The organism is Verrucosispora sp. FIM060022, from assembly GCF_003977705.1.
Classification (GTDB): Bacteria; Actinomycetota; Actinomycetes; order Mycobacteriales; family Micromonosporaceae; genus Micromonospora; species Micromonospora gifhornensis.
Map to the genome: position 1 here is coordinate 1,148,598 of NZ_RQIV01000001.1, position 57,671 is coordinate 1,206,268.

A 57,671-nucleotide genomic window follows, 5' to 3' on the forward strand; every position below is an offset into this window, starting at 1 on the left:
GCTGCGCGGCGGCCCGGGCCCGCTGCTCCGCCTCGGCCCGGCGCACCTTGCGCACCCGCAGCCCGAAGGTGAGGTTGCCCAGCACGGTCAGGTGCGGAAAGAGCGCGTAGTCCTGGAAGACCATCGCCACCGCGCGCCGGGGTGGCGGGACCGTCGCGACGTCGACGTCGTCGACCAGGATCCGGCCGCTGTCGGGCCGGTCCAGCCCGGCGATCAGCCGCAGGATCGTCGACTTGCCGGACCCGGACGGGCCGACCAGCGTGATCAACTCACCGGCCGCCACCTCCAGGTCCACGCCGTCGACGGCGGGCCTGCCGCCGTACGAGCGGGTCAGTGCCTCCAGCCGGATGACGCCTCTCACTTGCCCACCGAGAACAGCGGACGGACCCGGTCCTCCAACTGGCGCAGCCCGTCCTCCCGGTCGATGCGGCCGTAGAAGACCTCGGCCAGCAGGCTGTTGCCCTCCTTCTCCACCCGCGACCAGCTGCCGGTGCGCGGGGTGGCCCGCAGGTACGGTTCCGCGTCGAGGAACACCTGCGAGGACCGGGGCGCCTTGGACGGGTCGAGGAAGGCGGGGGAGTTCGCCACCTCCAGCCGCGACGGCACCGTACGACCCGACTCGGCGAGGGTGCGCTGCCCGGCGTCGCCCATCGCGTACTCGATGAAGCGCCACGCCGGGCCGTGGTCGGCCAGGCCGGCGCTCATGCAGTACGCGTCGCTGTGCAGGATCGACGCCGGCCTCCCGCCCGGTGCCACCGGCAGCGGCGCGACGTCCCAGGTGAAGTCGGTGATGGTGCGCAGGGTGGGCACGGCGACCCGGCTGTTGAGGTACATGCCGAGGGTGCCGCGCAGGAACCGGGCCTCACTGGACTCGCTCTGCTCCTCGGCGTCCGGCGGCACCACCCCGTGGCGCGACTGGAGGTCGAGGAACCAGTCGACGGCCGCCCGGGAGGACGGGTTGTCGGTGAGGGTCAACCGGTTCGGCTTGTCCGGATCGTCGACCAGCTCACCACCGTTGGACCAGACGAACGGGGCGAGCCGGGGCAGCGACGGGTCGACACCGACGCCGTACCGGCCGTCGCGGGTCAACGCCTTCGCCGCGGCGAGGAAGTCGTCCCAGGTCCAACCCGCGGTCGGGGCGGGAATGCCGGCGGCGGTGAACAGGTCGACGTTGTAGTAGACGACGAGCGAGGACAGGTTCTGCGGCAGGCAGGTCAACTCCCGACCGTCGAACCGGAAGGCGTCCAGGGCCCGCGGGCTGAAGTCGCTCTCCCGGATCTCCTCGCTGGAGTCCAGGTACGACTGCACCGGCTCGATCACCCCCTGCGCGGCGAACTGGCCGTAGCGGCGGTAGTTGAGCAGGAACACGTCCGGCGGCTGGCCCCCGGCGAACGAGGTGGTCAACCGCGCCATCAGTTCGTCCTGGGTGGCCACGGGGGAGAGGGTGACCGGGATGTCGGGGTGGGCGGTGGTGAAGCCGGCGACCAGGTCCCGATAGCCGGCGATCTCCTCGGCGTCACCGAACAGCACCACGGTGATGCCGTCGTCGTCCGTCGCCTTGTCACCGGACGAGCATCCGGTGCCGACCAGCAGCACCGTCAGCAGGGTGGCGCAGGCGCGCCGCCAGAGGGAGGTCATCGGCTTCCTTTCGAGCGAAGCGCCGCCAGTGGATCGTCGGCCAGCAGGACCCGCTGGGCGAGCAGAAACACCAGTACGCACGGCGCGGTGGCGATCACGCTGCCGGCCATCAGCAGCGGCCAGTCCGTCGGGTTGAGCAGCAGCAGGAACCGCAGCCCCAACGGCCAGGTGTAGCGGTCGCCGCTGGTCAGATAGAGCAGCGGGTCGATGAAGTTGGACCAGTGGAAGGTGAAGGCGAGCACCGCCACGGCCAGCGTCGCCGGTTTGACCTGCGGCATCGCCAGCCGTCGCCAGATGGTCAGCCACCCGGCGCCCTCCAGCCGGGCGGCCTGCAACTGGCTGTCCGGGATGCCGCCGAAGCTCCAGGCGTACAGCAGGATCAGGAACGGGCTGACGGCCAGCGCCGCCGGCGCCAGCAGCGGGAGGTACGTGTCGACCGCGCCGAAGAGCCGGAACACCTCGAACCGGGTGGCCCACACGGCGGTGACCGGCACCAGCAGCACGACCAGCAGCGCGAGCAGTGCCCGGCGGCGCGCGGTCCCGGACAGCAGCCGCAGCCCGAATCCGGTCAGCGCGGCCACCAGCACGGTCAGCGGTACGGCCAGCGCCACCACCAGCGCCGAGTTGGCCAGGTACCGGGCCAGCGGCACCAGTTCCGGCAACCGGGTGTACGCGGCGGTGGTGGGATCGGCCGGCCACAGTTCCAGGGTGCGTGGCGGTGGGGAACCGGCCGGTCGCAGCGAGCCGACCAGCATGAACCACAGTGGTGCGACGAAGATCGCCGCGAAGATGGCGGGCACGACGAACCGCCCGAGCCATCGCCCGATCACCGCGCCACCCCCTGCTTTCCGGACCCCTCGGCCGAACCTAGGGATCGGCCCGCCATCGGTCATCGGGCACCTGTCGAAGATCTCGGAGCGGGGTTGCTACGTGTGTCGCAGATGGTCTACTCCTCGGGCCGATGCTGCCCGGTCAGGCGGGCCAGCTTGAGCCCCAGATGCAGGCAGAGCCGCTCGTCGCCGTCCTTGAGGTCGGTGTCGGCGAGTTCCTCGATCCGTTGCAGTCGGTAGTAGAGGGTGGTGCGGTGCAGCCGCAGCCGGGCGGCCGTGGCGTGCGCGTTGCCGGCTTGGTCCAGGTACCGCTCGAGTGTGGTCAGCAGGACCTGACTGCCCGGGGTGGCCAGCAGCCGGGCCAGGCCGGGATGCACGTCGGCCACCGTGAGCTGCTGGTCGCCGAGTCGGGCCAGCGCCCGGTAGCTGCCCAGGCCGGACCAGAAGACGACCCGGCCCAGCGCCGGCAGTTGCGCACCGACCCGTGCCGCGTGCAGAGCCTCGACGTACGACTCGGCGGCGTCAGCCAGCCGCGCCCGCGTCTGACCGACACCGACCACGGTACGTTCCACCGAGCCGAGTGCGCGGGTGACGTGTTGCAGGTCCTCGTCGAGTTGGCGGGCGGCGATCTCGGGCGCGGGCCGTCCGGCGACCGGCTCGGCCGGTAGCAGCAGTATGCCGTGGTCGTGGCGGATCAGATGCAGGGCCTCCCTGATGCCGGCCCGTCGGCGGGCGGCCACCAGCGCCTGTTCCAGCGCGATCCGGGCCAACTCGTCCGGCTGCCGCTGCGCGGGTGCGACAAGCCGTGCCACAAGCGCCGTCCGGGGCCCGTCGGCGGCGATCATCCCCGCCTCCAGCAGGGCACGGGCCGCCTGGTCACGGGTCTCCGGGCTGTCGGCGAGCAGCGTACGGGCCGCCTCGGTCTCCCGTTGCGCGGCCAGTTCGCCGAGCAGGTTCTCCCGGTACAGCGCCAGGGAGAGTTCCTTGAGCAGCCCCGTGGCGGTCAGGTCGACGTCGGTCATGGTGCCGTCGGGATCGATGAACCAGACGTAGCCGAGCAGCAGTTCGTGGTGCCGTACCGGCACGCACAACCGGGGCAGCATGCCGAGGTCCGGCCGGGCAGGAGTGCGTACCGGCCCGCGTGCGTCGGCCAGGCCGAGGTCACGTACCCAGGCGACGACCTCCGGGCTGCTCTGCCGGCGCAGGATCGATGCCCGGCGGACCTCGTCGGTCAGCCCGTTCTGCTCGCTGTACACGACGACCCGTTGCCGACGGTCCTCGATCAGTGCGGGACGTCCGGCGTGGGCGGCGACGGCGTCGACGATGCGTTGCAGTTCGCCCCGCACCAGCCCCCCTCTCATGTTGTGGATCCCTGGCGGGCGGCAGAACCGCCCCGCGCGCCGCCGCCATGATCGGAATCCTGTCTACACCCGGGATAGGCGTACGACCAGGCTGGTTCGTTACAGTCATGCGGATCATTCTCGCGTTGCCTGTCACATAAGCTGGCCCGTGATGAGCCGACCACCGAGCCGTGCTCCCGGCGACCTGCGGGTTCACCTGCGACGGGCACGCGATCACATGGACCGCCACTACACCGAGGCGTTGGACCTCGCCGCCGTCGCGGCCGTCGCCGGCATCAGCAAATATCACTTCCATCGACTGTTCACCATCACGTACGGGCTCTCGCCGGCCGCGTACCTGTCGCAACGGCGCATCGAGCGGGCCCAGGACCTGTTGCGGGCCACCAACCTCACCGTGACCGAGGTCTGTTACGCGGTCGGCTTCGCCAGCCTCGGCTCGTTCAGCAGCCGGTTCCGCGAACTCGTCGGCGAGTCACCAAGCGAGTTTCAGCGCCGTTGGGCGCAGGCCGGCACCCCGCACATCCCGGGCTGTTTCGTGTTCATGTGGGGGCTCGCCGAGCGACGCGACGACGCCGCAAGCTAGGAGAAGCCGCCCCCGCGTCGACCGGGCCTAGCCTGGCTCCCATGATTACGAACGTCTCGCTGACCAGCGTTTTCGTCAAGGACATCGACGCCGCCAAGGCGTTCTACATCGACGTGCTCGGCTTCGTCGAGCGCACCGACATCACCATCGGCGACGGCTCCTACCGCTGGTGCACCGTCGGCCACCCCGGCCAACCGGAGTTGGAGGTGCACCTGCAACTTCCCGGGCCACCGCTGTCGCCGGAGGTGGCCGAGTTGTTCGCCCGGGCGCGTGACGAGGGGAGTCTGTTCGCCCTCGGGCTGGCCGTCGACGACTGCCGCAAGACCTACGACGACCTGCGGGCCAAGGGCGTGGAGTTCCTCCAGGAGCCGGCGGACCGCCCGTACGGGGTGGAGGCCGTGGCCCGCGACAACTCCGGCAACTGGCTGGTCCTGGTCGAGCACAAGGAGTTCAGCCCGGCCGACTTCGACTGACCGGCGCCCGTCGCCTGCCGCCTTGCTGCCTCGCCCGGCGATCCGTGCCGTCGGGCGGGGTGGGTCGCCACCGGTCAGGACGGCACGCGCGCGGATGCCGAGCGCGGTCGACCTCAATACGCTGTCCGACATGCGGGTGTTCGACATGATCGTCGACGAGCGGCACCGGGCCGCCGACCTCCTGGACGGGCTGACGGCCGAACAACTGCGCCAGCCGAGTCTCTGTGCTGGCTGGACGGTCCACGACGTCGCCGCCCACCTCACCACCTACCTGCGCTTCGGCCAACTGAAGATCTACGCCGCGATCGTCACCACCGGCGCCGATTTCGACAGGTTCAACCTCCGGTTGACCCGTCGTGCCGCCCGCCTACCGGTCGAGGAGATCGTGGCGACGCTGCGGCGGCACGCCGCCTCCCGTACCACCATCCCGCGCTCCGGCTATGACCCGGTCCTGACCGACGTGCTGCTGCACGACCTGGACATGCGGGTTCCCCTGAACATTGCCCGCGACATCCCGGAGGAACGGCTCCGGGTGGCGTTCCGTCACCTGACCGACCGGCCGTCACCCGGGTACACGATGGGCGACCGGCTGCACGGTCTGCGACTGGAGGCGACCGACACCGGATGGACGCACGGCAGCGGACCGGTGGTACGCGGTCGCGCCGAAGCCCTGTTGCTCGGCATCGGTGGCCGGCCGTGGGCCTTCGACCACCTGGAGGGCGACGGGCTGGCGTTGCTGCGCACGCGGGTGCGGGACCGGACCCGGCCGGGGACGATCCGCCGCCTGATGGCACCACTGCGGGTGCTCGCCAGCCCGCCACCACGAGACCGACGATCCCGCGACGCCGGGGCGCCCGGAGCGCGGTGAGCAGCGCCGTCGGCTGACCTCAGCGGACGGTGAAAGTCAGACGGTGTTGCGGTAGCCGACGCTGATGACCCGGCGGGCCGTCTCGTCGTAGAACTTCGGATCACTCGGGGCGAAGGTGCCGAGACCGTCGACGTACCGGTTGACCATGCAGAAGGCCGCCGCGATCAGGACGGTGTCGTGGATCTCTTCGTCGGTGGCACCCTCGGTGCGGGCCGCATCGACCAGTTCGGTGGTCACGTCGCGTCCGCTGCGCTGCACCGCCCCGGCGATGTGCAGCAGGGCGCGCAGCTTGGCGGAGATCGGTGCCGTGGCCGGGTCGGCGCGTACCTGGTCGACCAGGGACATGCCCTCGTCGAGCAGCGCGGCGGCGAACGCCGAATGGGCCGAGCAGCAGTAGGTGCACTCGTTGAGGCCCGAGACGTACGCGGCGATCAACTCGCGGTCGGCCGTCGGCAGGCTGAGTGGCCCACGCAGCAGGGTCTCCGCCAGTTCCAGCATCGGCTTGCCGGTGACCGGGCGGTACTTCAACGGCCCCCGTACCCCGGGAAATTCGGTCTCGTCCACGCCCAGGTCGATGTGTGCCATGACGTCACGCCCTCATTCGGTCGGCGAGTTGACAGCGATGACCGGTACGGCTCAGCGGTCCAGCACCGGTAGGTAGCCGTGGGTGGCGATCCGTTCGGACGCCTGCGCGTACCACCCTGGGTCGGCTGCCGGTAGGGTGCCGAGGCCGTCGACGTACCTGTTGAACATGCAGAAGGCCGCCGCGATCAGGACCGTGTCGTGGATCTCGAGGTCGGTGGCACCTTCCGTGCGCGCGGCCTGGACCAGGTCGGCGGTGACGTCGCGTCCGCTGACCTGAACGGCGGCGGCGATACGCAGCAGGGCACGCAGCTTCGCGGAGATCGGAGCGCGGTCCGGGTCGGCGTGAACCTGGTCGACAAGGGGCATGCCCTCGTCGAGTTGTGCCGCCGCGTAAGCCGAGTGCGCCGAGCAGCAGTAGGTGCACTCGTTGCGGCCGGAGACGTACGCGGCGATCAGTTCCCGTTCCCCTGCGGTGAGGGAGTGTGGTCCGCGCAGCAGCACCTCGACCAGGTCGAGCAACGGTCGGCCGGTCTCCGGTCGGAAGCGCAGCGGCCCACGGATGCCGGGGAACTCGGACTCCTGCACCCCCAGATCGATGTGTGCGATCTTGTCACTCTCCTCGATGTCGAAGGTGATCCATAGAATCTAGTGAATTGCCTTCGGCCCCTCAAGGGGCTGACTGTCCGCTGTCGGAAGTTCTCCACCGTGGACTTCGCGGTGCTGGCGGCGGTCCACCAGTCGCAGCGACCAGCCCGTCATGGCGGTGGTGACGAGGGCCATCACGACAAGCGCGAGGTACAGTTGCCCGGTCACGATGCCGGCGGCGTGTCCGGCTTGCAGCAGCGCGATCTCGGTGAGGCCGCGGGCGTTGAGCAGCACCCCGATCCGCTGCGCGGTGTGTGGCGTCTCGCCGGCCAGGCGGGCGCCGACGTAGCTGCCGACGGTCTTGCCGATCACGGCGAGGGCGGTCGCCACGGTGATCGCCAACCACGGGACGGCCGTGGCCCCGGTGGACCAGACGGTGAGGCCGGTGGCGACGAAGAACGCCGGCAGCAGCGCGGTGCCGAGACGGTTGATCCGGGTGACAGCGGCCGCCGTCCAGGGTTGCTTTGCCGGCAGGCACAGCCCGACGAGGAAGGCGCCGGAGATCGCGGTCAGTCCGCCGGACTCGGTGGCGTGTGCGGCGACCAGGGCGACCATGGCGATCACCGCGGCGACGGGGTATGGGTGTCGGGCGAGCGCCGGCGGCACGGTACGGGTGGCGAGCAGACGGCGGAGCAGGAGCGAGGCACCGAGCCCGCCGACGAGCACCAGGATGGCGGTCAGCGCCGCATGGGTGCCGGTGCCGGCGAGACCGACTGCGGTGCCGAGCAGTAGCCAGGCGATCGCGTCGACGACCACCGCGGAGGACAGGGACAGTCTGGCGGCGCGGGTGCCGGTCAGGCGGTGGTCGGCGATGATGCGGGCGAGGACGGGCACCGCCGAGACGGTGAGCGCGATGGTGATGAAGATGAGGAACGCCGGTCGGGGAGCGCTGCCGCGCAGGTCCGGGTCGTTCTGCCAGAGCAGCCACCCGGCCAGTGCGGCGCCGGCCGCCAGCGACGGGAACAGCGTCCCGGCCGTCACCCAGGCGATCACCCGACCACGTAGGGACACTGTGGAGGCGGTGAGTTCGGTGGCGGTGGCGACGAGGAAGAGGACGAGGCCGACGTGACCGCAGAGGTGCAGGACGGTCAGGACGTCGGCGGGAAGTAGGGCCTGGCGGGCGTCCTCGCCGCCGAGCGTCAGGATGAGCGGGCCTGCGAGCAGTCCCAGCGTGATCTCCCCGACCACCCCCGGTTGGCCGACGAACCGGGCGAGCCGGCGGAAGAGGTGGGCGGCGGTGAGGACGATGGTGAGCGCAGCGACGCTGTGCAGCCCGCTGACCGTGTAGCTGACCGCGCCGTTCACAACTGTGACAACTGGTGGGCGGTCGGACCGGACGAGTGGGTGCCGCTCCGGCGTGCTGGCCGGGGCTCGTGCGGGCCGTTGGAACGCGGCCCGCACGGCACCGGATGGGTGGGTTTACCAGGGCCAGTCGATGAGGTGAGGGGTGAGCACCGGACAACCTCCCAACCGTGTGTTGGCGATCCACTACCTGATGCATCGTTACTGATCGCCGTAACTCTTGTAAATATGCGCCGGGTGGGATTCTCGGTAAACCTCGTCCGGTGGGCGGCGCGCGTCCTCGTTGGAGGGTCGAGGGGGATTCGTTGACGCTGCATGCAGTTGACATTACTGTAGTCACGGCTTGAAGACTACAGTCATGCAACAGGCGGGGTGGTTATGGATAGCTTCGGCGATCGGGTCCGTTCACTTCCGGCTGACGAGCGGGACAAGGTGCTCAGGAGGCTCACCGGCAGCCTCGCCGAACCGGAGCAGGACCTGATCAGGCGACGTCCTGACGGCACCCATCCGCTGCCGCTGTCCTACCTGCAGGAGCACCTCTGGTTCCTGGACCGGCTGAACCCGGGAACCAGCACCTACAACCTCGGTGCCACCTTCCGACTGCGCGGACGCGTGGAGATCGGCGCACTCTGCGCCAGCCTGCGCGACCTCGTCGCCCGTCACGAGGCACTGCGTACCACTGTTGTCGACCAGGACGGTCGGCCCGTCCAGGTGGTCCACGACGCCGGGGCCGCCGTGACAGTCGTCGACCTGTCCGGTACCCCGGACGACGAACGCGACAGCACGGTCGCCCGCTGGGCCCGCGAGGCCGTCGACAGGCCTTTCGACCTCGACCGGGAGACCCTGTTCCGGGCCACGATCGCCGTTCTCGGCCCGCAGGACTACCTGCTCGCCCTCACCATGCACCACATCTGCGTCGACGGCTGGTCATCGCAGACTCTGCTCGCCGAGTTGACCGAGCTGTACCGGGCCGCGGTGACCGGCACCGAACCGGCGCTGGGCGTGCCGCAGGTGCACTACCCCGACTTCGCGGTCTGGCAGCGCAGCCGAGGCGACGAGCTGCTGACCGGGCAGCTGGACTACTGGCAGCGGACGCTGCGGGACCTGCCGACGTTGGCGATGCCCACCGACTTCCCCCGGCCGGTCGTACCCTCCGACCGCAGCGAGAGCGTGACGACGGTCCTTCGCGGCGCGGTGGTACCGGCCCTGCGCGAGCTGTCCCGTCGGCGCGGCGCGACGCTGTTCATGACCCTCGTCGCGGCCTTCGACGCGGTCCTGTCCCGCTACACCGGTCAGGACGACATCGTCATCGGCACCACCACCACCGGCCGACACCGTCCGCAGCTGCCGGAGATGATCGGCCACTTCGTGAACATGGTCGTGCTCCGCACCGATCTCGGCGGCAACCCCACCTTCGACGAACTGCTCGACCGGGTACAGCAGACGGTGCTGGGTGCCTGGCGCAACCAGGACGTACCGTTCGAGAAGGTCGTCGCCGCGGTGCGTCCGGACCGGCAAGCCGGGCGCAACCCGCTGTTCCAGGTGGGGTTGCAACTGCTGCCCGGTGCCGCTGCCGGTGCCGCGCTGGACCTGCCCGAGGTGCGCGCCGCACTTGTCGACGCCGGACTGGACCGGCATCCGTTCGACCTGTCCCTGACCGTTCGGGAGGACGACGAGGCGCTGCACATCACCGCCGACTTCCGCACCGACCTGTTCGCCGTACCCCGCATCGAACGACTCGTGGGGCATCTGTGCACCGTGCTGGAGGCGGTGGCGGCGAACAGCGGCACCGTACTGGGCGAGCTGCCGATGCTCACCCCGATCGAGCGTGAGCGGGTCCTGGAGGCCTGGCAGGGTGCCCGCCGGCCGTACCTGCGGGAACCGGTGCACCTGCAGATCGCCGCCCAGGCCGCGCGGACGCCGCGCACCGTCGCGCTGCGCCACGGCGACGAGCAACTCACCTACCGTGGGTTGATCGAGCGTGCCGACCGCCTCGCCGGGTACCTGCGGGGTCGCGGAGTCGGACACGAGGACATCGTCGGGGTCGCTCTGGAACGTGGCATCGACACCGTCGTCGCCTTCCTCGCCACGATGAACGCGGGCGCCGCGTTCCTCCCACTGGATCTCGCCCACCCCCGCAACCGGCTCGCCTACCAGCTCGACGACGCGGGCGCCAAGGTGGTGATCAGCCACTCCCGGGTACGGGATCGGCTCCCCGACAGCACCGGCTGGGAGCCGGTCTGGTTGGATCTCGACGCCGCCGCGATCGACACCGCGATCGACGCCGCGCCGGCATCCGCCGATCCCTCGCCCGTCACCGAGTCCTCGTTGGTCTACGTCCTCTACACCTCCGGTTCGACCGGACGGCCCAAGGGCGTGCTCATCGAACACCGGGCACTGTCCAACTTCGTCTCCTGGATGACCGGGGTGTTCGAACTCGGACCCGGCGATCAGATGTTGCAGTACGCCGCGGTCAACTTCGACCTCGCCGAGGGGGAGATCTTCTCCGCGCTCACCTCCGGAGCGACCCTGGTGCTCGCGCCGGAGCAGCTGCGCAGCGACCCCGGTTCGCTGTCCGGGGTGATCGAGGCCGAGGGCATCACCTATCTGGGCGCTCCGCCGGCGGTGCTGAGCCTCATCCCGTCGGCGGATTACCCGCTGCTGCGCAAGATCCTCGTCGGTGGTGAGGCGTTGCCCGGGGACCTGGTGAACCGGTGGCGGACCCCGGGCCGTCGCTTCGTCAACGGGTACGGCCCCACCGAGGTCACCATCGGGTGCAGCTACTACGTCTGCGAGCACCGGGAATGGCGGGGACAGCCGCCGATCGGTCGGGCCATGCCGAACCGCTTCGTCTACGTGCTCGACCGTTTCGACAAGCCCAGCCCGGTCGGGGTGCCCGGCGAGATCACCGTCGGCGGTGTGGGGCTGGCTCGCGGCTACCTCAACGCCCCGGAGCTGACCGCCGCCCGGTTCGTACCGAACCCGTTCCGTCCCGGTGAGCTGATGTACCGCACCGGAGACCTCGGCATGTGGAGCGAGACCGGCCAGTTGCAGTTCCTCGGGCGCATCGACACCCAGGTCAAGTTGCGCGGCGTACGGATCGAGCTGACCGAGATCGAGGCCTGTCTGGCCAGCCATCCGGAGGTACGCCAGGCCGCCGTCCTGCTCCGTACGGACCTGCCGGGCGGTCCCCGGCTCGTCGCGTACCTGGTTCCCGGGTCCCGGGTGCCGGGGGAGGCCGAACTGCGCGCACACCTGACCCGGGAACTGCCCGCCGGCGTCGTACCCGGCAGCTACGTCGTACTTGACGAACTGCCCCTGACCACGGTGGGGAAGATCGACCAGGCGGCACTACCCGCGCCGCAGCTCACCGAGGGACGCGTACCGCGTACCGAGACGGAGCGGGTGCTCTGCGAACTCTTCGCCGAGGTGCTCGGGGTGGACACGGTCACCATCGACGACAGCTTCTTCGACCTGGGCGGGTACTCGCTGCTCGTGGTGCGGCTGGTGAACCGGGTACGCGAGCGGCTCGGTGCCGAACTGGAGATCCGGACCATCTTCGACACGCCGACCGTGGCCGGGATGGCGCACACCTTGGACGGCGGCAGCGGCGCGGACGACCAGGATCTCGCGGCGCCGACCGAGCAGCCGCAGGTCGCGGCACCGACCGAGCAGCCGCAGGTCGCGGACGCCGGTGCGGTCCCGGCTGGCGAGCCGGGACGCCCGGAGCGGGTGCCGCTCTCCTACGCCCAACGGCGGCTGTGGTTCCTGGCCCAGATGGAAGGCCCCAGCGCCACCTACAACGTGCCGATGGCGTTACGGCTGACCGGGCCGCTGGACCCGGACGCCCTGCAGGTGGCGCTCGACGACGTGGTGGGCCGGCACGAGGTGCTGCGTACCGTCTACCCGCAGTTCGACGGCGAACCGACGCAGCACGTCGTGGCCGACGCCCACGTACCGCTGATCCGACCGGACGTCACGCCGGGACAGCTGCCGCACCTTCTCGCCGACGCCGCCGCGACCGTCTTCGACCTCGCCGTCGACCTGCCGGTCCGGGCGTGGCTGCTGCCCACCGGGCCGCAGGAGCACGTGCTCATGATCGTCCTGCACCACATCGCCAGCGACGGGCTCTCCCTGCTGCCGCTGCTGACCGATCTGGGCACCGCCTATGCGGCTCGCCGCGACGGGTCGGCGCCGACCTGGCCGCCCCTGCCGATGCAGTACGCCGACTACACCCTGCGCCAGCGGGCGCAGCTCGGCGAGGTCACCGACCCCGACAGTCCGCTGGGCCGGCAGCTCGCCTACTGGAAGCGGACGCTGGCGCAGCTGCCGGCGGCGTTGCAACTGCCCGCCGACCGGCCCCGGCCCCCGGTCGCGAGCTACCGCGGTGACCTGCTCACCTTCCCGATCGACGCCGAGCTGCACGCCCGCCTGCTCGACCTGACCCGACGCCACCGCGTCAGCATGTTCATGCTCTTCCAGGCCGCGTTCGCCGCCCTGCTGACCCGCCTCGGCGCGGGCACCGACATTCCCGTGGGCGCCCCCACCGCCGGGCGGGCCGAGGCCGACCTCGACGCCCTTGTCGGCTTCTTCGTCAACACCCTGGTGTTGCGCACCGACACCGCCGGCAACCCCACCTTCGCCGAACTGCTGACCCGGGTACGCGACACCGACCTCGCCGCCTTCGCCCACCAGGATCTGCCCTTCGAGTTGCTCGCCGAGGCGCTCAACCCGCCGCGCGCCGCCGGGCACCACCCCCTGTTCCAGGTGGTGCTCCAGGTCAACAGCGGTGGGGCGGGTGGCCTGCCGCCGCTGGGCGACGTCACCGTGACCGCGGAGCTGGTCGACCTGCACGTGGCCAAGTTCGACCTGGTGCTCGGCGCGGAGGAGAGCTACACCGAGGCGCGACCCGCCGGCATCCTCGGCTCGTTCGAGTACGCCACCGATCTGTTCGACCGGGACACCGTGGCGCGGCTGGGGGCGCGGCTGGTCCATCTTCTCGACGCGGTCAGCCGCGATCCGGCGCAGCCGCTGGACGCCATCGACCTGTTCCTGCCGGGTGAACGCGAGCGGGTGCTCGACGAGTTCAACCGCACCGACCGACCCGTACCCGACACGGTGCTGCCCGATCTGTTCGAGGCGCAGGTGCGGCGCAGCCCTGAGGCCACCGCCGTCATCGCCGACACGGGTGCCGTCAGCTACGCGACGCTCGACGAGGCGGCGAACCGGCTGGCGCATCATCTTCTCGCCCACGGGGTCACGCCCGGGGGGATCGTCGCGGTGGCGATCCCCCGACGGGCCGAGCTGATCGTCGCCCTCTACGCCGTGCACAAGGCCGGTGCGGCGTACCTGCCGTTGGAGACCGACCACCCGGCCGAGCGACTGCGGTACGCGGTACGGCACAGTCGACCGTCTCTCGTGCTGACCACCGGCGACACCGAACTTTCCGACCTCGGCGTACCGGTCGTGGTCCTGGACGATCCCCGGACCCGCACCGAGCTGGCCACCCGGCCCGCCACCCCGCCGGCGCGCGACCTGCACCCCCGACACCCCGCGTACGTGATCTACACCTCCGGGTCGACCGGGCGGCCGAAGGCGGTCGTGGTGTCACACCACGCGATCGTCAACCGGCTCGCCTGGATGCTGCACCACTATCCGCTCGACGCCACCGACCGGGTGTTGCAGAAGACCCCGGCCGGGTTCGACGTGTCCGTGCCGGAGTTCTTCGGGCCGCACCAGGTGGGTGCCACGCTCGTGCTCGCCGCACCGGGGGAGCAGGCCGACCCTGGTCGCCTCGCCGCGCGCATTCGCGACGACGCGGTCACCGTCGTGCACTTCGTACCGTCGATGCTGCGGACGTTCCTGGCCGAGCCCGCCGCGGCGACCTGCACCGGCCTGCGGCGGGTCTTCGTCAGCGGGGAGGAGCTTCCGACTGCGGTCCAGCGGCGCTTCCAGCAGCTGTTCGACGCGGAACTGCACAACCTGTACGGGCCCACGGAGGCGGCCGTCGAGGTCAGTGCCTGGCAGTGCCGTGCCGACGAGCCGGGACCGGTGCCGATCGGACGACCGGTCTGGAACACCCGTCTCTACGTCCTCGACGACCAGCTGAACCCGCTGCCCATCGGTGTCACCGGCGAGCTGTATCTGGCCGGTCGCCAGCTTGCCGACGGCTACCAGCACCAGCCGGGCCTGACCGCCCAGCGGTTCCTGCCCGACCCGTACGGTCCGCCGGGTGCCCGGATGTACCGCAGCGGTGACCTCGCCCGGTGGCGGGCCGACGGCGCGCTGGAGTTCCTGGGGCGGGTCGACGACCAGATGAAGATCCGTGGCCTGCGTATCGAGCCGCAGGAGGTGGAGGAGGCCCTCACCCGGCACACCGGCGTGGCGTCCGCCGCGGTCGCTGCCCATCCCGCCCCGGACGGCGGCGCCCAACTCGTCGGTCACCTGGTGCCGGACCCGACGGCGGAACCGTTGCTGCACCGCCTGGCGGCGCTGCGCGCGACCGAGTCACTGCCGTGGCAGACCCTCCCGGACGGCACCGCGGTGGTGGCCCCGGACCGGGCCACCACCCAGTTCCTGTACCGGGAGCTGTTCGAGGACGGCCCGGTGTCACCGGCACGTCTGGAGCTGCCCGCCGACGCGTGCGTGTTCGACGTCGGCGCACACGTCGGCATGTTCAGCCTCGCCCTGCACCGCGCCCACCCGGATGTGGTGACGTACGCCTTCGAGCCGGTGCCCGCCCTGCACCGGATGCTGGCGGCCAACACCGCCCTGTACGGACTGACGGCGCAGACCTTCGCCCACGGCCTCGGCGACACCGAGGGCGAGGTCGACTTCACCTACTACCCGCACCTGTCGATCATGTCGGGCCGGTACGCCGACACCGCGGCCGACGCCCGCGTCGTCCAGGGGTACGAAGGGGTGTCGGCGGACAGCCCGCACTGGGCTGAGCTGCGTGACGAGCGACTGCGACCGGAACGTGTGACAGTCGCGCTGCGCACCCTGTCCGCCGTCATCGACGAGACCGCCGTGTCGCGCATCGATCTGCTCAAGGTCGACGTCGAACGTAGCGAACTCGACGTGCTGCGCGGAATCCGCGACGAGCACTGGCCGCTGATCCGGCAGGTGCTCGTGGAGACCGACAACGCCCGCTCCGACGAGGTCGGCGACCTGCTGGCCCGGCACGGCTTCGCGGTCACCCGGCACACGCCGGACCTGCTCGCGGGCACCGGGTTGGTCAGCCTGCACGCCGTCCGTCCCGACCACCCGTCGCGGTCCGCGCCCCCGGCGCAGGTCGGGTGTCCCCGTACGGAGGCGGAGTTCGTCGCCGAGGTGCGCGACGAGGCCCGCCACGTGCTACCGGCGCATCTGGTGCCGCAACGCCTCGTCCTGCTCGACCGGCTTCCGCTGTCGGCGAGCGGCAAACTCGACAGGTCCCGGCTGCCCGCACCCGGCCGGGACGGAGGTCGGGGACGAGCACCGCGTACCCGTGACGAGGAGATCGCCTGCGGGATCGTCGCCGAACTGCTGCACCGGGACCAGGTCACCATCGACGACAACTTCTTCGACCTGGGTGGGCACTCCCTGCTGACGGTCCAACTGGTCAACCGGATCGCCGCGGCCACCGGACGGCAGCTCAGCGTCCGGTCGGTGTTCGTCACCCCGACCGTCGCCGGGCTGCTCTCCGACGCCTCCGAGCACGGCGGCCTCGACGTCCTGCTGCCGCTGCGAACCACAGGTGACCGTGCGCCGCTGTTCTGCGTACACCCGTTCACCGGGCTCAGCTGGGGCTATGCGGGACTCGCCCGGCACCTGGAGTCCGACCGACCGTTGTACGGCCTCCAGTCGCCGCTGCTGACCGATCCGGACTCGGCGGTAGCTGACGTCGCGGCCCTCGCGGAGCGGTACCTCGAACGGATCCGCGCGGTCGCGCCCCAGGGGCCGTACCACCTGCTCGGGTGGTCCTTCGGAGGCCTGGTGGCCCACGAGATCGCGGTCCGGCTGCGGGAGCGGGGCGAGCAGGTCGGGGTGCTGGCACTGCTGGACGCCTACCCGGTGCCGCAGCAGGGCCCGGCGGCCCAGCCGCCCACGCCGGCCGAGGTGCTCGGTGTGCTCACCGGTGACCCCGAGCTGCGCCGTACCGATCCCAGCCTGTCCGTACTGCCCGACGACGAGGAACTCGCCCGGCTGATACGGGAGGCGAACCCGGCGCTGGCCCAGTTGCGGACCGCGGAGATCGCCGGGATCGCCCGCGCGGCCGCCGGGCACGTCGAGGCGATGCGCCACCACCTGCCCCGCCGGTACGACGGCGACCTGCTCTTCGTCACCGCCACCGAGGGCCGACCCGAGCAGGCGCCCACCGCGGACGTGTGGGAGCCGTACGTGGGCGGTCAGGTGACCCGGGTCGACGTGGCGGCGAACCACTGGTCGATGACCGAACCCGCGCCGCTCGCGCGCATCGGGGCGGCGCTGCGGCAGCGACTGGACGAGGCGTAGCGACCACGACGTCGGGCACCTCCACCCCTCGGGGGCGGAGGTGCCCGACGATCGTGCGTGAGGTGCGCAGGTGAGCGGTCAGCCCGCCGGGGGGACCACCACTGTGGCCTCGGCGGTGACCGCGACGACCGGCGGTTGCAGCGGCTGCGCCGCGGTGACCCCCCGCTCGGGGGTGGCCCGGCAGAGCACCGAACAGGTCAGGGCGACGGTACGGGACCGGGTACGCACCCGGGTCACCGTGGCCGTGAACTCGACGACGTCACCGGCCCGGATCGGGGCGTGGAACTCGACGGCCCGGTAGCCGGCGAGCAGCCCCTCGTCGCCGTCGGTCCGGATGGCGAGTTCGGTGACCGCGTCGCCGAACCCGGCCAGGGCGTACGCGCCGTTGACGAGGTCGCCCGCGTAGCGGACGTCGGCGCGGGAGACGTAGCGCCGGTGGGCCACGCTCATGCCGAGCCGCGGGTCGGTGTCGGGGCTGCTCACTGTGCGGCTCCCGGGCCGGTTCCGCCCTGCAACTGGTCCACCACCAGGCGGGTCAGCACGTCGCTCGTGGGTTGCTGGAAGAAGGCGGCGGCGTCCACCTCGACCTCGAAGACCCGGTTGGCGCGGTTCACCAGCCGGATCAGGGCGAGGCTGTCGGCGCCTGACTCGAACAGGTTCGCGGTGGGCTGCACGTCGAGTCCGGGCAGGACGGCGGCGAGGACCTCGTCGCGCAGGATGGCCGCCACCGGCTCGTGCAACCCGGTCGGCTCGGGCAACCCGGTCATGCCGGCTCCTCGGCCAGGCCGAGTTCGGTGACGAGCTGCGCCTGCTGGGCCACCGTCGGATGCTCCAGCAACTCGATCAGCGGCACCGTGCCGCCGAAGGCCTCCGAGAGGCGGGCCGACAGTTGCTGCAACATCAGCGAGTGCCCACCGAGGTCGAAGAAGTTGTCGTCGACCTGCGTGGGCGCCCGACCCAGCAGGTCGCGCCACGCGTCGACGACGACCTGCTCGACGGGTCCGGACGGGGCCCGGCCGCCGGTGCGCCCGTCGGCGGTGGGTGCGGGCAGCGCCGCCCGGTCGACGTACCCGTCGGCGGTGTACGGCAGTGCGGGCAGCACGGTCAGCCCGGGTACGGCGAAGCCCGGTAGTCGCTGCGCCAACCGTTGCCGTACCTGCGACGCGTCGGTCGTACCGTCCAGCACCAGGTACGCGTGCAGGGTGCCGTCCGCGGTGGTGAGCGTCGTGGCGTCGCGTACGCCGGGACACTCGACCAGCAGGTCGGTGATCTCGCCCGGGTGCAGGGGCACCCCGCGCAGGACGGTCCGCTCGTCGGCCGGGCCGACGAGTTCGACGCGGCCGTCGGCGCGGATCCGGGCGTACCAGCGGGTCGGCTCGCCAGCCTCCGCAGCGTCGGTGGTTCCCAGGTGCAGGGTGCCGAAGGCGCCCTGCGGCAGCCGGCGGCCCGACGGGTGCGCCGTCCACGCCCGCAGCGGGGCGAGCGGTCGGCCGGCGTCGACGCGGTGCGGGCCGACCGACAGCCGACCCACCGTGGCCAGGCCGCCGGCGGTGCGCAGGCAGCCGTACCAGACCACGTCGGCGCGCTCGGCGAGCCGCGCGGCGGCGGCGCGGTGCAGGTCACCGACGGCCAGCAGGGCGCAGCCCTGCGGGGCCCGCCAGCCGGCGGGAAGTCGCGCCAACAGGGGCACGGTGGCGCTGAGCAGACCGGGCCGCAGCCGGTCCACGAGCGCGGCCAGGTCGCTGCCGTCGTCGGGGACGCGGATCAGCTCGGCGCCGGTGGCCTCGGCCAGCGCGGCGTCCACGTCGGCCAGGGCGCTGCCGGGGGGTGCGGTGCTGAGCAGCCGACCGATCGGCCCGAGGGCGGCGGCGGCCGCCGGGACCGTCGAGAGCGGGGAGTCGACCGGGGTACGCCGTCCCGAGGCGGCGCTGGCACCGGCGGCGGTGGTCGGGGCGGTCGCGGTGCGGGCCTCGTGGACCACCGGCAACGCGGTGACCGGGGTGTCGACGTCGTCGACCACAGCGGCGACGAGCGCCCAGAACTGCCCGGCGAGGGTGACGATCGTCGACTCGTCGAAGATGTCGTCGTTGTACGGCCACTGCGCGCCGAGCTGCGCCCCGTGCAGGACGTTCACGCCGAGGTCGTACTCGGTGCCCTCGGACCGCAGCGGGAACGGCTCGCCACGCAGGCCGGTGGGGGCCAGCGGCAACCCGGTGCCGTCGTCGGCCAGGTACGAGTAGGAGACCTGGTACAGCGGCGGGACACCGGCCTCGCGGACCGGGTTGACGTCACGCACCACCCGCTCGTACGGCAGCTCCTGTCGGGCGTACGCGGCGAGGGCGTGGGCGTGCTCGCGCGCGATGACCTGCCGGGCGGTGTCGGTGTCGCGTACCTGGGAGCGCAGCGGCAGCACGTTGACGAAGTAGCCGATGAGGTGCTCGGTCTCCGGGTGGGCCCGCTCGCTCTTGGGGACGCCGATGACGATGTCCTCCTGGCTGCTGTACTGCCACAGCAGGAGGCGGTAGCAGGCGAGCAGGAGCACCGACGGGGTGGTGCGCCACGCCCGCGCGGCCTCGTGGACCCGCTCACCCAGCCCGTCGGGGGCGGTGTCGTAGTAGAACCGTCCGGCGCCCTCGTGCCGGGCGGGGCGGGGCCGGTCGGTGGGGATGGCGAGCTTGTGCGGCGCGTCGCGCAGGTACTGCTGCCAGTAGTCGAGCAGCCGGTCCAGTCGTTGGCCGTCGAGGCGGTCGCGTTGCCAGACGGCGAAGTCGGCGTACTGGATCGGCAGGGTGGGCAGGGGCGGCGCGGTGCCGTACGCGGCGGCCTCGTACCGGTTCCACAGGTCGCGCAGCAGGATCGCCCGGGACGGCATGTCGGCGACGGCGACGTGTTGGTTGACGACCAGGACGTGGTCGTCGTCGGCGAGCCGGTAGAGGCGGATCCGCAGTGGCGGCTGCGTCGCGAGGTCGAAGCCGGCGAGCGCGTCGGCGCTGGCCCGCTCGGCACAGGCAGCGGGGTCGGTGCCGGTGAGGTCGACGAGCGCGAAGTCCACAGTGCCCACGGGCAGGATCTGTTGGGCCGGCCGGCCGTCGATCGTGGTGACGATGGTGCGCAGCGAGTCGTGTCGGGCGGCGAGGTCGGCGCAGGCGCTGCGCAGCGCGGCCAGGTCGAGCGGCCCGTGCAGGCGGCTGGCGGTGGGGAAGGCGAAGATGTCGCGCCGCTGGTAGAGCTGTTCGAGATACCAGAGCCGCTCCTGTGCGTACGACAGCGGTGCCGGCGCGTCCGGGTCGGGCCGGGGTGCCAGCGGCGCGGTCGAGCGGGGCGGCTCGGCGCGGGCGCGCAGCACCCGTTCCAGCGCCCTGCGCCGGTCGGGCGGCAGGTGGTCGAGTCGCCGCCGGAGGGCTTCCGTATCGGACTCCATGGTCATGCGTCGCCTCCGAACTTGAGCCTTGACTCACGATATAACTGTAGTCAATAGTCTAGTTGTTGCTTGGTTGATCAGGGGGTGCGGGTGGACACCGAAAACCGGACCGGCGACACCGGAGACGACCAGGTCCTGCGCCGACTGCGCGACGAGTGCTACGCCGTCGTGCTGCCGGGCGTACCGGTGACCGCCGACGACGACCTGTTCGAGGTCGGTGGCGACAGCGTCATGCTGATCCGGCTGGTCGCCATGGCCCAGCTCGCCTTCGGCGTCGAGATCGACGCCCTGCGCTACTTCCAGCGCCCCACGCTCGCCACGCTCGCCGCCGAGGTGCGGCAGGGCCTGGCCCCGCAGGCCGTCGACGATCGGCTGCTCGACGACGTGCTGGCGCGGGTGGAGTCGATGACCGACGACGAGGTGCAGCGCCTGCTCGACGGCGCGGGATCGTGACGAGGGAGGCACCCATGCGGCTGGCCGGCAAGGTCTGCCTGATCAGCGGCGGTACCGCAGGCATCGGCCTGACCACCGCCGAGCTGTTCGCCCGGCACGACGCGCAGGCCGTCGTGGTGACCGGCCGCGACCCCGAGCGGGGCGCCGAGGCGGTCGAACGGCTCGGTGGGAACGCCTGGTACCTGCCTCAGGACGTGGTCGACGAAGACCGCTGGGACGCGGTCGTCGACGCGGTCGTCGCCCGGTACGGACGCCTCGACATCCTGGTCAACAACGCCGGCTGGATCGGCGACGAGCAGGCCCAGGACATCGAGGAGGTGGAACTGGAGCAGTGGCGGCGCATCCTCGCGGTCAACCTGGACAGCGTCATGCTCGGCTGCCGCGCCGCGGTACGCGTGATGGGGGCCAACGGCGGCGGCAGCATCGTCAACGTCTCCAGCACCGCCGGGCTGATGTCCACCCCGCTGTTCATCGCGTACGGCGCGGCGAAGGCCGCCATCACCCAGCTCACCAAGTCCGTCGCGGTGCACTGCGCCTGGCGTCGGTACGGCATCCGGTGCAACTCGGTGCACCCTGGACTCATCGAGACCGACCTGGGCGACCGGGTGCTCGCCCTGTTCGATCCGGACGTGGACCGGGCCCGCACCGCGTACCTGGCCCGGGTGCCGATGGGTGAACTCGGCACCCCCGACGACGCGGCGGCGGCGATCCTCTATCTCGCCAGTGACGAGTCCCGGCACGTGACCGGGACCCAACTGGTGGTCAGCGGTGGCCTCGGGGTCTGAGGCTACGGCGTGATCTGACTCTTCAGCAGCCGCTGCACCAGGTCGGTGTCACCGCTGACCAGGTGTGTCCCGTCCGGGAACGGCAACCGCTGCCAGAGCAGCAACAGCACCTGCTCGGCCGGTCCGCGTACCACCGCCACCGGCTCGTCCACCGCAGCAGCCCTCGGGCCGCTGACCGCCGGAACCCGGTTGCCCGACGGGGTCAGCACCCACCGGTGCCCGGTGTCGGACAGCTCCACGGTCACCGGGCCGGTGAGCGTGGTGACCGGCTTGCCGTCCCAACGGTGTCCGACCGCCAGCATCACCCGCAGCACCTCGTCCACGCCGTCGGCGGCCAGCAGTTGCGGCACCGGTCGCAGTTCGCCCAGGGCCAGGTCGGCGTCGCGTCCGTGTATCAGGGTCTCGTGGAACTGCCGCCGGAACCAGAAACCGGCGGCCCGGGGCACGGTGCTGAAATTCCAGCAGGGCGCGTCCGGGTCGGTCCGGGCCAGCTCGTCGAGCAGCAGATCCGCTCCGGCGCGGTACCAGTCCGCCAGGTCGGCGTCGTCGTCCGGCTTCGGCACCTGCCGGGCCCGCTTGCCGGTACGGATGTTCTCCACCGCCCACCGGTGGATGCCGCCGAGGTGGGCCACCAGATCCCGCAGTTGCCAGTAGCGGCTCACCTGCGCCGGCATCGGCACCGACAGGTCGGCCTTGCGGGCGATCGCCTCGAACGCGGCCATCTCCGCCGCAAGTGGATCGAGGTAGTCCCGTGCCGCCAGGGGCAGCGCAGTCGGTTCCATCGTCAGATCACCCTCCCGCGGTCAGACGGTCACCCGCCAGCCGCAGCGTATCGAGACGTTTGCAGAATGCGAAGCGGACGAGTCCTCGGCCCCGCTGCGGGTCGGCGTAGAACCGGGAGGCCGGGATCGCCGCCACCCCCCGGCTGTGGATCAGCTCCGTGCAGTACTCGACGTCGTCGTCGGCGCACCTGCCGAGCAGGAAGAAGGTCCCCTCGTTGTCGGCCAGGGTCAGCGGGGTGCGTTGCAGGTAGTCCCGCAGCACCGCCCGCCGCTGGGCGTACTGGGCGCGCAACAGCTCGTAGTAGCCGCTGGCCGGGGCCTCGTTCACCATCACGGCGGTGGCCAGTTGCAGGGGAGTGGCCGGCGCGAACGTCACGAACTGCTTGACCGCGCGCAGCGCCGCCGTCAGTGCCGGTGGGGCCACCGCCCAACCGACCCGCCATCCGGTCGCCGAGAAGGTCTTCGACACCGACGAGATCGTCACGGTACGGTCCCGGCACGCCGCGACCTCGGCGACCGGAAGGTGCGCCACCCCGTCGAAGGTCAGGTGCTCGTACGTCTCGTCCGCGACCAGGTACGCGTCGTACTTCTCGGCGAGTTCGCCGATGAGCGTCAGCTCCGGCTCGCGGAGCACCCGACCGGCCGGGTTCCACGGCGTGTTGAGGAAGACCAGTCGGGTGCGCGGATTGAACGCCTCGACCAGCCGCTCGGGGTCCAGCCGGAACTCGGGGAAGTCACAGGGGACGTAGCGCACCGTCGCCCCGGCCGCGGTCACGGTGGGTGGGTACTGCTCGTAGCAGGGTTCCAGGACGATCGCCTCGTCGCCCGGTTCGAGCAGCCCGAGCGCGGCGCACCAGATCGCCTCGCTGGCACCGGCGGTCACCGTGACCTCGGTCTCCGGGTCGACCTGACGTCGATAGCGGCGCAGCAGGTCGGCGGCGACCGCCTGACGCAGCGCGGGCACCCCGATGCTCATGCTGTACTGGTGCCCGCCCCTGCGTACCGCCTCGTCGGCGGCGGCCAACAGGGCGGCCGGTGGACCGAAGTCCGGTGCCCCCTGGGCCAGGTTCACCGCCTGCTGCCGGGCCGCCTGCTGGCTCATCGCGGTGAAGATCGAGGTCCCGTACGGGCGCAGGGAACTGCGGAGCAGGGTCATGCCGGCACCTCCGACTCGATCCGCACCCGGCCGGCGCCGGTGGCGAAGATCCGCCCGCCGTTGAGGATGCCGTGCGGGTCGAGGGCCTGCTTGAGCAGGCGCATCGTCGCGATCTCCGCCGGGCGTCGAGAGTAGGCCAGGTACGGCTCCTTCTCGAAGCCGATACCGTGCTCGGCGGAGATCGACCCGTGGTAGCGCTCCACGTTGCGGTAGACGATGTGCTCGACCTCCGCCTTGCGTCGACGGGTGGTCTCGCCGGTGATCACCGCGATGTGCACGTTGCCGTCGCCCAGGTGCCCGAACACCTGCAACGACACCTGCGGCCACAGCTCGCGCAACTCACGGTCGACAGTGGCCAGGTAGGCCTCCAGGCACGTCGCGGGCAGGCTCACGTCGAAGCCGAACAACGGCCCCTCGCCCCCGAGGATGAGCGACGGGATTCGTTCCCGTACCGCCCACAGGGCCGCCACCTCGGCGGGTTCCAGCCCGACGGCGGACTCGGTGATCAGGTCGTCGCAGCCGTTGAGCGCCGAGACGAACCGCTCGGTGTCGCCGACCGGGTCCGAGCCCTGGATCTCCACCAGCGCGTAGACCGGGTACCGGCCGACGAGCGGCGTCCGCACCGTGTCGCGCAGCGGCAGGATCAACTGGTACGCCTCGTCCCAGATCGCCTCGAATGCGCTCACCGAGCCCGGCAACGCCGCGCGGAGCCGGCCCAGCAACGCCAGTGCCGCGTCCACGCCGGGCAGCCCGCAGAAGGCCACATAACGGGTACGGGGCAGGGGCTGAAGGCGCAGCACCGCCCGGGTGATCACCCCGAGTGTTCCCTCGGAGCCGATGAACAGATGCTTGAGGTCGTACCCGGCGTTGTTCTTGACCAGCTTGTGCAGCCCGGGCAGCGTGGTCCCGTCGGCGAGCACCGCCTCGACGCCGAGCACCAGGTCACGTGTCATGCCGTAGCGCAGCACCCGGTTACCGCCCGCGTTGGTGGCCAGGCAGCCGCCGATCGTGCACGACCCGCGTGAGGCCAGGTCCAGCGGGAACATCAGCCCGTGCCGCTCGGCGGCCTCCTGCACCTGTTGCAGCGTCGCACCCGCCTGGACCGTCATCGTCGCGCCGACCACGTCGATCTCCTCGATCGCGGTCATCCGTTCCAGCGAGAGCACCACCTCGTGGGCGTCCGGGACGCCACCGCCCACCAGCCCGGTCATCCCGCCCTGCACCACCACCGGCTGACGCCGCCGATGGCACTCCGCCAGCACGGCCGCGACCTCACCGGTGTCCGCCGGGCGGACCACCACCGTCGGCGTACCGACCCGGTCGCTGCCCCACAGATCCTGTGCGTACCGGGCGCCGATCGCGTCACCGAGCAGCACGTGGTCGGCACCGACGAGACCGGTCAGTCGCTGCACGAGGTTCATCGGACCCTCCCGGGGGCGGTGAGGCGCTGGTAGGCGGAGATGTGCGTGAGGCTGGTGCGTACGTGCACCACGACCGGGCCGGGGTGGGCGAGCGCCTTCGACAGCACCGGCTCCACCTCGGCGTCGGTGCCGATGGTGAGACCCAACGCCCCGTACGCGTGGGCGAGCAGGGCGAAGTCGGGATTGGTCAGGTCGGTGCCGACGACCCGCCCCGGACAGCGGCGCTCCTGGTGTTGGCGGATGGTGCCGTAGCTGCCGTTGTCGGCGACGACGATGACCACTCGGGCGTGGCGCTGGACCGCGGTGGCCAGTTCGCTGCCGGTCATCAGGAAACCCCCGTCGCCGACGAAGACGACCGTGGGCTGCTCCGGGTGACGCAGTGCGGCCGCCACACCCGCCGGTACGCCGAAACCCATCGCGCTCGACCCAATGCCCAGCAGCCGACCTTCCTCGACCACCCGGTGGTACCGGTGCACCCAGGAGGTGAAGTTGCCCGCGTCGATGGTGACCACGCCACGCCCCGAGGTCAGGTCGCTCAGCACCGCGACGACCCGACCGAACACCACCCCGTCGCCGGCGGTGACGGGAGCCCACCGTGCCTGTTCGGCCTCGTGGTCGGCGAGTTGCCGGACCCAGTCGTCGTCGACGGTGGCACGCGGCGGTGCGGCGGCGAGCTGCTCCAGGAAGGCGATCGGGGAGCAGGCGTACGCCAGCCGGGGCCGGTAGGCACCACCGGGCACCGTCGCGTCGGGGTACACGTGCACCAGGGCGGTGCCCGGGTCGGGCAGCGTGTACCGCTGGGTGCTGACGGCGTCGAGTCGGGTGCCGACGGCCAGCACCAGGTCGGCGCGGCCGACCAGGTCGCGCTGGTGTGCCGGGGTCGCCAGGTGCAGGTGCCCGGCGTACAACGGGTCGGTGTTGTCGTACAGGTCCTGCCGCTTGTTCGTCACCAGCACCGGCAGGCGGTGCCGGTGGGCGGCCTCTTTCAGCGCGCGCCGGCCCTGCGGGGTGTCCACCTGGGAGCCGGCGACCAGGACCGGTCGTCGACTCGCGGACAGCAGGGCCAGGGTCCGGTCGATCGTGTCGGCCGACGCAGGGGCGACCTCGGTCGCCACCGGTGCCCCGGAGCCGGACACCGGCACCGGTGCGGTGAGCACGTCCTCCGGTACGACGAGCACCGCCGGTCCGGGTACCCCACCGCGTGCGGCGGCGAGAGCACGAGCGGTGAACTCGGCGACGTGGTGGGGATGCCCGACGGTGAACACCCCGCGCGACATGCCGGCGAAGGTGCCCTGGTGGTCGAGTTCCTGGAAGGAGCGTCGCCCGCGCTCGGCGGTGGGCACGTCGCCGACGATCAGCAGCAGCCCGGTGGCGTCGAGGTCCGCCGAGTGCACCGCGATCGCGGCGTTCGTCGCACCCGGGCCGCGGTTGACGAGCACCACCCCCGGTGTGCCGGTGAGTTTGGCGTCCGCCAGCGCCATGAAGGCGGCCCCACCCTCGTGGCGGCAGGTGACCAGGTCGATGCCGGCGTCGGCGAGCCCGTCCAGCACCGGCAGGAAACTCTCGCCCGGTACGCAGAAGACGCGGTCCACGCCGTGCGCGCGCAGCGTGGCGACGAGCCGGGCGGCGGCCGTCGTACCTGCGTGATCGGTCACCGGACGACCTGCGCGTCGTGGTCGGGGCGGGTCAGCGTGCCGGTACGGGCCTCGGGCGGGTAGACGATCGTCGCCTCGTCGAAGGTCTGTCCGACCTGCTGGTACTGCATCAGGACGATAGGTGGCGGGCTGTGATGCCAGTGCTGGTCGTCCCGCTGGAACCGCACCGGGCCCCGCCAGGTGTCGAACTCGTGGGTCTCCAGCGCCTCGATCAGCGCCTCGCGGCTCAGTTCGCTCGCGGCGTCGGCGGCCTGGCCGAGGATCGTGACGTCGGTGAAGGCGTTCAGCGCGTTGTCCGGTGGGAACGAACCGAAGCGTTCGGCGTAGCGCTCGGTGAACCAGCGACCGATCTCCGTCAGGCCCGGCCAGGACGGCCGGTACAGCAGCGCGGGCCAGATGACGTGGTTGCCGACCTCGCCGGCGAGACGCCAGTAGTCCTGCGAGCGCATCGGGAAGGGGAAGAGGACCACGAGCATCGGTCCGGGCAGCAGTCCGACTTCCGCGGCCTGTTGGATGATCATGTAGTTGGTGCGGACCACGCCGCCGTTGATGAGGACGTCCGGTGCGAAGTCCTTGACCGCCCGGAGCTGGTCGCGGACGTCGTCGGTGGTGTCCTGCGGGAAGTCGAAGCGGAGCACCTCGACGCCGCGGGCGGTCAACTCGTCGGCGATGGTGTCGGCGTTCATCAGACCGAAGACGGTGTCCGCCGCGAGGATCCCCGCCTTGCGGACCCCCTGTTCGACGAGCAGGTCGGCGATCATCGGGGCCCGGTCGGCGATGGTGAAGTAGGTGCGGAAGAGGGTGCGGCGACGTTGCTGGGTGAGCGTGCTGTGCCCGTTCTCCACGAACAGCGGCACGCCGAACAGTTCGGCGGCCGCCGACACCCCGGGCGCGGTCCGCAGATGCCACTGCCCGATGACCGCGTGCACCTGGTCCACCAGGGCGAGCTTCGCCAGCCCGCCGACGGCGCTGCGCTGCATGATCTCGCCCTCCTCCAGGGGCTGGTCGTTCTGCAGCACCAGCCGCACCGGCAGCCCGCCGCGTACGCCGCCGCGTTCGTTGAGGTACTCCGCGCCGAGGCAGGCCGCCCGCACGATGAGTTCACCGGCGGTGGCGTCACCGGGACCGGTGACCGGCGTCAACAAGCCGATGGTGAGCGCCTCGCCCGCCCCGACCGTGGCGTCGTTGGTGGCCGCGATCAGCGCAGCGGCGCGAGATTGGGGTGTGGTCACGGGGGTCCTCCCTGGTGCGGCGGTGCTGCTGCTGGTCGCGGTGCGGAGTCACGGACGGTGGAACGCGGCGAACTCCCGGGCCAGGCGGGCCGGATCGAGTCCGTAGTCTTCGGCCCGGTACCGGTAGGCACCGGTGCTGTACTGCGGGTGGTTCGCGAGGTAGCGGCGCATGGCCGCCTCGGCCGGTGCCGCCAGCCCGATGCCGAGCTGGTCGCAGATGTCGCGCAGGACGGCGATCGGATCGCGGAGCAGGGCGGGGTAGTCCGCCTCGATCAGTTGCACCGTCGGGGGCAGGGTGCCGCGGTCGCGCGCGTAGCGGCGCAGTCCGGTGCCGACCGCCGTCGACCACTGCCGACCTATCTCGTGCCGGTCGATGGTCGCGGTGCGGGCGCCGCGTACCGTCTCGCAGAGCAGACAGGTGGAGGCCACGGTGACGGCGGGATCGCGGTGCAGCACCACGATCCGCGCGTCGGGGTAGACCTGGACCAGGTCGCGCAGATGCCACAGGTGGAACGGGCACTTGAGGACCACCTGACGGCCGGGGCGACGCCACAGGATCGCCTGGAGTTGGCGTCGGTGGTCCCGGTACGCCTGCACCATGCCGGTCTCGTCGAGCCAACGGTCGTACGACGGCACCCGGTAGCGCATTCCGTAGACCATGCTGGCGAAGGCGTTGCCGGTCAGCCGGTGGCACTCGTCGGGGCGGTTCGCGTCGAGGAAGTGCATCGACCGCAACAGCGGGGCGACCCGGTAGTACTCGGCGACGTACCCCTGGGCCCGGTCGGCGAGCGTCCGCGCGTCCGCGCCGGGTTCGCTGACCGGCAGCATCAGCTCCCACAACGCGGGCGCCCGCAGCGCGGGGTGTTCGGTGAGCAGGTTCTGCACGAGGGTGGTGCCGCTTCTCAGCAGCCCGGTCACGAAGATCGGCCGGCGCACCGGGACGGCGCCGACCTGCGGTACCTGCGCGTGCAGCCGGTCCACCGCGGTCCGCGTCCGGAGGGCCGCGACCAGACCGGCGTGTACGGCGGCCGCACCCTGCGGGTGCAGTCGGGCCTCCCTGCGGAGGGCGTCGGCGAGCCGGTGCAGGCCCTGCTGGTAGTGGGCGTCCGGGTCGACCGGGTGGTCCGCCTCGGCGAGCATGGCGGTGGTGTCGAGGGTGACCTGGGTGGTCATGCGATCTCCGTCCGGGCCAGGTAGGGGCAGCCGGCAGCACCCTGGTCGGCCGGTGCCACCGCGGCCGACCAGGCCGCGAACTCGGCGAGGAAGACCTTCGCCACAGCGTGTTCCTCCTCGGGGAAGCGGTACGCCCCGTGCGGCGTGACGAACAACCGGGGCACGCTCCACAGCGGGCTGTTCGGTGGCAGCGGCTCCTCGTCGTGCACGTCCAGTACCGCGCCGCGCAACCGCCCGGCCCGCAACCTGTCGACCAGGGCGGCGGTGTCCACGGTGTCGGCGCGGCCGACGTTGACCACGACCGCGTCGTCCGGCAGTGCCTCGATCACCTGCCGGTCGACCAGACCGCGGGTGCCCGGGTTGCTCGGCAGGGTGTTGACGAGGTGGTCCGTGTCCGCGGCGGCGGCCCGCAGGACGTGCGGCGGCAGGACCGTGCCGGCCAGTGGTGACGGTCGGGCGGTGCGGGTGATCGCGGTGACCCGTACCCCGAACGCGGCGGCCAGTTCGGCTACCGCCGAACCGATGCGGCCCAGGCCGAGCAGCAGCAGTCGGGAGCCGGCGACCAGCCGTGCGTCGGGTAGCTGCCAGCGATGCTCGTGCTGCTGGTCACGGAGTCGGGGCAGGTCCTTGGCCAACGCCAGGACCGCCGTCCAGGCGAACTCGGCGACGGCCCGGACGGGGACGGTGGCGGAGGTGGTGACCCGCAGTCCGGGCGGCGCACCGGCGGCGGCGAGATGATCCGTGCCGGTTCCGGTCAGGTGCAGCCAGGACAGTCGGGTGCACCGACTCAGCAGGCCGTCCGGCAGCCGGTTGGCGACCAGTACGTCGATCGTCTCCGGCTGCGGCGGGTCGGTCCGCAGGTCGGACGCGACGTCGACGCGTACCCCTGGGTGGGCTGCCTGAAGTGCCCGGGTGATGGCCGGGCCCATGCTCGGGTGGTACACACAGACGCGCGGGCTCATACGCTCAGCGGTTCCGCGGCGGTGGCGCGTGCGTGGACGCGCTGGGCGGCGAGGGCGTCGGCGACGACGCTCAGCGGGCGGTCGGTGCCGTGGGCCTGGGTGATGACTTCGGCCGTGTTGCCCCGGATGATCGTGGCGACGGTCTCGAACAGGGCGGCGACCAGGCTGTCCGGGTCGGTGTACGTGCCGACCGAGTTGGTCAGCAGCATTCCTGTCACCGCCGCCGCCCCGACGTTGACCACCGGGCCGGGCAGGGTGTGCGCGCCGCGCTGGATGAGCAGCTTCTCGGCGGCGGGGGTGCAGGTCAGGTTGCCGGCCTCGACGAGCAGGTGCGGGATGACCCGGTCCACGTTCGTCTCGTTGACGGCGCCGCTGCCGGCGGCGAGGACCAGGACGTCGGCGGGGACGTCGAGCCAGGCGTCCGGCGTGTCGGTCAACTCGAGTCCGGTGGGCAGGCGGCGTCGGTCGATGGTGCCGGTGCTGTCGGTGGCGTCCAGCAGCGCGCTGACCGGGAGTCCGCCGGTGGCGCTGATGGTGCCGAGCCGGTCGGCGACGGCGACGATCGGATAGCCGCGGGCGGCGAGCCCGGAGGCGACCGCCCGGCCGACGACACCGAAGCCCTGGATGACGATGGAACGCACCGCCTCCGGTCCGAGGAGTTGGTCGGCGGCGGTGTCGACCGCCTCGCAGACCCCGAGCCCGGTCACCTCGCGGCAGCGCTGCCACAGTTCCCCCCAACTGCACGGCAGCCAGGGGAGTTGACGCCGGGGATCGAAGCCGGCGGCGGAAAAGAACAGATCCCGGTCGTCGTGCGTGATGCCCTGGTCCGAGCCGAGGTACAGGCCGCCGCGCAGCAGCGGGGTGATCTGCCGGCCGAACGCCGTCAGGACCTTGTCGCGGTGCGGCCCCGGTGGCAGACCGCAGCGGATGCCGGCCTTCGCGCCGCCGATCGGCACCCCGGCCAGAGCCAGTTTTCTCGTCATCGCCGAGGCGAGGCCGGCGACCTCGTCGACGGTGACGTCGGTGGTCATCCGGGTTCCGCCCATCGCCCGGCCGGCGACGAGTGAGTCGACGACGACGAACGCCTCGACGTCGTTCTTCTCGTCGCGGATAAGGATCCTCATCTGACTGGTCATGCGACTCCGATCAGGGAAAAGCCGCCGGTCACACCGACGTCGGCTGCCGTGGCGGTCCGCGTCCCGCGCGCCGTTGACGAGGCGATACTAAACAACTAACGTGACAAGAGTAAAGCAGACATAACAACAGTCAACAGTGGTGGGAGTCGAAGTGTTCCGTGACATCCCGTACCTGGACCTGGTCACCGACGATCCGCAGAGCGTCATCGGCTACCTGTCCGACCAACTCGCCTTCGCTCCGGCGGCCCGCGCCGTCGACGCCGATCGGCAGGCGTTGGCGTTGCGAAACGGCCCGGTGACCATCGTCGTGTCGTCCCCGGTAGGCGCCCACGGGCCGTACGCGAAGCACCTCGACCGGCACGGCGCGGGCATCATCGACGTCCCGATGACGAGCACCGACCTCGACGCGGACGTCCGCCGGCTCGTACGGTCCGCGACGCCGATGCTGCCCGCGCCGGCCGGCGCCGCCCGCGCCGCGGGGTTCGGACCCGTCGTGCACACCCTGCTCCCCGTCGGAGCCGATCCTCTGCCGCCCGGCCTGTCCTGGACCTACCTGCCCGAACAGCCCGTCTCCCGGGGCGCGCTCGACATCCAGGCCCTCGACCACATCGCCGTCTGCCTGCCCGGGGGGACCCTGCAACAGACCGCCGACCACTACGCCGACGCCTTCGGCCTGCCCCGCTACTCCAGCGAGTACATCGAGGTCGGGGCACAGGCGATGGATTCGGTGGTGGTCCGCAGCCCGTCCGGCGCCATCACCTTCACCCTCATCGAGCCCGACCTGTCGCACGCGCCCGGACAGATCGACGAGTTCCTCGACCGGCACGCCGGAGCGGGCGTGCAGCACCTGGCCTTCCTCGTCGACGACATCGTCACCGCCGTCCGGCAGGGGCGCGACGCCGGGGTCAGCTTCCTCACCCCACCCGGCGTCTACTACGAGACGTTGCTGGAACGGGTCACCTCGCTGCGCGACCGCATCGCCGACCTGCGCGACACCGGGGTGCTCGCCGACTGCGACGAGTGGGGCTACCTGCTCCAGATCTTCACCCGCTCGCCGTACCCGCGTCGGACCCTCTTCTACGAGCTGATCCAGCGCAACGACGCCCGTGGCTTCGGCAGCGCCAACATCCGCGCCCTCTACGAGGCGGTGGAACGCGAGCGCCAACGCGAGAGCACGCGGACCCGATGACGGCGTACCTCACCCTCGACGACCTCGCCGCCACCGCCCGCAGCAAGCTACCCGTCGAGGTCTGGGACTTCGTCGAGGGCGGCGCCGGCCGGGAACGGACCCTCGCGGCCAACCGGGACGCGTTCGCGCGGATCAGGCTCCGGCCCCGGGTGCTGACCGGGGTGACCGAGGTCGACCCGAGGGTCAACGTCCTCGGTGGCGTCTGGGCCGCCCCGGTCGGCATCGCGCCGCTGGCGTACCACACCCTGGTCCATCCGGACGGCGAACTGGCCACCGCGCGGGCCGCCGGTGCCTGTGGCGTACCGCTCGTCGTCAGCACCATGGCCGGTCGCGCGTTCGACGAGATCCGCGCAGAGACCACCGCGCCGCTGTGGTTGCAGCTGTACCCACTGCGTGATCCCGCCGCGACGGCACATCTGGTGCGTACGGCCGAGCGGGCGGGGTTCGACGCGCTGGTGCTCACCGTCGACGCTCCCCGTCTCGGTCGCCGCCTGCGTGACCTGCGCAACGGCTTCCGGCTGCCGGACGGCGTCGCACCGGTCAACCTGCCCGCGTCCTGGCGCACCGGGGCCGCCCGTCCCGCCGGGCACGCGGAGAGCCACTTCGCGACCGGGCTCACCTGGGACGCTGTCGCCCGGTTGTGCGCCTCGACCACGCTCCCCGTGATCGTCAAGGGGGTGCTGACCGCCGAGGACGCCCGACTGGCCGTCGCGGCAGGCGTCGCCGGTGTCGTCGTCTCCAACCACGGTGGACGGCAGCTCGACGGCGCGCCCGCGTCCCTCGACGCCCTGCCCGAGGTGGCCCGCGCCGTCGACGGCGCCGCCGTGGTCCTGCTCGACGGCGGCGTACGCACCGGCGCCGACGTCCTCGGCGCACTGGCTCTCGGCGCCACCGGGGTGCTGGTCGGACGGCCGGTGCTGCACGGGCTGGCCGTCGACGGGGAACAGGGGGTCGGCGAGGTCCTCCGCATCCTGACCGAGGAGTTCGTCGAGAGCATGTTCCTGACCGGTCTGGCCACCGTCGCCGCCATCGGTCCGGCGACGGTCACCGCCCCCGTCACCGCCCCGGCCACCGGTCCACCCGAGCGGACCGGCGGCGCGCTGCCGACCGGCCTGCATCTCACCGACCTGCACGCGAGCCTGCGTCATCCGGTGCTGCGCACCATGACCTTCCTCAACGAGATCGTCGCCCGCTATCCCGACGCAGTGTCGTTCGCACCCGGTCGTCCCTTCGAGGACGGGTACGACCTGGCGGAGCTGTCCGGGCACCTGGGCGCCTACCTCGAACACCGGCAGGCCGGCGGACAGACCGGGAACGCCCTGACCCGTGAGCTGTTCCAGTACGGCCCGACCGCCGGCACGATCCGCGACATCGTCGCCCGGACGGTCGCCCAGGACGAGGGAATCCACGTCGCCCCCGAGGCGTACGTGATCACGGTCGGGGCGCAGGAAGGGCTGTTGATCACCGTCCGGGCATTCTGTGCCGACCCCGACGACGTGCTGCTGGTTCCCGATCCCTGCTACACCGGCGTCACCGGCGTGGCGAGTCTGCTCGGCGTGCGTGTCGAGGCGGTCCCGGAGACCACCGACGGTCCCGACCTGGCGTATCTGGACCGCCTGCTGGCCCGGCTGCACGCCGAGAAGCGACGGGCCCGACTGCTGTACCTGGTCCCGGACGCCGCCAATCCCTCCGGCACCACGATGAGCCGCCACGCCCGCGAGCAGCTGCTGCGGGTGCTGCGGCCGTACGGCACGGTGGTGCTCGAAGACACCCCGTACCGGCTGCTCGGTCCCGCCGACCGTCCACCCACGCTCAAGGCGCTCGATCGACACGGGCAGGTCGTCCACGTGGGATCGTTCGCCAAGTCGGCGTTTCCCGGTGCCCGCGTGGGCTATGTCATCGCCGACCAGACCGTGTACCGGCCCGACGGCACCGGCCTGCTGGCCGACGAACTCAGCAAGATCAAGAGCATGGTCACGGTGAACACCTCACCGGTCAGCCAGGCACTCATCGGTGGACTGCTGCTGCGCGCCGGTCACCGGCTCGGCGAGGCCACCGCACCGGCCGCCCGCCGATACTCGGCGATGATGCGCCTGCTCCGCGCCGAGCTGGACCGCCGATTCCCGCAGCCGGTACGCGACCGGCTCGGGATCAGCTGGAACGACCCGGACAGCGGCTTCTTCCTGAGCCTGACCGTGCCGTTCGTCGCCGGCGACGAGCAACTCGACGACTGCGCCCGCAGGTACGGGGTGCTGTGGACGCCGATGAGCTACTTCCACGTGCACCCCGACGCCGGGCAGCACGCCGTACGTCTGTCCGTCAGCTACCTCACCGAGCAGGAGATCGTCGACGGCGTCGGACGGCTGGCCCGCTTCATCACGGAGACCGTGTCATGACGGCGGCCGGTACGACCCTCGCCGTACCCCAGATGGTGCGTCGGTGGACGCAGCGTGCTCCGCACGCCCCGGCCGTACGTCAGGGGTCCCACACCCGCGACTACCAGGCCGTCGCCGGTCTGGCCCGGGCCGTGGCCGACCGGCTTGCCGCCGCCGGAATCCGGGCCGAGGACCGGGTCGCGGTCCTGGCCGACCGCAGCGCGGACCTGCCCGCGGTGCTGCTGGGCATCGCCGCGGCCGGTGCGGTCTGCGTACCGATGGACGCCACCCACCCGGCGGACCGGCTCCGCTACGTCGCCACCGACGCCCAGGCCCGCCTCCTGCTCACCGACGGGACGCAACAGGTGCCGCCCACCCTGGCCGGGCTGCCGGTGCTGCGCCTGGACACGCTCGCCCCGGTGTCCGGGGAGGTCGACTTCGACGGCCATCCGCAGCAGCTCGCCTGCCTGCTCTACACCTCCGGCTCCACCGGGCGCCCCAAGGGAGTCGGCGTCACCCACGGCGCGCTGGCCAACTGCCTCACCGCGACCGCCGAGGCGCTGACCTACGCCCCTGGCGAACGCCTCCTCGCAGTCACCCCGCTCACCTTCGACATCGCCATGCTGGAACTGCTGATGCCGCTCACCACGGGCGGACAGGTCGAGATCGCCGGCCGTGAGCAGGCGCGCAGCGGCCCCGACCTGGCGCGGCTGCTGGCCACCACCACGCCGCGCTACCTGCACGCCACCCCCTTGACCTGGCAGATGCTGTTCACCGCTGGCTGGACCGGGGACGGCGGGCTGGTTGCCCTGATCGGCGGCGACCGGGTGCCACCGGCCCTCGGCGGTCGACTGGCGGAGCGCGTCGAGCGGGTGCACCACCTGTACGGCCCCACCGAGGCGACCATGTACGCGGTCAGCGACATCGTGCCGCCCGGGCCACAACCCGCCGTGCTGCCGATCGGTACCGCGATTCCCGGCACCCGGGCGGTGGTCCTGGACCGCGCGCTGCGACCGGTGCCTCCCGGTACCGTCGGCGAACTCTGCCTCGGTGGTGTCTGCCTGGCCCGTGGCTATCTCGGCCGGCCCGCGCTGACCGCCGAGCGCTTCGTACCCGACCCCGATCATCCCGGCGAGCGGCTCTACCGCACCGGCGACCGGGCGCTGGTGCTGCCCGACGGGCGGCTCGAACTGCGGGGCCGCGACGACGACCAGGTGAAGATCCGTGGCCACCGGATAGAGCTCGGCGAGATCGAGAACGTGATGAGCGAACACCCCGACGTCGCGGTGGCCGCCGCCGTGGTCGTACCGGTCGGCGCGGACCAGCGTCTCGTCGGGTACGTGCAGCTGCGCCCGGCCGCGTCGGCGTCGGCGCTCGACACGCTTCGCGCGTACCTGCGCGACAAGCTGCCCGGACACATGCGACCCACCGCGATCGGTGCGCTGCGCACCATGCCCACCACGACGACCGGGAAGGTGGATCGCGCCGCGCTCGCGCGGATCCGTCTGCCCTGATGAGGGAGGACCCGTGACGGTAGACGCCGCACGCGCGAACGGATGGTTGCTACGCCCGGTCTCCGGTGATCCGGTCGCTCGCCTGTTCTGCCTGCCGTACCTCGGTGCCGGCGCGTCGATGTATCACCGCTGGCCGCGCCGGATCGGCGAGGTCGAGGTCTGCCTGCTGCAACCACCGGGTCGGGAGAACCGGCTGCTGGAACCGGCCCACCAGGCGTACGAGCCGTTCGCGGAGGATCTCCTGGCCGCCGTCGAGCCGCTGTTGGATCGGCCGTACGCCCTCTTCGCGCACTGCAACAGCGTCTTCGCCGCGTACGTGGTGGCGCTGCGGCTGGCCGCGGCCGGCCACCGGCCACGGCGCTTCTTCGCCTCCTCGATGGTCGCCCCCGACCAGGTCCCGTTCGGCAGCCTGCTCGACGTGCCCGCCGACCGCCTGCCCGAGGTCGTCGCCGACCTGATGCGGGCGCGTGGCACCGAGCCCTCACCGGAGATCGTCGAGCTGGCGATGGAGGCGGTCGAGTCGGATCTGCGCGCCTACCGTGACTTCGGTGGTGCTGCCCCCGCACCGATGCCCTGCCCGGTCACCGTGCTCTCGTGGCGCGACGACCGGACGGTCCCGCCGAGCCTGACCACCGGCTGGACCCGGTTCGGTCAGGATCGGGCGGTCAGTCTCGACGGTGACCACTGGGCGTTCCTGGACCCCTCGCCGGCCCTCCTGCGGATCATCGCCGAGGATCTGGCCGGCTGAGGGGTCCACCGCACCGGGTACTACAGCCGGGCGACCGCTGCGGCGAAGTCGGCGAGCACCGGCTTCTCGAACAGCAGTCGCATCGGCAACCGGTTGAGCTGGTACGCCTGCCGCACCGAGCCGATCATCTGGGCCGCCACCAGCGAGTGTCCACCCAGCTCGAAGAAGCTGTCGGTGCGCCGTACCTGGGCGACGCCCAGCGCGTCCCGCCACAGGCCGGCGATGCGCTGTTCGTCCGGGGTCTGCCACTGCTCGACCGGCCCGGCGGGCGCCTCGCCCGACGACTCCGGCAGGGCGGCACGGTCGATCTTGCCGCTGCTGTTCAGCGGCATCGCGTCCAGCACCACGTAGGCGGCCGGGAGCATGTACTCGGGCAGCGCCCGGCTCAACGCCGCGCGCAGCGCTCCGCGTAGCGCCACCGGGTCGGTGCTCGCCTCGTCGACGGTCAGGTACGCGACCAGCCGGTCGTGACCACCGTCGCGGCGCATCACCACCGCCGCGTCGCGCACCATGGGCTGAGCCATCAGGTGATGCTCGATCTCGCCCAGTTCGACCCGGAAACCGCGCAGCTTCACCTGATGATCCACCCGCCCGAGGTGGTACAGCCGGCCGTCGTTGCCGAATCGGCCGAGGTCACCGGTGCGGTACATGCGCGAGCCGGCCGGGCCGTGCGGGTCGGGCAGGAAGGCTGCCGCGGTCAGCGCGGGCTGGCGGCGGTATCCGCGGGCCAGGCCCACTCCGGCCACGAAGATCTCGCCGGGCGCGCCGACCGGTACCGGCCGCAACCGATGATCGAGCAGGTGGACCGCGAGGTTCGGCAGGGCGGTGCCGATCGCGGGCGCGTCGGTGACCGGGGCGGCGACGTCGGTGAACGTGGCGCAGACCGTCGTCTCCGTCGGGCCGTACGCGTTGACGAACCGGCGGCCCGGCGCCCAGGCGGCGGCGAGGTCGGTGTCGCACTGTTCCCCGGCGGAGACGACCAGGCGCGGGTCGCCGAGGTCGTCCGGGGTGAGCGCCCGGAGCAGGGTCGGGGGGTACGTGCCGACCGTCAGACCCAGCTCCCGGATCTCGGCCGCGATCTCGGCCGGGGCCGCCTCGGCGGTGGTGAGGACGCCGAGGGTCGCCCCACCGGCGAAGGCCATTGTCATCTCCCAGACGGAGGCGTCGAAGGCCGCCGAGGAGAACAACGACACCCGGTCCTGCGGACCGACGGCGAACTCCTCCCGCAGGGTCACCGCCAGGTTGGCCAGCCCGGCCTGGGTGACCTCGACACCCTTGGGTCGCCCGGTCGACCCGGAGGTGTAGATGAGGTAGGCCAGTTCCGCCGGATCCGGCAGGTCGGTGACCGGGGTGTCGGGCTGGGCGGCGATCGCGGCCTCGTCCCGGTCGAGCAGCAGCAGCGGGCCGGTGTGCGCCGCGACCGCGACGGCCTCGCTCGCGGTGCTGACGACGAGTGTCGCGTCGGCGGCGTCGAGGATGTCCCGGAGCCGTTCGGCCGGGTGGCGGGGATCGAGCGGCAGGTACACCGCCCCGCTCTTGAGCACGGCGAGGAAGCTCAGTGGCAGGTCGATGCCGCGTCCGACGCAGACGCCGACCACGCTGCCCGGCCCCGCGCCCGCCTGCCGCAGGTGATGTGCCAGCTTCGTGGCCCGGACGTCGAGGTCCCGGTAGCTGATCGAGGTGTTCCGGGTCCGGACCGCGGTGGCGTCCGGGTGGGTCGCGGCGACCTCGGCGAACAGTTGCGCCGGTACGGCCGTGACCGGCGTCGCGCCCGGTCGGGGCAGACGGTCCAGCAGCTCCTGGTCGGCCGGGCTGAGCATCGGCAGGTCGGACAGGCGCGTGCTGTCCTGCGCCGCGGCGCCCGCCAGCAGCAGGGTGAGCTGGTGCAGCAGCCGCTGCGCGGTGGTGGCGGTGAACCAGGGCGACCGGTAGTGCAGCGCGGCACGGCTGCCGTCGTCGGCCCACCACAGCTGCAACTGTGCGCCGTCGACCATCGCGGGCGGCGTGTCGGAGACCGAGACCACCAGCTGGGGCGGCCCGGCGATTGCCGACAGCGTCGACGCGTCGAGGTTGCGGTGGGCCAGCGCGTCGAGCAGTACCTCCCGGGTACGGCGCAGCACGTCGGTGAACGTGGGCTCGCCGGAGCAGTCGAGACGTACCGTCACGGGCAGGACGCGCTCCGGGTGCCGGGCCCTCGCCAGGGGCGTGGTGACCAGGATGTCGTCCTGCCCGGTCAGCCGCGACGCCCAGGCGGCCACGGCGGCGGTCACCACCATCAGAGTGCTCGCCCGCTCGCGTCGGGCCAGCACGGCGACCGCCCGGCCGACGGTCGGTGGCAGGGTCAGCTCGCAGGAGGCGGGGGAGGCGGGCGGTGCGGACACCGGCGGGCGGTCGTACGGCAGGCCGAGCCGGGGCGGCGCGCCCCGCAGGTGCCGCCGCCAGTACTCGACGTGTCGCGGGTCGTCGCTCAGCTCGGCCGGCGTGCCGGGCCTGCTCGTCGGTCCTGCGGAGGTCAGCGCCTCAGTCACGATCGTCCTCCAGGTGAATGCGTACGGGAAGCTGGTCCAGACCCCACATCAGGTTCGACCTGAGCCGGCGGACCGGTCCGGTCAGCTCGAAACGCGCCACCTGACTGGCCAGCGCGTCGAGGGCGACGCGCAGTTCGAGCCGGGCCAGGGCGGCGCCGATGCAGAAGTGCTGCCCCATGCCGAAGGTGACGTGCCGGTTGGGCCACCGGGTGATGTCGAAGCGGGACGCGTGGGGGAACGCCGCCTCGTCGCGGTTGACCGCCGGGTTCCAGATGGTCACCTGTTCACCGGCCTCGACGAGTTGCGGGCCGACCACCACGTCGGTGAGTGCGGTACGCATGACGTGCAGGCTCGGCGCGGTCCAGCGCAGGATCTCCTCGACGGCGGTCGCCATGACCGCTTCCGTGTCGTGTCGCATCCGCTGCCACTGCGTGGGGTTGTCGATGAACGCCAGTACCCCGCCGGCCGTGGCGTGCCGGGTGGTCTCGTTACCGCCGGTCAGGATCCCGTTGATGTTGACCTGGATGTCCTCGTCGGACATCCGGTAGCCGGCCGACTGTCCGGTCACCATGGCGCTGACCAGATCATCGCCGGGTCGACGTCGGCGTTCGGCGATCAGGTCCGCGGAGTACAGGAAGATGTCGGCGTGCGCCTGCTCCTGGAGCTCCGCGCTGATCGGGTCGCCGCCGTCCTCGGTGACCGAGCCGAACGCGGTACGGGTCAGCTCGATCATCAGGTCCCAGTCGTTGCGGGGTACGCCCAGCAGTTGACAGGTGACGTAGAGCGGCAGCCGTCCGGCGATGCGGTCGACGAAGTCGAACGAGTCGAGATCGCGTACCTCGTGGAGGAGCTGCCGGACGATGGCCCGCATGCTCTCCTCGAGCCGTCGTACGGATCGTGGGGTGAAGGCCGGGTTGAGCACGTCCCGCATCCGTCGGTGCCGGGTGCCGTCGGTGACGATGAGCATCTTGCCGGCGGAGGCCCGTCCGGCGGCGCCTTCCCCTCCGATGCGCATGCCGCGCTCGGAGGTGAAGGACTGCCGGTCCTCGTAGACGGCGGTGGCGAGCCGATGGGTGGTGATCGCCCAGAACTCGGAGCCGTCCGGTCGCCGGTTGCGGTACATCGGGGCGTGCTCGCGCAGGTGGTCCCAGACCTGGTACGGGTTGCCGCTGACGTACAGCTCGGGGTCGCCGAGGTCCACGTCGGTCAGTTGGTTCACCGCGCACCTCCGGTGGGGCGTACCGCGAACAGTTCGAAGATGTCGGTGCCGGTCAGCAGCGGATCCTGGGCCACACCCACCCGGTATCCGCGTTCGGTGAGTTCCTGCCGCAGCTCGTGCAGCCGTCCGCCGATGTCGTGCAGCTGCACGACGACCTGCCGGATCGTGGGCCAGTGCCGCTCGGCGATCCCGCGCAGCACCTCGACCTCCGCCTTCTCCACGTTGATCTTCAGCAGGTCGATCGGCTCGCCGTCCAACTCGTCGGCGACCTCGGAGAAGGTGCGCAGCTCGCAGGTGAGCGTCTCGCTGTCGTGCCGGTCGGCCACCATCTCCTCGATGTCGTCGGTGTCGAACCCGCTGTTGGCCAGGAAGGCCCGGGTGAGCTGTTCGTCGTACCCGCGATCGGCGTGGAAGCTGGTCATCGCGGTGATCTGCGGATAGTTGGTCAGCACCGCCCTGCCGGGCCGGTCGGACAACGCGAACGGGTAGGCGGCGCCCCGGATGCGATGTTCGGCGAAGTTGGCGGCGAGTGCCTGGTAGCACCGGGGTGCGGGTTCGAAGGCGAAGACGCGGCTTGCGGCCTCCCAGTGGAAGAAGAGTGAGGCCACACCGACGTTCGCCCCCACGTCGAAGACGGTCCCACCTGGCGTCAGGGTGACGCCGTGTTGCAGGTAGGCGCGTCCGGTCACGATGTTGCGGTACATCAGGCTCGTCTCGCCAGCATTGAGTTGCATGACGTCGTAGCCGTTGGGCAGGCGCATCCGTTCCACGCGCCGTACCTCCGTTTCGGTCGACCCTTCGTAGCCAGCCATTTCAGTCACTTAATATTGACTGTAGTTGTGCAGAGATTACAGTAGTTGTCGGACGCTGACTACGGATCGGTGCTGGGGGAGGGGCGAGTACGTGACAGAGTCACTACCGGAATTGGTCGACCACCATCGATGGGAGCTGTCCGAGGCCGCGGCTACGGCCGTGACGAGGGCGGCCCGCAGCGCGCAGGTGCCAACCCGACAGGTGGTCGCGGCGGCCTGGGCCAAGGTCAGGTCGGTCCTGACCGGTGACCCCGAGCTGCCGCCCGGACCCTGGCGCGGCCTGCTCGGCACCGACACCGGCGAGGCCACGCCCACCGGCGAACCGCCCACCGCCGTCTGCCTGGAACACCCCGCCGACCTGCTGCGCGGCGTCGACGCGTCGCGAACCGGCGAGTACCTGGACGGGGTGCTGCGGGCCATCGCCGCGGACCTGGACGCGCCGCACGAGAAGCACTCGTTGCTCACCGGCAAGGACGTCTGGCGGCAACTGCACGTGTTCCACGGCGAGCTGCGCGAGCTGCCCGACCGCCGGGCCCACGAGCTGATCGGCGAGCAGGCCCGGCGTACCCCCCATGCGGTCGCCGCCGTCCGCGGCGAACTGCGCTGGACGTACGCCGAACTGGACCAGCGCGCCAACGCGGTGGCGAACCGGCTCCTCGCGGCCGGCGCCCGTCCCGGCGACGTGGTCGCCGTGCTCAGCGACCGGACCCTGCCCTGGGTGGCCGCGATCCTCGGCATCCTCAAGGCCGGCCTGGTCTACCTCCCGGTCGACCCGGCCTACCCGCACTCCCGGATCGCCGGCATCCTGCGGCGCAGCGGCACGAGGCTGCTGCTGGCCGAGGTGCCGACCGAACCGATCGCCGACGTGCCGGTGCTGCCGCTGGAGGCCGCCGGACCGACAATCGACCCACAGGTGTCCGTACCGGCCGACGCCCCCGCGTACATCTACTTCACCTCCGGCTCCACGGGTGAGCCCAAGGGCGCGGTCTGCGCCCACGCCGGCATGCTCAACCACCTGAGCGCCAAGATCGACGACCTTGGCCTCACCGAGCAGGACGCCGTCTGCCAGAACGCGCCGCAGTGCTTCGACATCTCCCTGTGGCAGGTGCTGGCGCCACTGCTCGTCGGTGGGCGGACCGTGCTCGTGCCGCCGCAGGTGATCCTCGACGTCGAGGCGTTCGTGTCCACTCTCGACCGGGAGCGGATCACCGTTCTTCAGGTCGTCCCCTCGTACCTCGAAGTCCTGCTCGGTCACCTCGACCTGAGTCCGCATCAGCGTCCGACGCCACGGATCGTCTGCGTCACCGGCGAGGCGATCTCCCGCAGTCTGGTCGCCCGCTGGTTCGGGTGCTTCCCCGACGTTCCGCTCGTCAACGCCTACGGTGCGACAGAGGTCTCGGACGACACCACCCACGAGATCATGCGTGCGCTGCCCGCCACCGAACTGGTGCCGGTCGGCCGCCCCGTGCAGAACGTCTCGGTGTACATCCTGGACAGTCAACTCGCCCTGGTGCCGTTCGGCGCACCCGGCCAGATCGCCTTCGCGGGCATCTGCGTCGGTCCCGGCTACATCAACGACCCGGACCGCACCGCGGCAGCCTTCGTGCCCGACCCGTTCCGACCCGACCAGCGGATGTACCTCACCGGCGACTACGGTCGATGGCTGCCCAACGGGCATCTGGAGTTCCTAGGCCGGCGCGACGAGCAAGTCAAGATCAGCGGGATGCGGGTCGAGGTCGGCGAGGTCGAGAACACCCTGCTGCGGGTGCCCGGGGTGCGCTCGGCCTGCCTGGTGGTGGTGCCGATCGGGACGAGCAAACGGCTGGCCGCCTTCTTCACCGCCGACGAACCGGTGCCGGACCTCAAACGGCGGTTGGCGGACCTGCTGCCGGCCCACATGGTCCCCTCCACGGTGCACCAGCTCGACGCGTTGCCGCTGACCGAGAACGGCAAGGTCGACAAGGCCGCACTCGTCGCCGCGGCGCTGCGGGCCGGCGCTCAGGCAACCGTGTCCCAGGAGCGTGAACAGGCGACCGACCCGCTGGAGCGCCGGCTCGCGGCCGCCTGGGCCGAGGTCCTCAACCGTCCGCTCGAGGACATCTACCGCACCGACAACTTCTTCGCCCTCGGCGGTGACTCGCTCTCGGCGGTCCGGCTGGTCGTCAAGCTCAAGCACCTCATCACCCTCACCACCCTGACCAGCAATCCGGTGCTGGCCGACCTGGCCGAGGCCGCGAGTCGTACCGGTCAGGCACAGCTGCTCCAGGCCCTGGCCACGCCGCAGGAACCGGTGGCGACTGTGGTGACCGTGCCCGACGCGGCCGGCACCGCCCTCAACTTCCAACCGCTCGCCGCCGGCCTCGCGGCGACGAACTGCGCTCTGCTCGCCACCGAACTGCCCGGGCACGACCTCGCCCGCCCCGAGGAGCCACTAGCGGACGTGGCACAGGTCGCCACCCGGCTGGCGGACGAGATCGCCGCGCGGGTCGACACCCCACTGATCCTCTGGGGCCAGGGCAGCGGCGCGGCCGTCGCGGTGCAATGCGCCCGCCTGCTGCACGACCGGGGTCGACCCGCAGCCCAACTGGTCCTCGCCGCAGCCACCGCCGACCCGCATCAGCTCGCCGCGGATCTCGCCGAGGTGCAGGCGATGGGGGAGGGGGAGATCCGCCGTCACATGGCCGCCCAGGCGACCTACACCGAACTCGACGAACTCAAGAGCGAGCGGGAGGCGCTCATCGAGCGGGCGTACCGCCACGACACCCTCGGCGCCGCGCGTTTCCTCCAGCACACGCGCGACGGGTGGCCGGCACTCACGGTGCCGACCTGGGTCGTCGTCGGCGACGACGACATGCGACTGGCCACCGAACCCCGTCCCGAGCTGGCCTGGCGGCACTTCGCTCCGACCGCCGAGCAGGTCGTCCTGCCCGGTGCGGGACGGCACTTCCTGCGCACCCACGCCGACGAGGTGGTCACCCTCCTCCGGTCGATCGTGACCACCCGGACCGGCGCGTGAACGGGCAGCCCGCGGCGGGCCCGACCGCGATGCCGCTCACCGGGCGGCTCGGCCGTGCCCCGTCCGCCGTCCTGCACGAGCACGTCCTGGCACCTCAGTTCCAGTTCGAGGCCGACCACCTGCTCGGGTGGTACCGGGTCGTCGAGCGGGTGCTGCTGGCCGAGTACACCCGGATGGGGCTGGTCACCGAGCCCGAGGCGGCCGCCATCGCCGCACTTCTCGACACGGCCACCGCCGACCGGATCACCGCCGACCCGGCCGCCAACCTTTCCGACATCTGTCTGGCGCTGGAGCGGCACGTGCTGGCCGGGCTGGCGACGGTGCCGTCGGCCTGGCACGTGGACCGCAGCCGCAACGACATCCAGGCCACCGCCCAACTCCTGTACGCCCGCAGCGAGCTGCTCGACATCGCCGAGGCGCTGGTGGAGGTCACCCGGGTCACCCGGCGCCGGGCCGCTGCCGTGACGCACCTGCCGATGCCCGGGTACACCCACCTGCAGGCCGCCCAGGTCAGCACGCCGGGCTTCTTCCTCAGCGCCCTCGTCGAGCATTGTCTGCGGACGCTACGGCGACTCCTGGCCACCTACGACGAGATCAACCTGAGCCCGCTCGGCGCGGGTGCGCTCACCGGTCAGGAACTGCCCTGGGACCGGGACCGGATGGCCCTGCTGCTCGGCTGCGCCGGTCCGTATCCGCACGCACTGACCGCCGTCGCGTCCCGGGCCTGGGCGTTGGAGATCGCCGGCGAGCTGTCCCATTTCGGGGTGGGGACGAGCCGGTTCGTCACGGACCTGATGGCCTGGGCGAGCAGCGCGTACGGCTTCGTCGAGCTGCCCGACGAACTCGCCGGCATCTCCGCGGCCATGCCGCAGAAGAAGAACTATCCGGTGCTGGAACGGATCCGGGGTCGTACCGCCCACCTGACCTCCCTCGCCCTCGACCTGGCCACCGCGCAACGGGCCACCCCGTACAGCAACATGGTCGAGGTCTCCAAGGAGGGCGGGGCGCACCTGCACGACCTGTTCCGATCCGCGCGCGGGGTGCTCGCCCTGCTGCGGACGGTGCTGGAGAACCTGGACTGGCGTCCCGAGGCGATGCGGGCCGCCTGTGACCGGGAGTTCCTCGGCGGCTTCACCCTCGCCAACCGGCTCACCCTCGACGAGAAGGTCCCGTGGCGGACCGCGCAGGTGATCGTCGGGCGGTACGTCCGCGCCAAGCTGGCCGCCGGTGACCCCCTGGACCGACCGGACGCGTCGTTGCTGGCGGGTCTGGCCGAAGCGGCGGGGTACCGGTTGACCGACCCGGCGGCGCGGCTGCGTGGGCTCGACAGCGAGGGTCAGTTGGCCGTCAAGTGCTCTGCGGGGTCCGCCCGTCCCGACCACGTCCGTGACCTGCTGGACCGCCAGGGTGTCGCGCTCGACGCGCTGGCCGGGCAGTTGGGGCGTCGTCGGGCCACTGTCGGGGCCGCGCTCCGGGAGGTCCACGGCCTCTTCGCGGTCGGCTCGCCCACCGGGGCACGAGGACCGGCGTGAGCACCGGACAGGCGCACCGGTCCCGGACCGCCACCGGTGTCAGCTCCGCCTTCGGCACCTTCGGCGAGCTGCTCCAAGGGGTGCTGCCGGATCAGGTCGACTTCCTGGTCACCATGCCGATCGCCCGATGGGCCACCGCGACCTTCGAGCTGGCCGCCTCGGGCGGGGTCAGCGTCACCCCCGCCCACAAGACCAAGGCCCGACGACTCGCCGAGTCGATCCTCGCCGTCCATGCGCCCGGCGCCGGGGGACGACTGACGCTCGACGGCACCATCCCCGAAGGCAAGGGCCTGGCCAGTTCCTCCGCCGACCTGGTGGCGACCGCCCGCGCGGTCGCCAACGCCCTCGGGGTCCACCTGCCGGACACCGACATCGAGGACTTCCTGCGGGAGATCGAACCCACCGACGGCGTCATGTACCCGGAGGTGGTGGCCTTCGACCACCGGGCGGTACGGCTGCGCGCCCGGCTCGGCGTACTGCCGCCGCTGACCGTGGTCGGCATCGACGAGGGCGGCACGGTGGACACCGTCGCCTTCAACCGCATCCCGAAGCCGTTCCCCGCCGCCACCCGCGCCGAGTACGCCCGTCTGCTGGACACCATCACCACCGCCATCGCCGTGGGTGACCTGGCGACCGTCGGGCGGGTGGCCACCCGCAGCGCGGAACTCAACCAGCAGCTGCGGCCCAAGCGGTCCCTGACCGCGATGCTCGCGATCTGTGCCGAGGCGGGCGGGGTCGGTGTCGTGGTGGCACACAGCGGTACGGCCATCGGCGTACTCCTGCCCCACCAGGCGCTCGGGTACGAGCGCCGCCTCGATCTGACCCTGCGCCGCTGTGCCGAACTCAGCGACCAGGTCCTGCTCTACCACGCCCTGTGCGTGGACTACCGATAGGAGCTGCGGTGCGTTTCGACTCCATGGTGGACGCCATCGGGCACACACCCCTGGTCCGGCTGCGGACCTCCGGGGACGTGCAGCTGTTCGCCAAGCTCGAACTACAGAACCCGTACGGGATGAAGGACCGGGTCGCCCGTGAGGTGGTGCTCGCGGCGCGGGAGTCCGGCGAGCTGGCCCCGGGGGCGCCGATCGTGGAGAGTTCCTCCGGGACGTTGGCGCTCGGGCTGGCGCTGGTCGGAACCGTGCTGGGTCACCCGGTGCACATCGTCACCGACCCCCGCATCGACCCGATCACCCTGGCCAAGCTCCGCTCGCTCGGCTGTGTCGTGCACGTGGTGCCCGCGATGGCGCGCCACGGCTGGCAGAGCGCCCGCCTGGAGCGCCTCGCCGACCTGCGCCGGGAACTGCCCGGCGCGTACTGGCCGCAGCAGTACGGCAATCCGCTGAACCCGCGCGCGTACCAGGCGCTGGCCCGGGAGATCGTCGCCGACCTGGGACCGGTCGACGTGCTCGTCGGCTCGGTGGGCAGCGGTGGATCGCTGTGTGGTGCCGCCCGCGCGTTGCGCGCGTACCGGCCGCAGTTGCGGGTCGTCGCGGTCGACTGCGTCGGCAGCGTCCTGTTCGGTCAACCCGATCTGCCCCGCCGTCGGCAGAGCGGGCTGGGCAACAGCCTGCATCCGGAGAACCTCGACCACACGGTCATCGACGAGGTGCACTGGCTCAACGACCGGGAGGCCTTCGCCGCCACCCGCGACCTCGCCCGGGAACAGGGCATCTTCGCCGGCAACTCGGCCGGATCGGTGTACCAGGTGATGAAGGGGCTGACCGGGCTGCTCGCCCCGGGCACCCGGGTGGTCGGCATCCTGCCCGACCGGGGCGACCGCTACGCCGAGAACCTCTACGACGACGGGTACTGGGTCGAGCAGAAGCTCGACGACCTTCCGCTGGCCCGCGAGCCGGTGCAGGTGCCGTACGGCAGCCGCGTCACCTCGTGGTCGTACGCGCCGGTGCCGCCCCGGGAGTTGGTCTTCGTCGAGTCCAACACCACCGGCACCGGCATGCTCGCCCTGCACCAGGCGGTACGACTGGGCCTGCGCCCGGTACTGCTGACCCATCGTCCGGGACGGTATCGCGGGCTGCCCGAGACCCCGGCGGAGGTCGTCGAGTGCGACACCAACGATGTCGACGCCCTGCGCGCGCTGCTGTCCCGGCGGCGATCCCTGGCCGGGGTCACCACCACGAGCGAGTTCTACCTGGAGACCGCGGCCACCCTGGCGGGCGGCCTCGGCCTGCCCGGTAGCAGCGCGGACGCGGTGGCGGCGTGTCGGGACAAGGCCCGTACCCGGGACCTGTTGAGCCGGGCGGGGTTGCCGCAGCCGCGGTACTCGGTGGTCCGTGCGCCGCACGAGGTCGCGGCTGCGGTGGCGCGGGCCGGGCTGCCCTGCGTGGTCAAGCCGACGGGCGACTCCGCCTCGACCGGGGTGCGGCTGTGTCGCACCGAGGCGGAGGCGCAGGCCCAGGTGGCGACGCTGCTCGCGGTCACCGTGAACGTCCGTGGCCAGGCCACGAATGCGGCAGTGCTGGTCGAGCAGTACCTCGCCGGTGCGGAGGTGAGTGTGGAGACCTTCGCCGCCGACGGGCGCGTGGAGATCGTCGGCATCACCGACAAGACGATCGGTCCCGAGCCGTACTTCGTGGAGACCGGCCACATCTTCCCGGCGCTGCACCGACCGGAGAGCGAGGCGATCCGACAGACCGCCCGCTCGGCGCTCGCCGCGGTCGGGCTCGCGCACGGAGCGGCGCACGTCGAGATGCGGCTGACCGAGGCCGGACCGGTCGTCGTCGAGATCAACGCTCGGCTGGCCGGCGGCATGATCCCCGAACTGATCCGCCTCGCCACCGGGCTGAACCTGGTGGAGCGGCAGCTGAGGGCGGCGAGCGGACTGCCGCTGGAGCCGCTGGCACCGGCGACCCGGTACGCCGGGATCCGCTTCCTGACCACCGCGACCACCGGGGTGTTGCATGCCGTCGGCGGTGCCGAGGAGGCCGCCGCGCTGCCGGGCGTGCACGACGTGACGGTCACGGCACGTGTCGGTGCCGCCGTCGGCCCGGCCACCGACGCCTACGGGCGACTCGGCTGGGTGATCGCCGACGGCGACAGCCCTGAGCAGGTACGGGCCCGCCTCGACCAGGCCCTGGCCCGGATGGCACTGGACGTGACTCCCGCGTCGGACGGTACCGCCGCGGCTGACGAGAAAGTGACGGTACCCGCATGATCGAGATGCGCAGTGACACCTTCACCCTGCCGACGGAGCAGATGCTCGCCGCGATGACGAGCGCCCCGCTCGGTGACGACGTCTACGGCGAGGACCCGACCGTCCGTGAGCTGGAGGAGACGAGCGCGCAGCTGACCGGTAAGGAGGCGGCCTGCTTCCTGCCGAGCGGCACGATGGCCAACCTGTGCGCGATCATGGCCCAGGTGCCACGCGGCGCGAAGGTCATCGTCGGCGACGAGTCCGACATCTACCTGTACGAGGCCGCCGGGGCGAGCGTCTGTGCCGGGGCGGCCTACGAGCCCGTCCGCACCGACGAGGAGGGGCGTCTTCCGCTCGACGGGCTCGCCGCGGCCTTTCCCGCCGACCCGGACGACCCGCAGTTCGCGCTGCCCGCGTTGATCTGCCTGGAGAACACCCACAACAGGGCCGGCGGCGTCGTGCTCGACGAGGCGTACCTGCGCGCGGTGCGGGACTTCGCCGACGAGCGGGGAGTTCCCGTCCACCTCGACGGGGCGCGCCTGTTCAACGCCGCACTGGCGGCCGGCACCACCGTCGAGGCCGTCGCGCGGCACGCCGACACCGTGCAGTTCTGTCTGTCGAAGGGGCTCAGCGCTCCGGTCGGTTCGATGCTCACCGGCCCCGCCGAGGTCATCGGCCGGGCCCGCCGGGTGCGCAAGTTGCTGGGCGGTGGGATGCGGCAGGCGGGTGTGCTGGCGGCGGCGGGGTTGATCGCCGTGACCCGGATGCCGCAGCGACTCGCCGAGGACCACGCGAACGCGCTGCGCTTCGCCGAAGGGCTGGCGCAGGTGCCCGGGGTGACGGTCGATCCGAAACGGGTGCAGACCAACATCGTCCTGTTCCGGCTCGCCGACATGCCGTGGGAGCGGTTCGTCGCCGAGACGGCCGACCTCGGACTGCGGGTGGCGGAGTTCGGGCACGGTCGGATCCGTGCCGTGACCCATCGTGGTGTCAGCCGTGCCGACGTCGACCGGGCCGTGGAGATCGTCGGGCGGGTGGTGGCGCGGTGACCGCGGTCGCGAGCGGCGGTCGGGTCGTCGAGCCGTGGCCGGTCCGCGCCGACGCCGACGACTGGCTGTACGACAACCGCGTCGAGCTTCGTCAGCGGCTCACCGAGATCGGTGTGGTGCACCTGCGTGGGCTCGGGCTGGATGCCCCCGAGCGGTTCGCGGCGGCCGTCGAGGCACTGGTGCGGCCCTGCCCGCGCCGGGAACCGTTCGCACCACGGCCGCACCTGGGCGGGCCGGTGTACGGGCCGCCTGCCTGGCCGTCGTACCGGGACATGTGCCCGCACAACGAGCAGAGCCACGCGCTGGTGTTTCCCGGCACGCTGCTGCTGGCACATCCGCCGGGGGCGGCGGCGACCGGGCGGACCCTGCTCGCCGACGGGGTCGAAGCGCTGTCCCGGCTGCCGTCGAGAGTGCGGGACGCGTTCGTCACGCGGGGGTGGATGCTGGTCCGCAACTTCCGGCCGTACGTGGGCATGGGTTGGCGACAGGCGTTCGGGGTGGAGACCGTCGCCGAGGTCGAGGCGTACTGCGCCGGACAGTCGATCGGGTACGAGTGGCTGCCCGACGGCACGCTGCGTACCCGGCAGGCTCGGGCGTCGACGTTCGTGCATCCCGTGACGGGCGCGACGGCGTGGTTCAACCAGATCGCCTTCCTCAGCGAATGGAGTCTCCAGCCCGAGGAACGCGAGGTGTTGGTGGGGGCGTACGGCCGTACGGGGCTGCCGTTCAACACCTTCTTCGGTGACGGGGAACCGGTGCCGGCCGAGGACCTGGCGGCGGTGCAGGAGGCGATCGACGCGTCGACGTTCGACCTGTCGTGGAGGCCGGGGGACCTGGTGCTTGTCGACAACGTGCGGATGGGGCACGGGCGTAGCGCCCACGACGGTACGTGGCCGCTGTGGGAGGCGCAGGGCGACCCGATTCCCGCTGTTGACTTTGCATGACTCCTGTCATGACTTGAGCCGTTAACTCTGGTAAGTTTCGTTGTCATCGGCAGTCAAGACGAGTTGAGGTGCTGATGAACAAGTGGGTGAGCATCGCCACGCCGAACCCGACCGCTCCCACGCGGTTGTTCTGCTTCCCGTACGCCGGCGGCGGCGCCTCTGCGTACCGGGAGTGGCACCGCTGGCTGCCGCAGGTCGAGGTGGCCGCCGTGCAGTTGCCGGGGCGGGAGAACCGGCTCGGGGAACGACCGATCGCCGCCATGGACCGCCTGCTCGATCTGCTGGTCGAGGCCCTCGACCCGCTGCTGCGGCAACGCCCCTTCGCCTTCTTCGGCCACAGCATGGGCGCCCGGATCGCGTACGCGCTGACCCGCCGGCTCGAACAGGACGGCGCGCCCCTGCCGAGCTGGCTGTTCGCCTCCGGCAGCCCCGCACCGTGGCTGCGGATCCCCGAAGCGGCCTGGGCCGAACCCGACGACCGGCTGCTGGCCTGGCTGGCCGACCTCGGCGGTACGCCCCCGGAGGTGCTCGACAGCCCGGACCTGATGCAGCTGGCGCTGCCCGTCATCCGCGCCGACCTGACCCTCGGCGCCACCTGGCAGTACCCGTACACCACCGCGTCGTCGGTGCCGGTACACGCCTTCGCCGCCACCGACGACGACTACGCCACACCGGAACGGGCTCGGGCCTGGGAACGCGAGACCACCGGCCCGTGCCGGGTGAGCGTCTTCCCGGGCGGGCACTTCTTCCTGCACGAACACACCGCACAGATACTCCGGTTGATCGACGAAGACCTGCTCAGCGTGGCGCGGTGACGGCCATGACCTCCACCGGACTCGCCGCCACTGCGCCCGCCATCGACCACCCGCAGCAGTGGCCGGTCTACGACACTCAGGCTGTCGCAAGAGCCACCGACCTGATCCGCGCCGGCCGCACCTTCGACTACCGGCACGGCCCCGAGATCGCCGAGATCGAGCAGTTGTTCTCCGAACACCTGGACGGTCGACACGTCCTCGCGGTCAACTCCGGCACCAGCGCGTTGCTCGCCGCGTACTACGTCCTCGGGCTCGGCCCCGGTGACGAGGTGCTGGTGCCGTCCCTGACCTTCCTCGCCACCGCCTCGCCGCTGTTCGTGCTCGGCGCCACCCCGGTGCTCTGCGACAGCGGATCGGCCAACGGCAACGTCACCGTCGCCAGCCTGGCCGAGCGGATCACCAGTCGGACCCGGGCCATCGCGGTCACCCATCTGTTCGGTCATCCCTGCCCGATGGCGGAGATCGCACAACTCGCCCGCGAACGGTCACTGGCACTGATCGAGGACTGCTCGCACGCCCACGGATCGACCATCGACGGCGTCCCGGTGGGCACCTTCGGCGACCTCGCCGTCTTCAGCATCGGCGGACTCAAACTCGTCAGCGGTGGGATGGGCGGCGTCCTCGCCTGCCGCGACACCCGCCACTACGACCTGGCCTGCCTGCTGAGCAGCTTCCGGCAACGCAGCAACCTCACCGTCCGCGATCCGGCGCTGCGTCGCCTCGCCGACGTCGGCTTGGGCGGCAACCTGCGGATCAGCCCCGTCGCGGCCGTCCTGGCCAGCAGCCACATGCGACGGCTCGACGCGCTGGTACGCGCCAAACACGACAACGCCACCGCACTCGTCGCCGCGCTGTGCACCCACCCGGGCATCGAAGGACTGGGCGTCGCGGCCGGACACACCATGGGCGGCTGGTACGACATCGTGCTGCGCGTCGACCCGCTGCGCGCCGGCTTCGACCGCGACGACCTGGTCGCCGCGCTGAAGCGGCACGGCGTACGGGCCGGTGTGCCGCAGACCGCCCCGCTGCACCGTACGTCGGTCTTCACCGGCGCCCGGCCGCCGACCTGGCACGCGTACTCACCGGCCACGCTGCGCCGACGCTTCACGTACGCCCCGGAGGACCTTCCGGTGAGCGCTCGTCTGCACGACGAGTGGATCAGCCTGCCGGCGACCTACTTCAACGAGCCGCAGGAGGACCTGCTCGGCGCGTACCGGCGAGCTGCCGAGCGGGCGCTGTCCGACCTGGCGGCGACCCGATGAGCCAGGTCTCGGTCTACCTCGTCGGCGTGCAGAGCCTCGCCAGCTGGTTCACCCACTTCGTCCAGTGGCGACCGGGCGATCGGCACCTGCATCTGGGCGAGGGGCCGGTCGACACCGAGGCGCTCCAGCGCAGCTTCCAGGGCCTCGACGTCGCGACCGCCGTCTTCCTCACCAGCCACGACACGCTGCTGCGGGACCGGGAACTCGCCGCCGGGCTGCGCCTCGCCGGCCACCGGGTCATCGTCCAGTCCGCGAACGCGGCGAGCCTCGGCCTCGACAAGGTGGCGATGAAGCGCTTCTTCGACCGGCACGGCATCCCCACCGCGCCGTGGCGGTACCAGGACGAGGGCACCCTCGACGGCGCCGGCGACGACCTGCTGGTGGTGAAGGGCCGCAACAGCACCCAGAGCATCGGGATCCGGATGGCCACCGAGGTGACGTCGTCCCCGCAGTACTTCACCGAGCGGTACGCCGACGGGGTGGAGTACTCGGTCGTGGCGCACCGTACCGCCGGGCGCACCATCACCCTCCCGCCGGTGTGGAAGGGACCCACCTCGCCGATGCTGGTCCCACCGTGGCGCCGGCTGCGGCTGTGCCCCGCCCCCGGCCTGACCCCGGCGCTCGACACCTGGCTGCGCGACACCACCGAAACCATCGCCCGGGCCGCCGACGTCGACGGCTACCTGGAGGTGGAGTTCCTGGTCCGGGCCGACGGCACCGGACTGGTCCTGGAGATCAACCCGCGGATCTGCGGCACACTGCGCATCGCCGCGCTGGCCGCCGAGGTTCCCGTCTTCTCGCTGCACCACCTGACGTCGTCGGCGGCGCTGCCGGCCCTCCGGTACGCCGCCGAGGTCCCGTACACCGGGGCGTCGTTCAACGATCCGGCACAGCAGGTGTACGCCACCTCGCGGCTCACCGTCGCCGCGCCGGACCCGACGACCGTCATCACCGCGCTTCGCCGGCACGCCGGTGACCGCGCACTGCTCTACGACCCCTGGACCACCGGCAACGCGCCGACCCTGCTCGGAGCCCGAGAGGAAACCCCGTTATGAGCACCGAAACCGTCCGCGATGGAGCACCGTCGGATGACGGAGCTCCACCACCCTCGCTGAACCGGCACCGCGACTTCAACAAGCTCTGGCTCGGGCAGGGGATCTCCGCCTTCGGCACCGAGATCACCACCCTGGCGTTGCCGCTCACCGCGATCCTCATCCTGGATGCGAGCGCCACCCAGATCGGCGTCATGTCGGCGTTGCGGGAGCTGGCCTTCCTGGGCCCTCTGCTGTTCTTCGGCGTGCTCGTCGACCGGATGCGCCGACGTCCGTTGATGATCGGTACCGACCTGGCCCGTGCCTTCGTGATCGGTCTCGTGCCGGTGCTGGCCTTCCTCGACTCGCTGACCATGATGGTGATGTACCTCGTCGCCTTCACGGTCGGTTGTCTCTCGGTCATCTTCGACCTGGCCTACCGCTCCTACCTGCCCAGCATCGTCTCCCGCGAGCAGTTGATGGCCGGCAACAGTCGGCTGCAGGCCACCGACTCGCTGTCCCAGATCGCCGGTCCCGGCCTGGCCGGTCTGCTCGTGCAGGCGTTGCGAGCACCGTTCGCGCTGGTCATTGACGCGATCTCGTTCGTCGCCTCGGCGATCGCCATCGCGATGGTGAAGACCCCGGAGCCGCCGGTCGAGCGGTCCGCCGAGGACATCGGTCGCGGCTGGCGGGGAGTCTTCAGCGACATCGGCAACGGCATGCGGATCACCGTCCGGCACCCGGTGGTCCGGGCGCTGGCCGGCAACAGCGCCACCTTCAACTTCTTCTCGATGCTGATGCTCACCCTCTTCGTGCTGTACGCGACCCGCGAGTTCGGCATCACCCCGGCCGCGCTCGGCTTCATCTTCGCCGCCTTCGGCGTCGGCGGTCTGATCGGCGCGGTGACCATGGGACGGCTGCTGAAGGTGTTGGGCTACGGACGGCTGCTGATCGTCGCCTACCTGCTGGCGGTCGTGCCGATCGTGGCCATACCGTTCGTCGACGGTTCGCCGACCACCGCCGCGATCCTCTTCGGCGTCATCCATTTCGTGGTCGGCTACGGCATCGTCTCGTCGAACATCGCCGAGATGACCATGCGTCAGATGGTGATTCCGCAGCACATCCTGGGTCGCGTCAACGCCAGCTTCCGGTTCCTCATCGGTGGCCTGGTGCCGATCTCCGCCCTGGTGGCGGGCCTGCTCGGGGACTCCATCGGGTTGCGGGCGACGCTGTTCATCACCGCCGTGGGCATCCCGCTGTCGCTGCTGTGGCTGATCTTCTCGCCGATTCCGAAGTTGCGCACCGTACAGGACGTGGAGGCGACGGCATGAGTGGTCCGACGTTGGACGGTGGCTGCGACCGCGGGTACGCGATGAGCCCCTGCCTGTGGGGACGTGAGCCGGAACCGGTCGTCGAGAGCCTGGCCCGGCGCACCTCGCTGGAGGGCCTCCGGGTGCTGGACGCGGGCTGCGGGGAGGGGCGCAACGCCGCGTTCCTGGCCCGACAGGGTGCGCTCGTCGACGCGACCGACGTGTCCGAGCTGGCGTTGCGCAACGCTCGGGGGGCCTGGCCGAACGAACCGGGGATCACCTGGTCGGTGCGGGACGTGCTCACCCAACCGTTGCCGCCCGCCAGCTACGACGTGGTGGTCTTCGACAGTGTGGCGCACTGGCTCGCCGACGAGGCGTCCGTCGCCGCCGCGGTCACCGCCCTGCAACAGGCCACCCGGGTCGGCGGCTGGCACGTCCTGTGCGCCTTCAACGACCGCGCCCAGGAACTGGACAACCACGTCAACCCGCCCCGCTGCATCCTGCCGCACGGCACTCTCGTCGGCTACTACCTCAAGCCGGACTGGGAACTTGTCGAGGTACACGACGACGACGTCATCTCCTCCCACGCCGACCAGCCCATCCCGCACCGGCACTCGGCCACCCGGCTCCTGGCGCGGCGGTGGGGGACAGGGTGACCGGCATCGAGATCCCGCGTGGCCGGCTGGCGCCGTTGTCGTTCCCCCAGGAGCAACTGTGGCTCATGGAGAGCCTCGCTCCGGGCACCTACAACGAGGTCTGGGTGCTGCGCATCGAGGGCGAGCTGCGGGTGCCGCTGCTGCAACGAAGCCTCGACCTGATCCTGAGCCGGCACGAGGTGCTGCGCTCCACCTTCGACACCGTCGACGGTACGCCGGTCTGCCGCATCCGGCCCGAACTCACCATCGACCTGGGACAGCCGACGGATCTGGCGTACGTGCCGGTGGCGCTGCGCGATCAGACGGTCGCCGATCTCGCCGCGCTGGTCGCGGACCCTCCGTACGACCTGCGTAACGGTCCGCTGGTCCGCGCCGCGCTGCTGCGGCTCGACGACGCCGAGCACATCCTCGTCCTCGCCACCCACCACATCGTGGCCGACGGCTGGTCGCTGCGCGTGGTGCTGCACGAGCTGCTCGCCGCCTACGAGGCGTTCGTTGCCGGGCGGGCACCTGAGCTGCCACCGCTGCCGTGCCAGTACCGGCACTTCGCCGAGGAACAGCGTCGGCTGCTCGACGGTCGGGAACTCGCCGAGGAACAGCGGTACTGGCGTACGCAACTCGACGGCGCCGTTCCCGTGCTCCCACTGCGTACCGGCGGTCTGCGTCCACCGGTCAAGTCCCCGCACGGGCGACGCATCCAGGTGACCTTCCCGGCGAGCCTGGCCCGGTCGCTCCACCGGCACGCCACCGGCTGCCGCAGCACCCCCGCCGCCGTACTGCTCGCCGCCTTCACCGCGGTCGTGCACCGTTACACCGGTCGGCGGGACCTGCTCATCGGCACCGCCAGTGCGGCCCGTCCGGACGAGCAGTGGGAGCCACTCGTGGGCTTCTTCGCCACGACGGTGCCGCTGCGCCTGCGACCCCGCCCCGACCAGTCGTTCCATGAGCTCGTACGGCATGTGATGGAGGTCAGCCTCGACGCGCTCGACCACGACCGGCTGCCCTTCTCCCACCTTGTCGACCTGGTCCGACCCGACCGGGACCCGAGCTACCATCCGCTGATCCAGGTGGTCTTCTCGCATGCCGACGTCCGCGACGCGGAGCTGACCGGCGAGACCCTGCGCCTGCGGTACGAGCACGTTCCCCGTTCCCGGTCCCGCTTCGATCTGATCGTGGAGGCCCAGACCAGCCCGACCAGCATCGGTTTCTGGCTGGAGTTCGACGAGCAACTGCTTCCCGAGCCGTTCGTGCGGGCCCTCTTCGACCACCTGCGGACCCTGCTGGCCGCGGCGATCGAGGCGCCCGGGATGGCGCTGACCGATCTGCCGATGCTCTCCGCCGCGGAGCGGGCCGTGGCCATCGCCGAGGTCCCACCGGTGGGTGTCCCGGTCCCCGCGGCGGAGCAGGTGGTGCAGGGCCGGGACACGCTCGCACCGCAGGGCGTGGTCGGCCGGATCGTCGCGGTCGACCCGCAGCACGTCCGACTGGTCGGCGACCGTCTCCTACCGGTGCACGGGCAGACCCTCACCGACACCGGCGACCTCGGATACGTCGACGGGCGGG

At 71.6% G+C, this 57,671-nt stretch carries 43 protein-coding genes (2 of these 43 cut by a window edge); 22 read left to right on the forward strand and 21 right to left on the reverse strand.

Annotation, left to right across the window (positions count from 1 at the left end; all coding sequences use genetic code 11):
• From EG812_RS05075 to EG812_RS05090, 4 genes are all read right to left on the reverse strand, one after another.
• A protein-coding gene (locus tag EG812_RS05075; RefSeq protein ID WP_126710860.1) for an ABC transporter ATP-binding protein crosses the window boundary here: on the reverse strand, nt 1-361 show its start. 638 nt of this gene lie to the left of the window's left edge; 361 of the gene's 999 nt are visible here — the first part of the coding sequence; the start codon lies at nt 359-361; its stop codon lies beyond the left edge, outside the window.
• A complete protein-coding gene (locus EG812_RS05080; protein WP_126710861.1) occupies nt 358-1,638 on the reverse strand; it encodes an ABC transporter substrate-binding protein in 1,281 nt (426 codons plus the stop codon). The genes EG812_RS05075 and EG812_RS05080 overlap by 4 nt, the downstream gene beginning before the upstream one ends.
• Nucleotides 1,635-2,468 carry a carbohydrate ABC transporter permease gene (locus EG812_RS05085; protein WP_013734222.1) on the reverse strand — a complete coding sequence of 278 codons (834 nt, stop codon included), beginning with the start codon at nt 2,466-2,468 and terminating at the stop codon, nt 1,635-1,637. Before EG812_RS05085 ends, EG812_RS05080 begins: the two co-directional genes overlap by 4 nt.
• A gap of 116 nt (nt 2,469-2,584) precedes the next feature.
• Nucleotides 2,585-3,829: a PucR family transcriptional regulator gene (locus tag EG812_RS05090; RefSeq protein WP_086011286.1), complete on the reverse strand. Its 1,245-nt coding sequence runs from the start codon at nt 3,827-3,829 to the stop codon at nt 2,585-2,587.
• Between the two features lie 151 nt (nt 3,830-3,980).
• On the opposite strand from EG812_RS05090, the gene EG812_RS05095 reads away from it, so the two are divergent.
• The 3 genes from EG812_RS05095 to EG812_RS05105 all read left to right on the forward strand — a co-directional run bounded on the left by EG812_RS05095 (nt 3,981) and on the right by EG812_RS05105 (nt 5,753).
• Nucleotides 3,981-4,412 (forward strand): helix-turn-helix transcriptional regulator, encoded by a 432-nt coding sequence (locus EG812_RS05095; protein WP_043721121.1) that lies wholly within the window; start codon nt 3,981-3,983, stop codon nt 4,410-4,412.
• Nucleotides 4,413-4,453: 41 nt separating this feature from the next.
• A complete protein-coding gene (locus EG812_RS05100; protein ID WP_013734219.1) occupies nt 4,454-4,885 on the forward strand; it encodes a VOC family protein in 432 nt (143 codons plus the stop codon).
• A gap of 130 nt (nt 4,886-5,015) precedes the next feature.
• Nucleotides 5,016-5,753 (forward strand): maleylpyruvate isomerase family mycothiol-dependent enzyme, encoded by a 738-nt coding sequence (locus EG812_RS05105; RefSeq protein ID WP_158632481.1) that lies wholly within the window; start codon nt 5,016-5,018, stop codon nt 5,751-5,753.
• A gap of 36 nt (nt 5,754-5,789) precedes the next feature.
• Here the strand turns inward: EG812_RS05105 and EG812_RS05110 are convergent, their stop codons facing one another.
• The 3 genes from EG812_RS05110 to EG812_RS05120 are packed head-to-tail and all read right to left on the reverse strand — an operon-like array spanning nt 5,790 to nt 8,288.
• Complete coding sequence (locus tag EG812_RS05110; protein ID WP_013734217.1) at nt 5,790-6,338, reverse strand: carboxymuconolactone decarboxylase family protein; 549 nt, start codon at nt 6,336-6,338, stop codon at nt 5,790-5,792.
• 51 nt (nt 6,339-6,389) lie between these two features.
• Nucleotides 6,390-6,944 (reverse strand): carboxymuconolactone decarboxylase family protein, encoded by a 555-nt coding sequence (locus tag EG812_RS05115; RefSeq protein WP_043721114.1) that lies wholly within the window; start codon nt 6,942-6,944, stop codon nt 6,390-6,392.
• Between the two features lie 39 nt (nt 6,945-6,983).
• Nucleotides 6,984-8,288: a cation:proton antiporter gene (locus EG812_RS05120; RefSeq protein WP_013734215.1), complete on the reverse strand. Its 1,305-nt coding sequence runs from the start codon at nt 8,286-8,288 to the stop codon at nt 6,984-6,986.
• A gap of 429 nt (nt 8,289-8,717) precedes the next feature.
• On the opposite strand from EG812_RS05120, the gene EG812_RS05125 reads away from it, so the two are divergent.
• Complete coding sequence (locus EG812_RS05125; protein WP_158632482.1) at nt 8,718-16,781, forward strand: non-ribosomal peptide synthetase; 8,064 nt, start codon at nt 8,718-8,720, stop codon at nt 16,779-16,781.
• Nucleotides 16,782-16,859: 78 nt separating this feature from the next.
• On the opposite strand, the gene EG812_RS05130 is transcribed toward EG812_RS05125, so the two are convergent.
• The 3 genes from EG812_RS05130 to EG812_RS05140 are packed head-to-tail and all read right to left on the reverse strand — an operon-like array spanning nt 16,860 to nt 20,208.
• A complete protein-coding gene (locus EG812_RS05130; protein WP_043724764.1) occupies nt 16,860-17,231 on the reverse strand; it encodes an FAS1-like dehydratase domain-containing protein in 372 nt (123 codons plus the stop codon).
• Between the two features lie 29 nt (nt 17,232-17,260).
• Nucleotides 17,261-17,548 (reverse strand): acyl carrier protein, encoded by a 288-nt coding sequence (locus tag EG812_RS05135; protein WP_013734211.1) that lies wholly within the window; start codon nt 17,546-17,548, stop codon nt 17,261-17,263.
• On the reverse strand, nt 17,545-20,208 hold the full coding sequence (locus tag EG812_RS05140) for a condensation domain-containing protein (RefSeq protein WP_126710864.1): 2,664 nt from the start codon (nt 20,206-20,208) through the stop codon (nt 17,545-17,547). The genes EG812_RS05135 and EG812_RS05140 overlap by 4 nt, the downstream gene beginning before the upstream one ends.
• An 84-nt stretch (nt 20,209-20,292) precedes the next feature.
• On the opposite strand from EG812_RS05140, the gene EG812_RS05145 reads away from it, so the two are divergent.
• On the forward strand, nt 20,293-20,655 hold the full coding sequence (locus tag EG812_RS05145; RefSeq protein ID WP_158309506.1) for an acyl carrier protein: 363 nt from the start codon (nt 20,293-20,295) through the stop codon (nt 20,653-20,655).
• Entirely contained in the window at nt 20,652-21,440 is a 789-nt protein-coding gene (locus EG812_RS05150) for an SDR family NAD(P)-dependent oxidoreductase (protein ID WP_199743804.1), read from the forward strand. Before EG812_RS05145 ends, EG812_RS05150 begins: the two co-directional genes overlap by 4 nt.
• A 2-nt stretch (nt 21,441-21,442) precedes the next feature.
• Here EG812_RS05150 and EG812_RS05155 read toward each other — a convergent pair whose 3' ends face one another.
• Genes EG812_RS05155 through EG812_RS05190 form a run of 8 tightly spaced genes read right to left on the reverse strand, consistent with a single transcriptional unit; the run spans nt 21,443 to nt 30,945 of the window.
• A complete protein-coding gene (locus EG812_RS05155) occupies nt 21,443-22,222 on the reverse strand; it encodes a maleylpyruvate isomerase family mycothiol-dependent enzyme (protein WP_126710866.1) in 780 nt (259 codons plus the stop codon).
• A 7-nt stretch (nt 22,223-22,229) separates the two neighbouring features.
• Complete coding sequence (locus EG812_RS05160) at nt 22,230-23,378, reverse strand: aminotransferase class I/II-fold pyridoxal phosphate-dependent enzyme (RefSeq protein ID WP_013734206.1); 1,149 nt, start codon at nt 23,376-23,378, stop codon at nt 22,230-22,232.
• Nucleotides 23,375-24,799: an FAD-binding oxidoreductase gene (locus EG812_RS05165; RefSeq protein WP_126710867.1), complete on the reverse strand. Its 1,425-nt coding sequence runs from the start codon at nt 24,797-24,799 to the stop codon at nt 23,375-23,377. The genes EG812_RS05160 and EG812_RS05165 overlap by 4 nt, the downstream gene beginning before the upstream one ends.
• Nucleotides 24,796-26,454, reverse strand: a complete 1,659-nt coding sequence (locus EG812_RS05170; RefSeq protein ID WP_126710868.1) for a thiamine pyrophosphate-dependent enzyme — start codon at nt 26,452-26,454, stop codon at nt 24,796-24,798. The genes EG812_RS05165 and EG812_RS05170 overlap by 4 nt, the downstream gene beginning before the upstream one ends.
• Nucleotides 26,451-27,686 (reverse strand): ABC transporter substrate-binding protein, encoded by a 1,236-nt coding sequence (locus EG812_RS05175; protein ID WP_233579380.1) that lies wholly within the window; start codon nt 27,684-27,686, stop codon nt 26,451-26,453. Before EG812_RS05175 ends, EG812_RS05170 begins: the two co-directional genes overlap by 4 nt.
• 48 nt (nt 27,687-27,734) lie before the next feature.
• Nucleotides 27,735-28,859 carry a sulfotransferase family protein gene (locus EG812_RS05180; RefSeq protein WP_126710869.1) on the reverse strand — a complete coding sequence of 375 codons (1,125 nt, stop codon included), beginning with the start codon at nt 28,857-28,859 and terminating at the stop codon, nt 27,735-27,737.
• Entirely contained in the window at nt 28,856-29,788 is a 933-nt protein-coding gene (locus EG812_RS05185; RefSeq protein WP_158632483.1) for an NAD(P)-dependent oxidoreductase, read from the reverse strand. The genes EG812_RS05180 and EG812_RS05185 overlap by 4 nt, the downstream gene beginning before the upstream one ends.
• A 29-nt stretch (nt 29,789-29,817) precedes the next feature.
• Complete coding sequence (locus EG812_RS05190) at nt 29,818-30,945, reverse strand: Glu/Leu/Phe/Val dehydrogenase dimerization domain-containing protein (protein ID WP_158632484.1); 1,128 nt, start codon at nt 30,943-30,945, stop codon at nt 29,818-29,820.
• A gap of 163 nt (nt 30,946-31,108) precedes the next feature.
• Between EG812_RS05190 and hppD the strand changes: the two genes are divergently transcribed.
• From hppD to EG812_RS05210, 4 genes are read left to right on the forward strand one after another with little or no spacing between them, the layout of a single operon-like run.
• Entirely contained in the window at nt 31,109-32,146 is a 1,038-nt protein-coding gene (hppD, locus tag EG812_RS05195; protein ID WP_050814760.1) for a 4-hydroxyphenylpyruvate dioxygenase, read from the forward strand.
• Nucleotides 32,143-34,542 (forward strand): aminotransferase class I/II-fold pyridoxal phosphate-dependent enzyme, encoded by a 2,400-nt coding sequence (locus EG812_RS05200; protein WP_126710872.1) that lies wholly within the window; start codon nt 32,143-32,145, stop codon nt 34,540-34,542. Before hppD ends, EG812_RS05200 begins: the two co-directional genes overlap by 4 nt.
• Complete coding sequence (locus EG812_RS05205; protein WP_126710873.1) at nt 34,539-36,035, forward strand: amino acid adenylation domain-containing protein; 1,497 nt, start codon at nt 34,539-34,541, stop codon at nt 36,033-36,035. The genes EG812_RS05200 and EG812_RS05205 overlap by 4 nt, the downstream gene beginning before the upstream one ends.
• 13 nt (nt 36,036-36,048) lie before the next feature.
• Nucleotides 36,049-36,783, forward strand: coding sequence for a thioesterase II family protein (locus tag EG812_RS05210; protein ID WP_013734196.1), 735 nt, complete (start codon nt 36,049-36,051; stop codon nt 36,781-36,783).
• 20 nt (nt 36,784-36,803) lie between these two features.
• Here EG812_RS05210 and EG812_RS05215 read toward each other — a convergent pair whose 3' ends face one another.
• From EG812_RS05215 to EG812_RS05225, 3 genes are read right to left on the reverse strand one after another with little or no spacing between them, the layout of a single operon-like run.
• Nucleotides 36,804-39,311, reverse strand: a complete 2,508-nt coding sequence (locus tag EG812_RS05215; RefSeq protein ID WP_126710874.1) for a non-ribosomal peptide synthetase — start codon at nt 39,309-39,311, stop codon at nt 36,804-36,806.
• A complete protein-coding gene (locus tag EG812_RS05220) occupies nt 39,304-40,530 on the reverse strand; it encodes a cytochrome P450 (protein WP_126710875.1) in 1,227 nt (408 codons plus the stop codon). The genes EG812_RS05215 and EG812_RS05220 overlap by 8 nt, the downstream gene beginning before the upstream one ends.
• Entirely contained in the window at nt 40,527-41,291 is a 765-nt protein-coding gene (locus EG812_RS05225; RefSeq protein ID WP_043724737.1) for an FkbM family methyltransferase, read from the reverse strand. The genes EG812_RS05220 and EG812_RS05225 overlap by 4 nt, the downstream gene beginning before the upstream one ends.
• A 238-nt stretch (nt 41,292-41,529) precedes the next feature.
• On the opposite strand from EG812_RS05225, the gene EG812_RS05230 reads away from it, so the two are divergent.
• The 12 genes from EG812_RS05230 to EG812_RS05285 form a co-directional block, all read left to right on the forward strand.
• The gene (locus tag EG812_RS05230; RefSeq protein ID WP_158632485.1) at nt 41,530-44,358 is read left to right on the forward strand and encodes an amino acid adenylation domain-containing protein; all 2,829 of its coding nucleotides are present in this window, start codon (nt 41,530-41,532) and stop codon (nt 44,356-44,358) included.
• Complete coding sequence (locus EG812_RS05235) at nt 44,355-45,890, forward strand: argininosuccinate lyase (RefSeq protein ID WP_126710877.1); 1,536 nt, start codon at nt 44,355-44,357, stop codon at nt 45,888-45,890. The genes EG812_RS05230 and EG812_RS05235 overlap by 4 nt, the downstream gene beginning before the upstream one ends.
• Entirely contained in the window at nt 45,887-46,783 is an 897-nt protein-coding gene (locus tag EG812_RS05240) for a GHMP family kinase ATP-binding protein (RefSeq protein WP_013734190.1), read from the forward strand. Before EG812_RS05235 ends, EG812_RS05240 begins: the two co-directional genes overlap by 4 nt.
• A gap of 8 nt (nt 46,784-46,791) precedes the next feature.
• A complete protein-coding gene (locus EG812_RS05245) occupies nt 46,792-49,062 on the forward strand; it encodes a pyridoxal-phosphate dependent enzyme (RefSeq protein WP_126710878.1) in 2,271 nt (756 codons plus the stop codon).
• Nucleotides 49,059-50,090 (forward strand): GntG family PLP-dependent aldolase, encoded by a 1,032-nt coding sequence (locus EG812_RS05250; protein WP_126710879.1) that lies wholly within the window; start codon nt 49,059-49,061, stop codon nt 50,088-50,090. Before EG812_RS05245 ends, EG812_RS05250 begins: the two co-directional genes overlap by 4 nt.
• Nucleotides 50,087-51,034 (forward strand): TauD/TfdA family dioxygenase, encoded by a 948-nt coding sequence (locus EG812_RS05255; RefSeq protein ID WP_126710880.1) that lies wholly within the window; start codon nt 50,087-50,089, stop codon nt 51,032-51,034. The genes EG812_RS05250 and EG812_RS05255 overlap by 4 nt, the downstream gene beginning before the upstream one ends.
• 74 nt (nt 51,035-51,108) lie before the next feature.
• Nucleotides 51,109-51,849 carry a thioesterase II family protein gene (locus EG812_RS05260; protein ID WP_126710881.1) on the forward strand — a complete coding sequence of 247 codons (741 nt, stop codon included), beginning with the start codon at nt 51,109-51,111 and terminating at the stop codon, nt 51,847-51,849.
• Nucleotides 51,850-51,854: 5 nt separating this feature from the next.
• Nucleotides 51,855-53,111, forward strand: coding sequence for a DegT/DnrJ/EryC1/StrS family aminotransferase (locus EG812_RS05265; protein ID WP_126710882.1), 1,257 nt, complete (start codon nt 51,855-51,857; stop codon nt 53,109-53,111).
• Nucleotides 53,108-54,166 (forward strand): ATP-binding protein, encoded by a 1,059-nt coding sequence (locus EG812_RS05270; RefSeq protein ID WP_126710883.1) that lies wholly within the window; start codon nt 53,108-53,110, stop codon nt 54,164-54,166. The genes EG812_RS05265 and EG812_RS05270 overlap by 4 nt, the downstream gene beginning before the upstream one ends.
• Entirely contained in the window at nt 54,163-55,473 is a 1,311-nt protein-coding gene (locus tag EG812_RS05275) for an MFS transporter (protein WP_013734183.1), read from the forward strand. Before EG812_RS05270 ends, EG812_RS05275 begins: the two co-directional genes overlap by 4 nt.
• On the forward strand, nt 55,470-56,108 hold the full coding sequence (locus tag EG812_RS05280) for a class I SAM-dependent methyltransferase (protein ID WP_126710884.1): 639 nt from the start codon (nt 55,470-55,472) through the stop codon (nt 56,106-56,108). The genes EG812_RS05275 and EG812_RS05280 overlap by 4 nt, the downstream gene beginning before the upstream one ends.
• Nucleotides 56,105-57,671: the beginning of a condensation domain-containing protein gene (locus tag EG812_RS05285; protein WP_126710885.1), read on the forward strand. 1,913 nt of this gene lie beyond the right edge of the window; 1,567 of the gene's 3,480 nt are visible here — the first part of the coding sequence; the start codon lies at nt 56,105-56,107; its stop codon lies off the right edge, out of view. The genes EG812_RS05280 and EG812_RS05285 overlap by 4 nt, the downstream gene beginning before the upstream one ends.

Bases quoted from the DNA above. Each gene is read 5' to 3' on its own strand.
- EG812_RS05250 (WP_126710879.1), top strand. From the start codon at position 49,059: ATGATCGAGATGCGCAGTGACACCTTCACCCTGCCGACGGAGCAGATG.
- EG812_RS05160 (WP_013734206.1), bottom strand. From the start codon at position 23,378: ATGACCCTGCTCCGCAGTTCCCTGCGCCCGTACGGGACCTCGATCTTC.
- EG812_RS05080 (WP_126710861.1), bottom strand. From the start codon at position 1,638: ATGACCTCCCTCTGGCGGCGCGCCTGCGCCACCCTGCTGACGGTGCTG.
- EG812_RS05090 (WP_086011286.1), bottom strand. From the start codon at position 3,829: ATGAGAGGGGGGCTGGTGCGGGGCGAACTGCAACGCATCGTCGACGCC.
- EG812_RS05190 (WP_158632484.1), bottom strand. From the start codon at position 30,945: ATGAGGATCCTTATCCGCGACGAGAAGAACGACGTCGAGGCGTTCGTC.
- EG812_RS05135 (WP_013734211.1), bottom strand. From the start codon at position 17,548: ATGACCGGGTTGCCCGAGCCGACCGGGTTGCACGAGCCGGTGGCGGCC.
- EG812_RS05275 (WP_013734183.1), top strand. From the start codon at position 54,163: ATGAGCACCGAAACCGTCCGCGATGGAGCACCGTCGGATGACGGAGCT.
- EG812_RS05095 (WP_043721121.1), top strand. From the start codon at position 3,981: ATGAGCCGACCACCGAGCCGTGCTCCCGGCGACCTGCGGGTTCACCTG.
- EG812_RS05200 (WP_126710872.1), top strand. From the start codon at position 32,143: ATGACGGCGTACCTCACCCTCGACGACCTCGCCGCCACCGCCCGCAGC.
- EG812_RS05105 (WP_158632481.1), top strand. From the start codon at position 5,016: ATGCGGGTGTTCGACATGATCGTCGACGAGCGGCACCGGGCCGCCGAC.
- EG812_RS05185 (WP_158632483.1), bottom strand. From the start codon at position 29,788: ATGGGCCCGGCCATCACCCGGGCACTTCAGGCAGCCCACCCAGGGGTA.
- EG812_RS05265 (WP_126710882.1), top strand. From the start codon at position 51,855: ATGACCTCCACCGGACTCGCCGCCACTGCGCCCGCCATCGACCACCCG.
- EG812_RS05165 (WP_126710867.1), bottom strand. From the start codon at position 24,799: ATGAACCTCGTGCAGCGACTGACCGGTCTCGTCGGTGCCGACCACGTG.
- EG812_RS05110 (WP_013734217.1), bottom strand. From the start codon at position 6,338: ATGGCACACATCGACCTGGGCGTGGACGAGACCGAATTTCCCGGGGTA.
- EG812_RS05280 (WP_126710884.1), top strand. From the start codon at position 55,470: ATGAGTGGTCCGACGTTGGACGGTGGCTGCGACCGCGGGTACGCGATG.
- EG812_RS05260 (WP_126710881.1), top strand. From the start codon at position 51,109: ATGAACAAGTGGGTGAGCATCGCCACGCCGAACCCGACCGCTCCCACG.
- EG812_RS05130 (WP_043724764.1), bottom strand. From the start codon at position 17,231: ATGAGCGTGGCCCACCGGCGCTACGTCTCCCGCGCCGACGTCCGCTAC.
- EG812_RS05270 (WP_126710883.1), top strand. From the start codon at position 53,108: ATGAGCCAGGTCTCGGTCTACCTCGTCGGCGTGCAGAGCCTCGCCAGC.
- EG812_RS05100 (WP_013734219.1), top strand. From the start codon at position 4,454: ATGATTACGAACGTCTCGCTGACCAGCGTTTTCGTCAAGGACATCGAC.
- EG812_RS05140 (WP_126710864.1), bottom strand. From the start codon at position 20,208: ATGACCATGGAGTCCGATACGGAAGCCCTCCGGCGGCGACTCGACCAC.
- EG812_RS05155 (WP_126710866.1), bottom strand. From the start codon at position 22,222: ATGGAACCGACTGCGCTGCCCCTGGCGGCACGGGACTACCTCGATCCA.
- EG812_RS05225 (WP_043724737.1), bottom strand. From the start codon at position 41,291: ATGCGCCTGCCCAACGGCTACGACGTCATGCAACTCAATGCTGGCGAG.
- EG812_RS05205 (WP_126710873.1), top strand. From the start codon at position 34,539: ATGACGGCGGCCGGTACGACCCTCGCCGTACCCCAGATGGTGCGTCGG.
- EG812_RS05180 (WP_126710869.1), bottom strand. From the start codon at position 28,859: ATGACCACCCAGGTCACCCTCGACACCACCGCCATGCTCGCCGAGGCG.